This is a genomic window from Massilia arenae (genome assembly GCF_008014745.1).
Taxonomy (GTDB): Bacteria; Pseudomonadota; Gammaproteobacteria; order Burkholderiales; family Burkholderiaceae_D; genus Telluria; species Telluria arenae.
Window position 1 is genome coordinate 1 of sequence record NZ_VPFD01000046.1, and the last position, 45,330, is coordinate 45,330.

At 65.5% G+C, this 45,330-nt stretch carries 46 protein-coding genes and 1 riboswitch; of the genes, 30 read left to right on the forward strand and 16 right to left on the reverse strand.

Annotated features, from left to right (window positions below):
• Positions 1–121: 121 nt before the first annotated feature.
• The 4 genes from FVD38_RS25395 to FVD38_RS25410 all read right to left on the reverse strand — a co-directional run bounded on the left by FVD38_RS25395 (position 122) and on the right by FVD38_RS25410 (position 4,005).
• Complete coding sequence (locus FVD38_RS25395; protein WP_147937342.1) at positions 122–544, reverse strand: OsmC family protein; 423 nt, start codon at positions 542–544, stop codon at positions 122–124.
• Between the two features lie 88 nt (positions 545–632).
• Positions 633–1,817, reverse strand: coding sequence for an ABC transporter permease (locus FVD38_RS25400; protein WP_147937343.1), 1,185 nt, complete (start codon positions 1,815–1,817; stop codon positions 633–635).
• A complete protein-coding gene (locus tag FVD38_RS25405) occupies positions 1,814–2,545 on the reverse strand; it encodes an ABC transporter ATP-binding protein (protein ID WP_147937344.1) in 732 nt (243 codons plus the stop codon). The genes FVD38_RS25400 and FVD38_RS25405 overlap by 4 nt, the downstream gene beginning before the upstream one ends.
• 14 nt (positions 2,546–2,559) lie before the next feature.
• A complete protein-coding gene (locus FVD38_RS25410; RefSeq protein ID WP_147937345.1) occupies positions 2,560–4,005 on the reverse strand; it encodes an alpha/beta fold hydrolase in 1,446 nt (481 codons plus the stop codon).
• A 272-nt stretch (positions 4,006–4,277) separates the two neighbouring features.
• On the opposite strand from FVD38_RS25410, the gene rplM reads away from it, so the two are divergent.
• The 7 genes from rplM to FVD38_RS25445 all read left to right on the forward strand — a co-directional run bounded on the left by rplM (position 4,278) and on the right by FVD38_RS25445 (position 7,902).
• Positions 4,278–4,706, forward strand: coding sequence for a 50S ribosomal protein L13 (rplM, locus tag FVD38_RS25415; protein WP_123069984.1), 429 nt, complete (start codon positions 4,278–4,280; stop codon positions 4,704–4,706).
• 9 nt (positions 4,707–4,715) lie between these two features.
• Complete coding sequence (gene rpsI, locus FVD38_RS25420) at positions 4,716–5,108, forward strand: 30S ribosomal protein S9 (RefSeq protein WP_123069985.1); 393 nt, start codon at positions 4,716–4,718, stop codon at positions 5,106–5,108.
• Positions 5,109–5,271: 163 nt separating this feature from the next.
• Positions 5,272–6,309 carry an N-acetyl-gamma-glutamyl-phosphate reductase gene (argC, locus tag FVD38_RS25425; RefSeq protein WP_147937346.1) on the forward strand — a complete coding sequence of 346 codons (1,038 nt, stop codon included), beginning with the start codon at positions 5,272–5,274 and terminating at the stop codon, positions 6,307–6,309.
• 112 nt (positions 6,310–6,421) lie between these two features.
• A complete protein-coding gene (locus tag FVD38_RS25430; RefSeq protein WP_005667909.1) occupies positions 6,422–6,823 on the forward strand; it encodes a bactofilin family protein in 402 nt (133 codons plus the stop codon).
• A gap of 53 nt (positions 6,824–6,876) precedes the next feature.
• Entirely contained in the window at positions 6,877–7,245 is a 369-nt protein-coding gene (gene erpA, locus FVD38_RS25435; protein ID WP_109345080.1) for an iron-sulfur cluster insertion protein ErpA, read from the forward strand.
• 127 nt (positions 7,246–7,372) lie between these two features.
• Complete coding sequence (locus FVD38_RS25440; RefSeq protein WP_147937347.1) at positions 7,373–7,600, forward strand: hypothetical protein; 228 nt, start codon at positions 7,373–7,375, stop codon at positions 7,598–7,600.
• A gap of 35 nt (positions 7,601–7,635) precedes the next feature.
• Complete coding sequence (locus tag FVD38_RS25445; protein WP_147937348.1) at positions 7,636–7,902, forward strand: hypothetical protein; 267 nt, start codon at positions 7,636–7,638, stop codon at positions 7,900–7,902.
• Between the two features lie 3 nt (positions 7,903–7,905).
• On the opposite strand, the gene FVD38_RS25450 is transcribed toward FVD38_RS25445, so the two are convergent.
• Positions 7,906–9,003: an anhydro-N-acetylmuramic acid kinase gene (locus tag FVD38_RS25450; protein WP_147937349.1), complete on the reverse strand. Its 1,098-nt coding sequence runs from the start codon at positions 9,001–9,003 to the stop codon at positions 7,906–7,908.
• 88 nt (positions 9,004–9,091) lie between these two features.
• Positions 9,092–10,456: a M23 family metallopeptidase gene (locus FVD38_RS25455; protein WP_123069991.1), complete on the reverse strand. Its 1,365-nt coding sequence runs from the start codon at positions 10,454–10,456 to the stop codon at positions 9,092–9,094.
• Positions 10,457–10,604: 148 nt separating this feature from the next.
• Between FVD38_RS25455 and tyrS the strand changes: the two genes are divergently transcribed.
• From tyrS to ruvB, 10 genes are all read left to right on the forward strand, one after another.
• Positions 10,605–11,867: a tyrosine--tRNA ligase gene (tyrS, locus tag FVD38_RS25460; protein ID WP_147937350.1), complete on the forward strand. Its 1,263-nt coding sequence runs from the start codon at positions 10,605–10,607 to the stop codon at positions 11,865–11,867.
• Entirely contained in the window at positions 11,864–12,322 is a 459-nt protein-coding gene (dtd, locus tag FVD38_RS25465; protein WP_147937351.1) for a D-aminoacyl-tRNA deacylase, read from the forward strand. Before tyrS ends, dtd begins: the two co-directional genes overlap by 4 nt.
• 59 nt (positions 12,323–12,381) lie before the next feature.
• Positions 12,382–13,047: a YbhB/YbcL family Raf kinase inhibitor-like protein gene (locus FVD38_RS25470; protein WP_147937352.1), complete on the forward strand. Its 666-nt coding sequence runs from the start codon at positions 12,382–12,384 to the stop codon at positions 13,045–13,047.
• 49 nt (positions 13,048–13,096) lie between these two features.
• Positions 13,097–13,777 (forward strand): histidine phosphatase family protein, encoded by a 681-nt coding sequence (locus FVD38_RS25475; protein WP_147937353.1) that lies wholly within the window; start codon positions 13,097–13,099, stop codon positions 13,775–13,777.
• A gap of 149 nt (positions 13,778–13,926) precedes the next feature.
• A complete protein-coding gene (gene dusB / locus FVD38_RS25480) occupies positions 13,927–14,952 on the forward strand; it encodes a tRNA dihydrouridine synthase DusB (protein WP_147937354.1) in 1,026 nt (341 codons plus the stop codon).
• Between the two features lie 94 nt (positions 14,953–15,046).
• Positions 15,047–15,280: a helix-turn-helix domain-containing protein gene (locus tag FVD38_RS25485; RefSeq protein ID WP_005667930.1), complete on the forward strand. Its 234-nt coding sequence runs from the start codon at positions 15,047–15,049 to the stop codon at positions 15,278–15,280.
• A 95-nt stretch (positions 15,281–15,375) separates the two neighbouring features.
• On the forward strand, positions 15,376–16,962 hold the full coding sequence (purH, locus tag FVD38_RS25490; protein WP_147937355.1) for a bifunctional phosphoribosylaminoimidazolecarboxamide formyltransferase/IMP cyclohydrolase: 1,587 nt from the start codon (positions 15,376–15,378) through the stop codon (positions 16,960–16,962).
• A 118-nt stretch (positions 16,963–17,080) separates the two neighbouring features.
• Positions 17,081–17,620, forward strand: a complete 540-nt coding sequence (gene ruvC, locus FVD38_RS25495; protein ID WP_147937356.1) for a crossover junction endodeoxyribonuclease RuvC — start codon at positions 17,081–17,083, stop codon at positions 17,618–17,620.
• Positions 17,621–17,638: 18 nt separating this feature from the next.
• The gene (ruvA, locus tag FVD38_RS25500; RefSeq protein ID WP_147937357.1) at positions 17,639–18,217 is read left to right on the forward strand and encodes a Holliday junction branch migration protein RuvA; all 579 of its coding nucleotides are present in this window, start codon (positions 17,639–17,641) and stop codon (positions 18,215–18,217) included.
• Positions 18,218–18,231: 14 nt separating this feature from the next.
• Positions 18,232–19,299: a Holliday junction branch migration DNA helicase RuvB gene (ruvB, locus tag FVD38_RS25505; protein WP_123070000.1), complete on the forward strand. Its 1,068-nt coding sequence runs from the start codon at positions 18,232–18,234 to the stop codon at positions 19,297–19,299.
• Positions 19,300–19,308: 9 nt separating this feature from the next.
• On the opposite strand, the gene FVD38_RS25510 is transcribed toward ruvB, so the two are convergent.
• Positions 19,309–19,710: a hypothetical protein gene (locus FVD38_RS25510; RefSeq protein ID WP_147937358.1), complete on the reverse strand. Its 402-nt coding sequence runs from the start codon at positions 19,708–19,710 to the stop codon at positions 19,309–19,311.
• A 266-nt stretch (positions 19,711–19,976) separates the two neighbouring features.
• On the opposite strand from FVD38_RS25510, the gene FVD38_RS25515 reads away from it, so the two are divergent.
• From FVD38_RS25515 to FVD38_RS25525, 3 genes are read left to right on the forward strand one after another with little or no spacing between them, the layout of a single operon-like run.
• Complete coding sequence (locus FVD38_RS25515) at positions 19,977–21,791, forward strand: CIA30 family protein (RefSeq protein ID WP_147937359.1); 1,815 nt, start codon at positions 19,977–19,979, stop codon at positions 21,789–21,791.
• On the forward strand, positions 21,788–22,906 hold the full coding sequence (locus tag FVD38_RS25520) for a sensor histidine kinase (RefSeq protein ID WP_229493999.1): 1,119 nt from the start codon (positions 21,788–21,790) through the stop codon (positions 22,904–22,906). Before FVD38_RS25515 ends, FVD38_RS25520 begins: the two co-directional genes overlap by 4 nt.
• Positions 22,903–23,508 (forward strand): response regulator transcription factor, encoded by a 606-nt coding sequence (locus tag FVD38_RS25525; protein WP_147937360.1) that lies wholly within the window; start codon positions 22,903–22,905, stop codon positions 23,506–23,508. Before FVD38_RS25520 ends, FVD38_RS25525 begins: the two co-directional genes overlap by 4 nt.
• On the opposite strand, the gene FVD38_RS25530 is transcribed toward FVD38_RS25525, so the two are convergent.
• The 4 genes from FVD38_RS25530 to FVD38_RS25545 form a co-directional block, all read right to left on the reverse strand.
• Complete coding sequence (locus tag FVD38_RS25530; protein ID WP_123070005.1) at positions 23,503–23,970, reverse strand: hypothetical protein; 468 nt, start codon at positions 23,968–23,970, stop codon at positions 23,503–23,505. The genes FVD38_RS25525 and FVD38_RS25530 overlap by 6 nt on opposite strands.
• A gap of 329 nt (positions 23,971–24,299) precedes the next feature.
• Positions 24,300–24,641 (reverse strand): SMR family transporter, encoded by a 342-nt coding sequence (locus FVD38_RS25535; RefSeq protein WP_147937361.1) that lies wholly within the window; start codon positions 24,639–24,641, stop codon positions 24,300–24,302.
• A 39-nt stretch (positions 24,642–24,680) separates the two neighbouring features.
• Positions 24,681–25,130: a DUF2147 domain-containing protein gene (locus FVD38_RS25540; protein WP_123070007.1), complete on the reverse strand. Its 450-nt coding sequence runs from the start codon at positions 25,128–25,130 to the stop codon at positions 24,681–24,683.
• Between the two features lie 104 nt (positions 25,131–25,234).
• Complete coding sequence (locus tag FVD38_RS25545; RefSeq protein WP_123070008.1) at positions 25,235–25,432, reverse strand: hypothetical protein; 198 nt, start codon at positions 25,430–25,432, stop codon at positions 25,235–25,237.
• A 144-nt stretch (positions 25,433–25,576) separates the two neighbouring features.
• Between FVD38_RS25545 and FVD38_RS25550 the strand changes: the two genes are divergently transcribed.
• Complete coding sequence (locus FVD38_RS25550) at positions 25,577–27,058, forward strand: alanine/glycine:cation symporter family protein (RefSeq protein WP_147937362.1); 1,482 nt, start codon at positions 25,577–25,579, stop codon at positions 27,056–27,058.
• Between the two features lies 1 nt (position 27,059).
• Here FVD38_RS25550 and FVD38_RS25555 read toward each other — a convergent pair whose 3' ends face one another.
• From FVD38_RS25555 to FVD38_RS25565, 3 genes are read right to left on the reverse strand one after another with little or no spacing between them, the layout of a single operon-like run.
• Positions 27,060–29,468: an ABC transporter permease gene (locus tag FVD38_RS25555; RefSeq protein WP_147937363.1), complete on the reverse strand. Its 2,409-nt coding sequence runs from the start codon at positions 29,466–29,468 to the stop codon at positions 27,060–27,062.
• Positions 29,469–29,478: 10 nt separating this feature from the next.
• Positions 29,479–30,159: an ABC transporter ATP-binding protein gene (locus tag FVD38_RS25560; protein ID WP_147937364.1), complete on the reverse strand. Its 681-nt coding sequence runs from the start codon at positions 30,157–30,159 to the stop codon at positions 29,479–29,481.
• Positions 30,160–30,199: 40 nt separating this feature from the next.
• A complete protein-coding gene (locus tag FVD38_RS25565) occupies positions 30,200–31,483 on the reverse strand; it encodes an efflux RND transporter periplasmic adaptor subunit (RefSeq protein WP_147937365.1) in 1,284 nt (427 codons plus the stop codon).
• Positions 31,484–31,664: 181 nt separating this feature from the next.
• Between FVD38_RS25565 and FVD38_RS25570 the strand changes: the two genes are divergently transcribed.
• On the forward strand, positions 31,665–32,999 hold the full coding sequence (locus tag FVD38_RS25570; RefSeq protein ID WP_147937366.1) for a sigma-54-dependent transcriptional regulator: 1,335 nt from the start codon (positions 31,665–31,667) through the stop codon (positions 32,997–32,999).
• Positions 32,989–34,188: a sensor histidine kinase gene (locus FVD38_RS25575; RefSeq protein WP_147937367.1), complete on the forward strand. Its 1,200-nt coding sequence runs from the start codon at positions 32,989–32,991 to the stop codon at positions 34,186–34,188. Before FVD38_RS25570 ends, FVD38_RS25575 begins: the two co-directional genes overlap by 11 nt.
• Here FVD38_RS25575 and FVD38_RS25580 read toward each other — a convergent pair.
• The gene (locus FVD38_RS25580) at positions 34,185–34,796 is read right to left on the reverse strand and encodes a TetR/AcrR family transcriptional regulator (protein ID WP_147937368.1); all 612 of its coding nucleotides are present in this window, start codon (positions 34,794–34,796) and stop codon (positions 34,185–34,187) included. The two genes, FVD38_RS25575 and FVD38_RS25580, sit on opposite strands and share 4 nt — an antisense overlap.
• A gap of 129 nt (positions 34,797–34,925) precedes the next feature.
• Here FVD38_RS25580 and FVD38_RS25585 point away from each other — a divergent pair, with 129 nt between their 5' ends.
• On the forward strand, positions 34,926–35,951 hold the full coding sequence (locus FVD38_RS25585; protein WP_222706965.1) for an MBL fold metallo-hydrolase: 1,026 nt from the start codon (positions 34,926–34,928) through the stop codon (positions 35,949–35,951).
• Between the two features lie 188 nt (positions 35,952–36,139).
• On the opposite strand, the gene FVD38_RS25590 is transcribed toward FVD38_RS25585, so the two are convergent.
• Positions 36,140–38,938 (reverse strand): valine--tRNA ligase, encoded by a 2,799-nt coding sequence (locus FVD38_RS25590; RefSeq protein WP_147937370.1) that lies wholly within the window; start codon positions 38,936–38,938, stop codon positions 36,140–36,142.
• 673 nt (positions 38,939–39,611) lie between these two features.
• Positions 39,612–39,718: riboswitch (TPP riboswitch) on the forward strand.
• A 75-nt stretch (positions 39,719–39,793) separates the two neighbouring features.
• Here FVD38_RS25590 and thiC point away from each other — a divergent pair.
• The 6 genes from thiC to FVD38_RS25620 are packed head-to-tail and all read left to right on the forward strand — an operon-like array spanning position 39,794 to position 44,881.
• Entirely contained in the window at positions 39,794–41,728 is a 1,935-nt protein-coding gene (gene thiC, locus FVD38_RS25595; RefSeq protein ID WP_147937371.1) for a phosphomethylpyrimidine synthase ThiC, read from the forward strand.
• The gene (gene thiS, locus FVD38_RS25600) at positions 41,729–41,932 is read left to right on the forward strand and encodes a sulfur carrier protein ThiS (RefSeq protein WP_123070019.1); all 204 of its coding nucleotides are present in this window, start codon (positions 41,729–41,731) and stop codon (positions 41,930–41,932) included.
• A 13-nt stretch (positions 41,933–41,945) separates the two neighbouring features.
• Positions 41,946–42,749: a thiazole synthase gene (locus tag FVD38_RS25605; protein ID WP_147937372.1), complete on the forward strand. Its 804-nt coding sequence runs from the start codon at positions 41,946–41,948 to the stop codon at positions 42,747–42,749.
• Positions 42,746–43,495, forward strand: a complete 750-nt coding sequence (locus tag FVD38_RS25610) for a bifunctional hydroxymethylpyrimidine kinase/phosphomethylpyrimidine kinase (RefSeq protein WP_147937373.1) — start codon at positions 42,746–42,748, stop codon at positions 43,493–43,495. Before FVD38_RS25605 ends, FVD38_RS25610 begins: the two co-directional genes overlap by 4 nt.
• Positions 43,496–43,514: 19 nt before the next feature.
• Positions 43,515–44,129 carry a thiamine phosphate synthase gene (thiE, locus tag FVD38_RS25615; protein ID WP_147937374.1) on the forward strand — a complete coding sequence of 205 codons (615 nt, stop codon included), beginning with the start codon at positions 43,515–43,517 and terminating at the stop codon, positions 44,127–44,129.
• Between the two features lie 38 nt (positions 44,130–44,167).
• Positions 44,168–44,881: an ion channel gene (locus tag FVD38_RS25620; protein ID WP_147937375.1), complete on the forward strand. Its 714-nt coding sequence runs from the start codon at positions 44,168–44,170 to the stop codon at positions 44,879–44,881.
• Positions 44,882–45,330: the final 449 nt, after the last annotated feature.

A 45,330-nucleotide genomic window follows, 5' to 3' on the forward strand; every position in this document is an offset into this window, starting at 1 on the left:
CCTCCATTGAGTCCACACTTCAATGATTCAGCATACGCCAAATAAATGTTGAAGATGTAGGCTCAGCGTAGCGCCTTCGCGGGAACGACGGTCTTGGGGCCAACGAGATCGTCGAGTCCTATCAGACCTCGACGATCTCGAACGAGTGCGTGATCTCGGCTGTCTTGGCCAGCATGATCGACGCCGAGCAGTATTTTTCATGCGACAGCCTGACCGCGCGTTCCACCGCCGTCGGTTTCAGCGCGTGGCCGGTCACCGTGAAGTGGAAGTTGATCCTGGTGAAGACCTTGGGATCGGTGTCGGCGCGTTCGGCCTGCAGGGTCACGTCGCAGCCGCGCACGTCCTCGCGGCTGCGCTTGAGGATCAGGACCACGTCGTAGGCGCTGCAGCCGCCGGTGCCCACCAGGACCATCTCCATCGGGCGCGGCGCCAGGTTATGGCCGCCGCCGTCAGGCGCGCCGTCCATGGTCACCATGTGGCCGCTGCCGGTCTCGGCCCGGAAACTCATGCCCGACGGGCCGTTCCAGCTGACTTTCACTTCCATGCGATTCTCCGTGTTGCTGATGGGTCGATAAGGACATCGATTGTACGGCAGCCGCCGCCCGCGCGCAGGCGGCCGCCCATCCCTGGACTCAAACTCCCAGCACGTATTTCTCGCTCTTCATGCGCCAGCTCGCGAACGCCACCACCAGCAGCGCCGGGACCAGCGAACACAGGAAAGTCAGCACGAACGGCGCGAAGCCGATATCGCCGCCCTTGGCCAGCTCCTTGATCAGGGTCTGGTTCGACAGCATCGGCACCAGGTACATCCACTGCGCGGTCTTGAGTTCCATGAACGAGATCACGAAGCCCGGCAGCAGCGGCACGAGCATCACCAGGCTGACCGTGGTCTGGGCTTCCTTGAAGGTCTTGGCGTTCATCGCCATGGCGATGTACAGGGCGGACGACAGCAGCGCCAGCGGCATCGTCGCCAGGCAGACCAGCAGCAGCGAGCCCCAGCCCAGGTTCCACGACATGCCGATTTCTTCCAGCGGCAGCCAGCGGAGCATCGCATGGCCCAGCATCAGCACCACGCTGACGCCCAGCAAAGCCAGCACGCTGGAGGCGAGCCACTTGCCGCCCACCAGCTCCCAGCTATGCGCCGGCTGGGCCATGAGCACTTCGAGCGAGCGCCGTTCGCGTTCGCCGGCGGTGCTGTCGACTGCCGACGACATGTTCAGGAGGAAGGCCGGGAAGAACAGGAAGCCGATCATGCCGCCGATGACCATGGCCGAGCGCGAGGCATTGGTGCCGGTGTCGTAGCGTTGCAGCTGGATCGGCGCCAGGGTGGCCGGCGACACGCCGTGCGCCAGCAGGCGCGCGCTGGCGATATTGCTGCCGTAGGCCTGCAGGATCTCTTCGAGCTCGCGCCGCTGCGGGCCGCTTTCGGCCGACGAGTCGAACCACAGTTCGATGCGTGCGGGACGCATCGACTGGTAGTTGTCGACGAAGTCGTCCGACAGGCGCAGCACGGCTGCGATCTTCTTGCCATGCAGGAGTTCTCCGATCGCTTCCTCGGTCATGGGGCCGGAGTCGTTGATCGTCACGCTGCGTTCGCGCAGCTGGGCGATCAGGGTCGGGGCCTTGGCGCCGCCGATCACGGTCAGGTGAATGCCTTCGCGTTCGGTCCTGGTGCTCTTGTCGATCAGCTGGTGCAGCGTGAAACCGAGGATCGCCGGATAGAACAGCACCGCCAGCACCAGGAAGCCGAAGGTGCGCCTGTCGCGCAGCGTCTCGCGCAGCTCCTTGAGGAATACGACCTTGAGTTTGGACTTCATGCGATACCTTCCTCGGTGCCCACCAGGCTGACGAAGGCGTCTTCCAGGTCGGCGATGCCGGTGCGCCGGCACAGTTCTTGTGGCGAACCCTGGGCCACGGTATGGCCCTTGGCGATGACGATCACGTCTTCGCACAGGTGGATCACTTCCTGCATCACGTGGGTGGCCATGATCACGCAGCAGCCGTCCTCGCGCAGGGCGTTCAGCGCGGTGCGCAGCGCGCGCGTGCTCATCACGTCCAGGCCGCGGCTCGGTTCATCGAGCAGCAGATGGCGCGGACGGTGCAGCAGGGTGCGCGCCAGCGCCACCTTGATGCGCTGGCCCTGCGAGAAGCCCTTGGTCTGGCGCTCGAGGATGTCGTCCATCCCGAGCAGGTCCGACACCTCGCCGACGCGGGTGCGCAGCGCGGCGCCGTCCATGCCGTTCAATTCGCCGAAGTAGTTCAGGTATTCGCGCGTGGTGAGGCGCTCGTACAGCCCGAACTGGTCGGTCAGGAAGCCGATATTGCGGCGCACCGCCATCGGATCCTTCTCGGGATCGATGCCGCCGATCGAGATCGCGCCGTGGTCGCGTTTGAGCAGCCCGACCAGGGTGCGCAGCAGGGTGGTCTTGCCGGCCCCGTTGGGGCCCAGCAGCGCGGTGATCTGGCCGTCGCGCGCGGTAAAGGAAACGCCGCCCAGCGCCTGGACGGCGCCGAACTGCTTGCGTACATCGTGGACTTCGATCATGGAGTTTCCGACATTCAGGGTTGCGGCCCGGCGCTGCCGAGCTGGAAGGTGGGAGCCGGCACCTCGGCCATGCAGGCGGCGTCGAGCTTGTCCTGCGGCCGGTCGAGGAAGGCGCGCAGCAGACGCGGCGCGCAGCCGAGCTGCGACACGCCGTGGCCTGCGTTGGCGACCACCACGTGCTGGGCGTGCGCCATCGACTTCGCGGCGGTCGCGGCGCGGTGCGGCGGCGTGACCGGATCGAGGGCGCCCGACAGCAGCAGGGTCGGCGCCGCGATGCGCGCAGGTGTTACGTACGGCACCGCGGGCACCTTGATGTCCTGGCACAGTTTCGGGATCATCTCGGCCAGCGGGCGCGCCAGCACGGCGGCGTCGGATTTCATCAGCTCGGGCGTGAAGCGCGGCACGTCTTCGGCGCACACCACGGCGAAGTGCAGCAGCATCGACATGCTGGCGTCGTTGCCGAAGTCGCCGGCCAGGTTCTGGCGCGCGACGAAAGGCTCCCAGCGTCCGCGGCTGGCGCTGTGGATCAGGAAGGGCAGGCGGCGCGCATCGGCCGGCGCATACAGGATGTTGTGCACGGTGCCGAGGAAGCGCTGCGAACTCATGGTGAACTCGGTCGGCTCGGCAGTGCGCGGATTGGGCAGCGACAGGTGGACGTCACCCGCCTCCACCTTCTGCACCAGCGCATCGAATTCGGCGCGCAGATTCGGATACGCCTTGTTGCAGGCAGCGTCCTTGGTGCAGGCGGCGAACAGGCCGTCGAGCGCGGCCTGGCCGTCACGGCCGCCGGCCGGGATCACCTGGTCGGGCGCGGCCACGCCATCGAGCACCAGGCTGCGCACGCTGTCCGGATAGGCGCGCGCGTAGGCCTGGCCCAGGCGGGTGCCGTAGGAGCCGCCCCACAGGTTGACCTGGCGGTAGCCCAGCGTGCGCCGCACCTGTTCCAGGTCGCGCGCGGCGTTGGCCGTGGTGTAGGCGGCCAGCGGCTGCTTGTTATTGGCGATGCAGGTACGCAGCTCGGCCATCAGCTCGTCGTCCGTCATGCGCTCGTGTTCGGGCCTGCTTTCGCAATCGAGCTTGCCCGAGCGGCCGGTGCCGCGCTGGTCGATGAAGACGATGTCGCGGGTTGCGCGCACGCGGTCGAAGGCGAGCTTGAGCAGGGGCAGCACGTCGCTGCCGGCCTGGCCGGGACCGCCGGCCAGCACGAACAGCGGGTCGCTGCGCGTGCCCTGGCGGTAGGCCGGGGCGACGGTCACGTGCAGTTTCAGTGGCGCGCCTTGCGGCTTGGCATAATCGAGCGGGACATCGACGGTGACGCAGCGCAGGGCTTCGACCACGCCGGGCAGGTGGCAGCTGCGTTCGGTCTTCGAGGACGCAGGCGAGGCGGCGGTGTTCTGGGCGCTGGCCGCGCCCGTGAGCAGCAGGGCCAGGATGGCGGGCAGAATCTTGGATCTCTTCACAACATCTCCTCAGGTTGTAACGATGATAAGTTCGCGCTGTTTCCCAGGTCAACCGATTGTTTCAACTGCGCATCAAGGTATGTGGTGTGGGTAAGTGCTTTTGTGCAAGATTGCGTCGTCGGCGAGATCGACATCGATCGGGATTGACGTCGATGGCGATGGTGGAGTATGATTGCCGGCTTTCCGTTTGCTCAGGAAAGACAATAAGGACGAGTCCGCTGAAGCATTTGTGCGGAACCACCATTTGAGCAATTTTTTCTTTTGGAATAAACATGAAAACTTTTTCCGCTAAGGGCCATGAAGTCCAGCGCGACTGGTTTGTCATCGACGCGACGGACCTGGTCCTCGGACGTGTTGCCAGCGAAGTGGCACTCCGACTGCGCGGCAAGCACAAGCCAGAGTTCACCCCGCACGTTGACACCGGCGACTTCATCGTCGTGATCAACGCCGGCAAACTGCGCGTGACCGGCACCAAGGCCACCGCAAAAACGTACTACCGTCACTCGGGCTACCCGGGCGGTATCTACGAAACCAACTTCCTGAAAATGCAACAGCGTTTCCCAGGTCGCGCACTCGAGAAAGCTGTCAAGGGCATGCTGCCTAAGGGCCCACTCGGCTACGCCATGATCAAGAAGCTGAAAGTGTACGCGGAAGGTTCGCACCCGCACGCTGCTCAGCAACCACAAGCACTGACCCTCTAAGGAACTGACATGATCGGTAACTACAACTACGGCACCGGCCGTCGCAAGAGTGCAGTCGCTCGCGTGTTCATCAAAGCTGGCACCGGCCAGATCATCGTGAACGGTAAGCCAGCATCGGAATACTTCTCGCGTGAAACCGGCCTGATGGTGATCCGTCAGCCGCTGGAACTGACCGGCAACGTCGAACGTTTCGACATCAAGGTCAACGTGCACGGCGGCGGTGAGTCGGGCCAGGCTGGCGCCGTCCGTCACGGCATCACCCGCGCTCTGATCGACTACGACGCAGCACTGAAGGGCGACCTGGCACGTGCCGGCTTCGTCACCCGTGACGCCCGTGAAGTCGAGCGTAAGAAAGTTGGTCTGCGCAAAGCACGTCGCGCAAAGCAATTCTCGAAGCGTTAATCGTCTTCCTCAGTGCCTTCGGGCACTGGTTCAGAAAAGCCGTCCGCCGCAAGGTTGGGCGGCTTTTTTGCTTTAGGGATAGGTACAGCACCCCGCTAAACAGACTGTTAAAATGCAGCCTCGTCCTAATAGGGGCCTTTTTACCATTATTGAAGGAAAAGACATGATTAAAGTTGGCATCGTCGGCGGAACCGGATACACGGGCGTGGAATTGCTGCGGCTGTTGGCCGTTCATCCGGATGTGCAACTGACCGCGATCACTTCGCGCAAGGAAGACGGCCTGCCGGTGGCCGATATGTTTCCTTCGCTGCGCGGTCGCGTCGACATCGCCTTCTCGAGCCCGGACAAGGCCGACCTGAAGCAGTGCGACGTGGTGTTCTTCGCCACCCCGCACGGCGTGGCGATGGCCCAGGCGCCCGAGCTGCTGGCGGCCGGCGTCAAGGTGGTCGACCTGGCGGCGGACTTCCGCATCAAGGACCGCGCCGTCTTTGAAAAATGGTACAAGATCGAGCACACCGCGCCCGAGCTGCTGGATGAAGCCGTCTACGGTCTGCCGGAGCTGAACCGCGACGCCATCAAGGGCGCGCGCCTGATCGCCAACCCGGGCTGCTACCCGACCACGATGCAGCTGGGCTACTATCCGCTGCTGAAAGCCGGCCTGATCGACGCCGGCAGCCTGATCGCCGACTGCAAGTCGGGCGTCTCCGGCGCCGGCCGCAAGGCCGAGATCGGCACGCTGTTCTCGGAGTCGAGCGACAACTTCAAGGCCTATGGCGTGCAAGGCCACCGCCACACGCCGGAAACCTCGGCCCAGCTGGCGCGCTACACCGACCAGAAGGTCGGCCTGATCTTCACCCCGCACCTGGTGCCGATGATCCGCGGCATGCACGCAACGCTGTATGCGCGCCTGACGCAGGAGATCGACAACGCTGCCCTGCAGGCGCTGTTCGAAGAACAATACAAGGACAGCGAATTCGTCGACGTCATGCCGTTCGGCTCGCATCCAGAGACGCGCTCGACCCGCGGCTCGAATATGCTGCGCCTGGCGCTGCACCGTCCGGAAGGCACGGACACCGTCGTGATCCTGGTAGTGCAGGACAATCTGGTCAAGGGCGCCTCGGGCCAGGCCGTGCAGTGCATGAACCTGATGTTCGGCCTGGAGGAATCGAAGGGCCTGCAGCAGATCGCCTTGTTGCCATAACTGCTACGCGCGTTGCGCGACCCGACGCAGATCAAAGCGACGACCTTTGAGCCGGGTAAATTGACTGTTGGACACGTTCAATCCAACGGTCAATTCTCCTCAGAGGTGCGTCATGTTCGGTCGACAAGTGAAAAGCGAGATAGACAGCCTGGTCGGTATCTCGGCCCGCATCGAGGGTGACCTGTGTTTCACCGGCGGGCTGCGTATCGACGGTGAAGTCCACGGCAATGTGGTGGCGGTGGATGGCGCCGACAGCATGCTGATCGTGTCGGAGCATGCGCGCATCGAGGGCGAGGTGCGCTGCGCCAGCCTGGTGGTCAATGGCTACATTGCCGGGGCTGTTTATTCGTCGGAACTCCTTGAATTACAGCCGAAAGGCCGCATTAATGGGGATGTACATTACCGTTTGCTCGAGATGCATGGCGGGGCGTTGGTAACAGGTAAATTAACGCACCAACCCGCCAGCGAGCCGGTGTTTCATCTAGCCGACGCTGTGGAAGGCTCGGCAGCATGACTTCCGCCAACCGTCTATAATGGACGGTGTTTGATTTATTCAGGAGCTTTCCCATGACCGCAGTCGCCGAAGTAGTAGATTTCGACACGATTCCCGTACCAATCAACTTCACCGACAGCGCGGCTCAGAAAGTTGCTCAGCTGATCGAAGAAGAAGGCAACCCCGACCTGAAACTGCGCGTCTTCGTGCAGGGCGGTGGCTGCTCGGGCTTCCAATATGGTTTCACCTTCGACGAGATCGTCAATGAAGACGATACGACGATGGAAAAGGCAGGCGTCCAGCTGCTGATCGACTCGATGAGCTACCAGTACCTGGTCGGCGCCGAGATCGACTACAAGGACGACCTCGAAGGCGCCCAGTTCGTGATCAAGAACCCGAACGCCACCTCGACCTGCGGCTGCGGTTCGTCGTTCTCGGCGTAATCGTTGCTCGCTCATCCAGGCCACGGTCTGGATCATCGACGGCCCGCTTGTGCGGGCCGTTTGTATTTACCGTGTGTGCTGTCGGCCCACGGTGGTAGCATGACGCTTTTTTAAGACAGAGGTAGCAATGACCGTATTCGCCATGCCCGTATTCGACGCCACCGTCATCTACGAGGGCAAGGAACTGTTCAAGGGACAGGGCGCCGCCAAAGGCTGGGCCGAGAAGTTGGCCCGGGAGATCGAGAGCGAGGTCACGGTGGAAAAAATCGGCACCGGTTGGGTGCTGTGCGGCACGGTCGATGGCGTGCCGTGCCAGTGGGCCATCCTCGGCCAGCGGCTCAAGCGTCTCGACTGACGCTCCAAACTATCAATCCAACAACAAGGTAAGTAATGGACAAGACCAACCTCGCGAAATACGATGCAAAGAAGCTGATGAACAAGATGGGCCCCAAGGGCGCCGTCATCGGCAAGGCGGGGGATGCGCCTGCGGCGGATCGCCGCGAACAACGCGAACGCCACCGCGCGCTGGGCCTGGTGCCGTTCGCAGTCAAGCTCAATGGCGACCTGGTCAAGCAGTTGCAGGCGCAGAGCAAGGAACAAGGCGTCGACCTGAACGAACTGGTGGCGCAGTTGCTGCAAAAAGGCCTGGCTGCCTGAACTTCAGGCCGGGTACAACGCCCCCAGGATGCGCGGGCCGCGCGCGCCCGTGACCGCCGGTAGATTGCCCGCTTCGCGGTTGGCGAAACGCCAGCCCAGCCAGGCGAAGGCCAGCGCCTCGACCCGGTTCGGCGCCACGCCCAGTTCCGCGGTCGAGGCCACTTTCACACCGCCGAGTTCGGCGCCGATGGCGCGCAGCAGGGCGCCGTTGTAGGCGCCGCCGCCGCAAACATAGACCGCGTCCGGCGTCACGCCCTCGTCGCCGATCGCGCGCGCGATCGTGACTGCCGTCAGTTGCACCAGGGTCGCTTGCACATCGGCCGGGGCGAGGTCGCTGAAGGACGCGAGCTTGGCATCGAGCCATGGCGCGTGGAACAGGTCGCGTCCCGTGCTCTTGGGCGCCGGCTGGCGGAAATACGGTTCGTCGAGCAGGGCGTCCAGCAGCGGCTGCTGGACCGTGCCGCTGGCGCCCCAGACGCCATCCTCGTCATAGGTGCAGCCCTGGTGGCGCGCGATCCACAGATCGAGCAAGACATTGCCTGGGCCGGTATCGAAACCGGTCACGCGACCGTCGCCGTGCAGCACGCTGATATTGCCGATGCCGCCGATGTTGACGACCACGCGCGCGGTGCCCGGCTTGCCGAAAGCTGCCTCATGGAAGGCCGGCACCAGCGGCGCGCCCTGGCCGCCGGCGGCGATGTCGCGGCTGCGGAAGTCGGCGATCACGTCGATGCCGGTCAGCTCGGCGAGCAAGGCCGGGTTATTGGTCTGGCGCGTAAAACCCAGTTCCGGGCGGTGGCGGATGGTCTGGCCGTGAACGGCCACCGCGGTCACCGGCGCCGGGCAGGATGGCAGCAGTGAGCGCACGCAGTCGGCGTAGACCAGGGCCAATGCGTTGGCGGCCAGCGCTTCGCGCCCGAGTTCGTTGGGGCTGGCGGCCTGCAGCGCCATCAGTTCTTCGCGCAATTCGGACGGAAAGGGCGTGAAGGCAGCCGACAGGGTCTGGATGGCGCCGTTGGAGAAATCAGCCAGCACGCCATCGACGCCGTCGAGGCTGGTGCCGGACATCAGGCCAATGAAAAGGGAATGTGTCGCGGTCATGGTGTTATAAGTTTTTGTTGGCGTACAAAACAAAACGCCCTCCAGCATCGCGATGCAGCGGAGGGCGTTTTATATGGTGCGGTATGTCTTAGCGGGCTGCCATCGACGAGCCGCTTGGCGCCATCAGCGAGAAGCGGTGGTTCATCTCGGCGGCCGCCATGCGGAAGCGTGCCAGTTCGGCCTGGTTCAGCGGTTGCTGGGCCAGCGACTTGAACTTGTTCGGATCCTTGGCCACGCCTGCAACGCGGAATTCATAGTGCAGGTGCGGGCCGGTCGACCAGCCGGTCGAGCCGACGTAGCCGATCACCTGGCCCTGGCTGATCTTGCTGCCCTTGCGCATGCCCGGTGCGATACGGCTCATGTGGGCGTAGGCGGTGCTGTAGCTCGACCAGTGTTTCAGGACGACCATATTGCCGTAGCCATTGCCGTTGCCCGCGAAGTCGACGGTGGCATCGGCCACGGCGCGGATCGGGGTGCCGGTGGCGGCGGCGAAGTCGACGCCTTTATGCGCCTTGAACTTGCCCGAGATCGGGTGCACGCGCATCGAGAAACCCGACGAGACGCGCGAGTACTGCAGTGGCGACTTGAGGAAGGCTTTCTTGAGCGACTTGCCGTCCAGCGAGTAGTAACCACCCTGCTTGGAGACCGGATCTTCGTACCAGACCGACTGGTAGCTGGTGCCGCGGTTGACGAATTCGCCAGCCAGGATACGGCCGGTCTTGATCAGTTCGCCGTCGAGCCAGAAGGTTTCGTACACGACATTGAAACGGTCACCGCGCTTGACGTCGCTGCGGAAGTCGATATTGGTCGAGAACATCTCGATGATCTGGCCAACGACCGAATCCGGGATGCTGCCGCCGTCGACATTGGCGTCGGTGGCCGCGTACAGCGAGCTGGCGATCTCGCGCGAGCGCATTTCGACGCGGCGCTCGAGCTTGGCGGGCGCCTCGAGGGCGACGAATTCCTCGCCCTTGCGTTCGACGCTGATCGTGCGTGCTTCGCCGCTCTTGCCGTCGGTGACGGTGGCGCGCATCGACAGCAGCAGGCCGTTTTCGTCGGTCTCGGCCTGGATGCGCTTGCCGGTCTGGAGCGACAGCAGGCGCTTGGCGAGTTTGTCCGAACGAACGAACTTTTGCGCTTGCGCGTCTTCGATGCCGAGGCGGGTGAAGAGCGAGCCGAGCGAATCGCCGCGGCGGATGCGTTCTTCGTGGATGAATTGCTGCTCGTCTTGCTGGAGCGCGGCGATCTGGTCGGCCAGGTTCGGCAGTTCCAGGTCTTGCGCAACAGAGGTGACGGGCAGGTCGGAGGGATCGGGAGCGATCGGTGCAACGCCTACGGCGCCAAAGGCGCACACGCTCAGGAAGACGGCGCCGGCGCTCAGGACGCGGGCTTTGCGGGTCTTCGGCAGCAGCGCTAGCAGGCTTTTACCAGTGATTTTCTGTATAGGGTTCATGCAATCAGTTAAAATTTGCGGCTGAACTTTCAAGGACCATGTTCTGACGTTTCCGAAAAAGTTTTCTATGGGAAACTAAAACAGGATCGTGAATTATACCAAAAGATATGGTCCTACAACCGTTTTAGCCAATTTCCTACACGAATTTATGACCTCTAACGCAGCCTTTAATGGTAGTGCGGCAACTTCCATTAAACCTTTGCCACTGACCGACAAGGTTCTTGAGTCTCTTGCCATTGCCAAACGTGGCGTCGACGAACTCCTGATCGAAAGCGACTTCGCCCAAAAACTGGCGCGCTCCGAACAAACCGGCAAGCCGCTGCGCATCAAGCTGGGCCTGGATCCAACGGCGCCGGACTTGCACCTCGGCCATACGGTGGTGCTGAACAAGTTGCGTCAATTGCAAGACCTGGGCCACCAGGTGATCTTTTTGATCGGCGATTTCACTTCCATGATTGGCGACCCGTCGGGCCGCAACGCCACCCGTCCGCCGCTGACCCGCGAGCAGGTCGAGGAAAACGCGATGACGTATTTCCGCCAGGCGTCGCTGGTGCTGGACGCCAGCCGCACGGAAATCCGCTACAACTCCGAATGGTGCGACCCATTGGGCGCGCGCGGCATGATCCAACTCGCCTCGCGCTACACCGTGGCCCGCATGATGGAGCGCGACGACTTTACCAAGCGCTACAAGAGTGGGACTCCGATCGCTGTGCATGAGTTCCTGTATCCGCTCATGCAAGGCTACGATTCGGTCGCTTTGCAGTCAGACCTTGAGCTGGGTGGAACGGACCAGAAATTCAACTTGCTGGTCGGCCGCGAGCTGCAGAAGGACTACGGCCAGGAGCCGCAATGCATCCTGACCATGCCGCTGCTGGAAGGCCTGGACGGCGTCGACAAGATGTCCAAGTCCAAGAACAACTATATTGGTATCACCGAAGCCCCGAACAGCATGTTCGGCAAGCTGATGAGCATCTCGGACGAGATGATGTGGAAGTATTTCAACCTGCTGTCGTTCCGCTCGCTCGACGATATCGCCCAATTGAAAGCGACGATCGACGGCGGCGCCAACCCGCGCGATGCGAAAGTGGCGCTGGGTAAAGAGATCGTCACGCGCTTCCACTCGGCCGCGGCGGCTGACGACGCGCTGGCCGACTTCGTCAACCGCTCCAAGGGCGGCATTCCGGACGACGTGCCTGAAGTGTCGCTGTCCGGCGCGCCGCTGGGCCTGCCGCAACTGCTGAAGGCCGCCGGCCTGTGCGCCTCGACCTCGGAAGCCATGCGCATGGTCGACCAGGGCGGCGTGCGCATCGACGGCGCCGTGGTCAGCGACAAGGGCCTGCAAGTGGCCGCCGGCACCGTCGTGGTGCAAGTCGGCAAGCGCAAGTTCGCCCGCGTGACCCTGGCAGCATGATTGGCCTGCTGCAACGCGTGAGCGAAGCGGCGGTGCGCGTCGACGGCCAGACCGTCGGCGCCATCGGCCCCGGCCTGATGGTGCTGGTGTGCGCCGAAAAAGGCGACACCGAACGCGAGGCCGACCTGCTGCTGACCAAGCTGCTGGGCTACCGCGTGTTTTCCGACGAGGCCGGCAAGATGAACCGCAGCGTGACTGACGTCAAGGGCGGCCTGCTGCTGGTGCCACAGTTCACCCTGGCGGCGGACACGAAATCGGGCACGCGCCCCTCGTTCTCGCCGGCCGCTGCGCCGGAAGACGGACGGCGCCTGTTCGAGCATGTCGTGCGCCAGACGCGGGAACGGCATGGCATTGTCGAGACCGGCGTATTTGGTGCTGACATGAAAGTGTCGCTCATCAACGATGGCCCGGTCACATTCTGGCTGCGTATTGATCCCGTCGGGGCGGCGCGCTGAAACCCGCGCCTGGCGCCAAGGTCCAATTGAGTAGCCAGGTTAGTAGCCACGGAGGTCACATGCGAATCTGGAGCGACTCATTCACCGACGGGGCCGACATTCCCGCCGCCTGCGCGTTCGCGGTCAGCGATCCTGCTACCCACGTCAAGCTGTCGAGCAACCGCAATCCCCATATCGCCTGGGACGACGTGCCGGCCGGCACGCAGTCGCTGGTGCTGATCTGCCACGATCCCGACGTGCCGTCCGAAGGCGGCGACGTCAACAAGGAAGGCCGCACCGTACCGGCCACCTTGCCACGCGTCGATTTCTTCCACTGGACGCTGGCCGACATCCCGGTCTGCCTCAAGTCGCTGGCCGAAGGCATGTTTTCAGACATGGTCACGCCGCATGGCAAGCCCGGTCCCGAAGTCGCCTTCACCATCAAGAACGGCACCGAACACGAGATGCGCCACGGCGTCAACGACTATACCGGCTGGTTCGCGGGCGATCCCGATATGGCGGGCGAGTTCTACGGCTATGACGGCCCGTGCCCGCCGTGGAACGACGAGCGCGTGCATCACTATGTGTTTACGCTGTATGCGCTCGACATTCCGCGCCTGCCGCTGGAGGCGCGCTTCACCGGCTCCGAGGCGCGCCTGGCAATCCAGGGACATATCCTCGACGAGGCGCGCATTTTCGGCACGTATTCGCTCAATCCCCAGGTCGTGGCCGACCTGGCAAAATAATCAAGCATCTGATTTTTTCACTGCCCCGAGGTTCGGGTGCAAGGACCTCATGACATTGAACGACGCGCCTGCGGGAACGACCACGATCCTCCTGATCCGCCACGGCGAAACCGCCTGGAATGCCGAGCGCCGGCTGCAGGGCCATCTCGATATCGCACTCAATGCCGAAGGCGAGCGCCAGGCCGCGGCGCTCGGCGCGGCGCTGGCTGGCGAACAGATCGACCTGGTCATTTCCAGCGACCTGGCGCGCGCCCGACAGACGGCCGAGGCGATCCATCTCGCCCGTGGCGCGCCCGATGCCGGCCGTGTCCAATGCGATCCCCAATTGCGCGAACGCTGCTATGGCGGCTTCGAAGGCTTGCTGTACAGCGAGATCGCGGCCCGCTTCCCGCTCGAGTTCGCCGCCTGGCAGGCGCGTAATGTCGATGCGGTCCTGCCGCCAGGTAAGAACCAGGGCGAGACCTTCCGTAGTTTCTTCGAGCGGGCCACGGGGGCGATCCTGGGCCATGCGGCGCGCCATCCCGGCCAGACCCTGGCGCTGGTGGCGCACGGCGGTGTACTCGAGTGCGCCTACCGGGCTGCGCTCGGCCTGCCGCTGGAAACGCCGCGCGACTTCAAGGTGCACAATGCCAGCATCAACCGTTTCGTGGTCGAGCAGGGCGTGTTGAAGCTGGTCAGCTGGGGTGAAATCGATCACCTGCGCCAGGTGGCGCTGGACGACTTGCCGTGAGCGCCATGTGAGTAAAACAGGCGCGACAACGCCTGTTTCAGCGGCCTGCCAATATCGCACGCGCAACAATCACATTAATTTTGCTGATAATTTGAGCAGCGCTTGGGGTAAAATAGCAGGTTCCCAAGAAACTTCTGAGTTTTTCTGCTGTGCAAATCGGTCCATATCACCTGCGTAATAACGTCTTTGTCGCCCCCATGGCTGGAGTGACGGACCGTCCGTTCCGGCAACTGTGCAAGCAGCTCGGCGCGGGCTATGCGGTGTCCGAAATGGCGGCGTCGAACCCGCGCCTGTGGGCCAGCGAGAAGACGTCGCGCCGGATCGATCACGCGGGCGAGATGGAGCCGAAGGCGGTGCAGATCGCCGGCGCCGATCCTAAAGACCTCGCCGATTGCGCGAAGTTCAACGTCGAACGCGGCGCCCAGATTATCGACATCAATATGGGTTGCCCGGTCAAGAAGGTGTGCAATAGCTGGTGCGGTTCGGCCCTGTTGCAGCACGAAGACCTGGTCGAGCGCATCTTGCACGCCGTGGTCGAGGCGGTCGACGTGCCGGTCACCCTGAAGTTCCGCACCGGCTGGGATCGCGAAAACAGGAACGCGCTGCGCATCGCGCGCCTGGCCGAGCAGGCCGGCATCCAGATGCTGACCCTGCACGGCCGCACCCGTGCCGACGGCTACAAGGGCGAGGCCGAATACGACACCATCCGCGCCGTGAAACAGGCGGTGAGCATCCCGCTGGTGGCCAATGGCGACATCACGACGCCCGAGAAGGCGAAGTTCGTGCTCGACTACACCGGCGCCGATGCAGTGATGATCGGCCGCGCGGCCCAGGGCCGTCCCTGGATCTGCCGCGAGATCGACCACTACCTGCGCACCGGCGAGCATCTGCCGGCGCCGCTGGTGGACGAGGTGCGCGAATTGATGAACGAGCACTTGCCGGCCCATTACGCCTTCTATGGCGAATACGTCGGCGTGCGCACCGCGCGCAAGCACATCGGCTGGTATGTACAAGACCTGCCGGGCGGCGAGGAATTCCGGCAGCGCATGAACCTGCTGGAATCGACGGCCGAGCAACTGGCGGCGGTCGACGACTTTTTCAAATCGCAGCACAGGCATGGCGAGCGGTTACAATACCGCCCCTCGCATCCGGATGTCGACGCGATCGCGGCATAAGCACCAGGAATAAGCACCACACCACAAGAAGAACACGGGGACGCGCTGTGCGTGAGCGCAGCAATCATTAAACCAGGATGAAGCAGCAGAAGACATGAGCAAAGAAAGTATCCAGGAAGTCGTCCAGAAGAGTCTCGAAGACTATTTCAACGATCTGGGCGAACAAAAGCCGACCAACATCTACGACATGATGGTGTTGACCGTCGAAAAGCCCGTCCTCGAAGTGGTCATGTCGCGCGCCGACGGCAACCAGTCGCACGCCGCGCAGATGCTGGGCATCAACCGGAACACTTTGCGCAAGAAACTGCAGGAGCACGGGCTGCTCTAAGCGTGACCCACGTGGCCGCGCACCTAGCGCGCGGCCACGGCCGGATCCCCGATCCGCCTGCCCGCCGCCAGGAATTCTCAACCATAGGCCACACCATGATCAAACAAGCTCTCATTTCCGTATCCGACAAGACCGGCGTGCTCGATTTCGCACGTGCGCTCTCGGCGCTCGGCGTCAATATCCTGTCCACCGGCGGCACCGCCAAGCTGCTGCAGGATAATGGCGTGCCAGTGACCGAAGTCGCCGACTACACCGGTTTCCCGGAAATGCTGGATGGCCGCGTCAAGACCCTGCACCCAAAAGTGCACGGCGGCATCCTGGCGCGCCGTGACTTCCCCGAGCACGTGGCCAAGCTGGAAGAGCACAATATTCCGCAGATCGACATGGTCGTGGTCAACCTGTATCCGTTCCAGCAGACCGTCGCTAAGCAGGAATGCTCGCTGGAAGATGCGATCGAGAACATCGACATCGGCGGCCCGACCATGCTGCGTTCGGCGGCCAAGAACCACCGCGACGTGGTCGTGATCGTCGACCCGGCCGACTACGGCGTGGTGCTGGCCGAAATGAAAGGCCAGGGCGAAGCCACCGGCCCGGTCAGCTATGAAACCAAATTCCGCCTGGCCAAGAAAGTGTTCGCGCACACCGCGCAATACGACGGCGCGATCACCAACTACCTGACCAGCCTGGGCGAAGACCGCGCGCACGCGACCCGCTCGAGCTTCCCGCAGACCCTGAACATGGGCTTCGAAAAAGTCCAGGACATGCGCTACGGCGAGAACCCGCACCAGGGCGCGGCCTTCTACCGCGACCTGATCACCATCGACGGCGCGCTGGCCAACTACACCCAGCTGCAGGGCAAGGAACTGTCGTACAACAATATCGCCGATGCCGATGCGGCCTGGGAATGCGTCAAGTCGCTGGGCGGCATGCAACAGCCGGCCGGCTGCGTGATCGTCAAGCACGCCAACCCGTGCGGCGTGGCGATCGGCGCCGATGCGCTGGACGCCTATTCGCGCGCGCTGCAGACCGACCCGACCTCGGCTTTCGGCGGCATCATCGCCTTCAACGTCGAAGTCGACGGCAAGGCGGCCGAGGCACTGTCGAAGCTGTTCGTCGAAGTGCTGATCGCGCCATCGTTCACCGCGGAAGCGCGCCAGATCATGGCGGCCAAGCAGAACGTGCGCCTGCTGGAAATCGCCCTCGGCGCCGGCCAGAACGCGTATGACGTCAAGCGCGTCGGCGGCGGCCTGCTGGTGCAGTCGCCGGATGCCAAGAACGTGGGCCTGGGCGACCTGCGCGTGGTCACCAAGAAGCAGCCGACCCCGCAGCAACTGCAAGACATGATGTTCGCCTGGCGTGTGGCCAAGTTCGTGAAATCGAACGCGATCGTGTTCTGCGCCAACGGCATGACCCTAGGCGTCGGCGCCGGCCAGATGAGCCGCATCGATTCGGCCCGCATCGCCTCGATCAAGGCCCAGAACGCCGGCCTGTCGCTTGCCGGTTCGGCCGTGGCGTCGGACGCCTTCTTCCCGTTCCGCGATGGCCTGGATGTGGTGGTCGATGCGGGCGCGACCTGCGTCATCCACCCCGGCGGCTCGATGCGCGACCAGGAAGTGATAGATGCCGCCGACGAGCGCGGCGTGGTGATGCTGTACACGGGCACCCGCCACTTCCGTCACTGATCCGGTGACACCATCGGGCCGGTGGAATTTGCCGGCCCGATGCGATCCAACCGTGGTGAACTGTGTTTTTGCACAGTATTTTTCCCACGAACACCCCCAGCCGGGGTAACATTCCATCATGATTATTCTCGGCATCGACCCGGGCCTGCGCACGACGGGGTTCGGCGTCATTGAAAAACACGGCGCCAAGCTGCGCTACATCGCTTCGGGCACCATCAAGACCGGGCTGGAGGGCGCTTTGCCGCCGCGGCTCAAGGTCATCCTGCACGGCGTGAGCGAAATCATCGCCACCTACCAGCCCGCCTGTTCCGCCATCGAAAAAGTCTTCGTCAACGTCAATCCGCAGTCGACGCTGCTGCTGGGCCAGGCCCGCGGCGCGGCGATCACGGCCCTGGTCAGCGCCGACCTCGACGTGGCCGAATACACGGCGGTGCAAGTCAAGCAGGCCGTGGTCGGCACCGGCAAGGCGGCCAAGCCACAGGTGCAGGACATGGTCGCGCGCCTGCTCAAGCTGCCGGGCCTGCCGGGCACCGATGCTGCCGACGCCCTGGGCGTCGCCATCTGCCACGCCCACAGCATCGATACCTTGTTGCTGCTGAATGGCTTGTCCCCCGCCGGTCAGGTGCTGCGCATGAAGAACAGCCGCCTCGTTTCATAAAATAGCTAAGGAAAACCGATGATCGGTCGCCTCTCTGGAACCCTGCTCGAAAAAGCGCCGCCGCACGTGCTGGTCGATTGCAATGGCGTCGGCTACGAAGTCGACGTGCCGATGAGCACCTTTTATAACTTGCCGCATACCGGCGAAAAAGTCGTGCTGTTCACCCACCTGGTGGTGCGGGAGGACGCGCACCTGCTGTTCGGTTTCGGCGCGGCTTCCGAGCGCGCGCTGTTTCGCCAGCTGATCAAGATCACCGGCATCGGCGCGCGCATGGCGCTGGCGATCCTGTCCGGCATGACGGTGGCCGAGCTGTCGCAGGCCGTCACCCTGCAGGAAACCGGCCGCCTGGTGAAGGTGCCGGGCATCGGCAAGAAGACGGCCGAACGCCTGCTGCTCGAACTGAAAGGCAAGCTCGGCGCCGACATCGGCATGGTCGCGGGTGCGGCCCGTGACGACGCGCAGGTGGACGTGCTCAACGCGCTGGCCGCGCTGGGGTATTCTGATAAGGAAGCGCTGCTCGCGATCAAGAACATGCCGGCCGGCTCGAGCGTCTCGGACGGCATCAAGTTCGCGCTGAAGGCGCTGTCCAAAGGCTAATGTAGAGACACGTCATGAGCATCCAGACCGACAGCTTTACCGAACAGCGCGTGATCGACGCCGCGCCGGCCTCGCCCAACGAAGAGGCGATCGAACGCGCCTTGCGTCCCAAGCAGCTCGACGAATACGTCGGCCAGGTGAAGATCCGCGACCAGCTCGAGATCTTCATCAGTGCCGCGCGCAAGCGGCGCGAGGCGCTCGACCACACGCTGCTGTTCGGCCCACCGGGCCTGGGCAAGACCACGCTGGCCCACATCATCGCGCGCGAGATGGGCGTCAACCTGCGCCAGACCTCGGGCCCGGTGCTCGAGCGTCCCGGCGACCTGGCGGCGTTGCTCACCAACCTCGAGCCGAACGACGTGCTGTTCATCGACGAGATCCACCGCCTGTCGCCTGTGGTCGAAGAGATCCTGTATCCGGCGCTCGAGGACTACCAGATCGACATCATGATCGGCGAGGGCCCGGCCGCGCGTTCGGTCAAGCTCGACCTGCAGCCGTTCACCCTGGTCGGCGCCACCACCCGCGCCGGCATGCTGACCAATCCGCTGCGCGACCGCTTCGGCATCGTGGCGCGCCTGGAGTTCTACAACGTCGAGGAGCTGACCAGGATCGTGCTGCGCAGCGCCGCACTGCTCGGCGCGCCGATCGACGAGGATGGCGCGCGCGAAGTAGCCAAGCGCGCGCGCGGCACGCCGCGTATCGCCAACCGCCTGCTGCGCCGCGTGCGCGATTACGCGGAAGTGAAGGGCAATGGCGAGATCGTGGCCGACATCGCCGACCGCGCACTCAAGATGCTCGACGTCGATAGCGTCGGCTTCGACGTCATGGACCGCAAGCTGCTGGAGGCGGTGCTGTTCAAGTTCGCCGGCGGCCCGGTCGGCATCGGCAACCTGGCGGCGGCGATCGGCGAGGCCGCCGATACCATCGAGGACGTGCTCGAACCGTATCTGATCCAGCAGGGCTATCTGCAGCGCACCCCGCGCGGACGCATCGCCACGCCGCTGGCCTACCAGCACTTCGGCGTCAGCGCGCCGCGCATCAGCCCGACGGGCGATTTGTGGGACAGCCTGCCGCCCGGCTGAATCGCGCGCTCAGGCCCCCGGCGCGGGATGACGGCGCCGCCGCTGCAACAGCGCGGAGAGGGACGGCGCCGGCCGGTAGACCAGCGTCAGGTACAGCAGCACGGTCAAGCCGATGACGGCGCCGGCCAGCCACAGCACCGCGGGCGAGCTGCCGCGCCACAGCAGGGCAGCGCTGGCCACCGTCGGCACGCCCAACAGGACCGCCGCCGCCGTGCGCAGCAGGGCCGAGCGGCGCAGGCGCTGGCCGGCCATCCCGACCATGATGAAACCGCTCGACGCCAGCACCACGCAGGCCAGCGCCGCGCTGGCCCGGGCTGTATCCGGCGGCATGCCGCCGACGCGTATCAGTATGGCGGGTGAGATCAGCACCAGCACGCCGGCCACCAGGCTGGCGAGTCGAAGAAAGATCATGGCAAATCCTTGTAGAGTGAAGAGACGGCAAAGGCCGGATTCATGGATAGCCATACGAAAAACGTCCTGCCGGTGTGGCAGTGGAACCAAGATAGCACACAGGAAATGAAATTTGTGGTTAGTGTGTCGTCGTGCGCGAGCGTGGTGCTTTATTTCCAGACCTGACAGGCAGGTGACATTTGTCAGCCAGGATCGATGGCAAGCGATTCTATCGGGCCGGGCAGGGCGTCGACATACTGGCCTCACACCAACCCCGTGAGGAAACCATGTCCGCTCCCGTCCTGAAAACAATCGCCGCCGCCATCGGCTTCACCCTGTCCAGCCTGGCACTTGCCGCCGCCACCCTGGTCCAGGACGTGCGCGTCTTCGACGGCAAGACCGTGCACGAACGCCGTTCGGTTCTGTTCGACGGCGGCGTCATCGTCGACGCCGATTTCCGCGCTACGCCGCCCGCAGGCAGCCGCGTCGTCAGCGGCGCCGGACGTACCCTGCTGCCGGGCCTGATCGATTCTCATACCCATGCGTTCAGGCAGCTCGACCTGCCGCTGCTGTTCGGCGTCACCACGCAGGTCGACATGTTCACCGCCGTGCCGCTGATGCAGGAGGTCAAGGGCAGCATGGCGGCCGGCCGCAACGCGGGCAGGGCTGACATGTTCTCGGCCGGTACCCTGGCCACCGCCCCGAACGGCCACGGCACCCAGTACGGCCTGCCCATCCCGACCCTGAGCCGGCCGGACCAGGCGCGCGACTTCGTCGACGCGCGCATCGCCGAAGGCTCCGACTTCATCAAGATCGTGCTCGAAGCCGGAGGCCAGGGCACCAGCAAGATGAATTCGCTCGACCTGGCGACCGCCAAAGCGCTGATCGAGGCCGCCCACCTGCGCGGCAAGCTGGCCGTGGTCCACGTCAGCAACGAGCAGGATGCGCGCGCCGCGCTGGAGGCCGGCGCCGACGGCCTGGTGCACCTGTTCCTGGGCGCGGCGCCCGATCGCCAGGCCGTCGACGGCCTGGCGCGGCTGGCCAGGACCAGGGGCGCCTTCGTGATTCCGACCTTTGCGGTCCTGGAGAGCATGGCCGGCGTGCGCGGCGACGACCTGCTCGCCGACGCCCGGCTGGCGGCGCTGGTCGACCGCGAAGGCGCCGCCACGCTCAAGGCGCGCTATGGCGCGCAGGCGCGGCCGCAGGCGCTGGCGGCGCCGAAAGCCGTCACTGCCGCATTGCGCAAGGCCGGCGTGCCGATCCTGGCCGGGACCGATGCCGGCAACGCCGGCACCCTGTACGGCATCAGCATGCACCGCGAACTGGCGGCGTTGGTCGAGGCCGGCCTGAGCCCGGCCGAGGCGCTGGCCGCCGCCACCAGCGCGCCGGCCGCGGCCTTCAGGCTGGGCCAGCGCGGCTGCATCGCCAAGGGCTGCAAGGCCGACCTGCTGCTGGTCGAGGGCAATCCCGCGGCCGACATCAAGGCCACGCGCCACATCGTCGAGGTCTGGAAGGATGGCCAGAGCGCCAATGTCCTGCGCGATGCGCGGCACCAGCGGGTGGCGCAGGAAGGCAGCGGCGCCACCCGCCAGGCGCTGCCGCCGGATGGCCGCATCAGCGACTTCAGTGAGGGCCGCCTGGGCAGCCCGTTCGGCAGCGGCTGGCTGCCGTCGACCGACCAGTTCGCGGGCGGCAAGTCGACCGTCAAGCTCGAGGTGCTGCCGCCGCTGCCCGACGGACAAGTGCCGCTGGCGGTACGCGCCACGGTCGCGCCGGGCCTGCCGTTCGCCTGGTCCAGCGTGGCCTTCATGCCCGGCGCCCAGCCGATGCAGGCGGCCGACCTGAGCGCGGCGAAGACCCTGCGCTTCAAGGTGCGTGGCGACGGCAAGACCTACCAGGTGATGTTGATGGGCGCCGGCAACGCTCGGCCGAGCACCATGCCCTTCGTCGCCAAGGGTGAATGGGAAGAGGTGAGCGTGCCCTTGTCGGCCTTCGCCGGCATCGATCCGGCCGCCGTCGCCATGCTAGCATTCAGCGCCGGCCCGCAACCCGGCGACTACCGCTTCGAACTCGCCGACGTGCGCCTGCTGGAACAAGAATGATGACCGAGCCAACCATGATGACCACGCTCCGGCACGCACTGGCGCGGCCCTGGATCCCGCCCGAATACGGCAGGCTGCAATACCTGTGGCTGCTGTCGCTCGGCTACCTGTTCTGGAAATTCGGCTACATGACGCCCGGCGCGCTGGAGATAGCCCTGCTGGCGCTGACGCTGGTGGTCTTCGTCGCGCTGTACTGCTTCAGCTTCTGGGCGCGCGGCTGGCAGGTCCACGCCTGCGTGGCGGCCGGCTGCCTGCTCGGCGCACTGTGGGCGCGCTGGAATCCGGGCGCGGCCTGCTTCTTCATCTTCGCCTGCGCCATGTGCGCCCGCATGCCGCGGCCGGGCCACGCCGTCGGCGGCATGCTGGCGGTGCTCGCCGGCGGGGTGGCGGCCTCGTTCCTGGTCTCGGGCCCGATGCAGATGGTGTTCCTGCTGCCGCTGCTGCTGGTCGGCCTGCCGGTGGGCCTGTCGACCCTGATGGACCAGCGCCTGCGCGACTCGCGCGCCCGCTTGACGCGCAAGCAGGAAGAAGTGGAGCACATGGCGCGCATCGCCGAGCGCGAACGGATCTCGCGCGACCTGCACGACCTGCTCGGCCATTCCCTGTCGACGATCGCGCTCAAGGCCGAACTGGCCGGCAAGCTGGCGCGGCGCGACCTCGCTGCCTGCGAACGCGAGATCGCCGACATCGAAGCCAGCGCGCGAAATGCCCTGGCCGAGGTGCGCGCGGCGGTCACCGGCTACCGCGAAAGCGGCCTGGCCCAGGCCCTGGCCAGCGCCCGCGCCAGCCTGCTGGCCGCCGACGTCGTGCTCGACGAGCGGGTCGAGCGCATCGACCTGGCCCCGGCGGTGGAACACGTGGTGGCGCTGGCGGTGCGCGAGGCGGTGACGAATATCGTGCGCCATGCCCGCGCGTCGCGCTGCACGCTGTCCCTGAGCCGCGAAGATGGCCACGCCGTGCTGCGCGTGCACGACGATGGACGCTTGCGCGATACCGATGAGATAAGGCATGGCAACGGGCTGGCCGGCATGCAGGAGCGGGTGACGGCGCTCGGCGGGCGCATGAAGTTGGCGGCCGGCGATGGCCTGGCGCTCGAATTGCAGGTGCCGGCATGATCCGCGTCCTGATCGCCGAAGACCAGCAGCTGGTGCTGGGCGCCCTGAGCGCGCTGCTGCGGCTCGAGCCGGACATCGAGGTGGTGGCCGGCGCGCGCGATGGCCGCGAGGCGCTGGCCCTGTGTGAGCGCCTCGTTCCCGACATCGTGCTGACCGATATCGAGATGCCGCACATGACCGGCATCGAACTGGCGCAGGCACTGTCTTCGAGAAAGCTGGCCTGCCGCGTGGTGGTGGTGACGACCTTCGCCCGCAGCGGCTACCTGCGGCGCGCGATGGAGGCGGGCGTGCGCGGCTACCTGCTCAAGGACGCGCCGGTCGAGGCGCTGGCCGACGCCATCCGCGTCGTGCACGGTGGCGGGCGTGCGATCGCGCCCGAGCTGGCGCTGGAAAGCTGGAACGGCGCCAGCGATCCGCTGACCGAGCGCGAACGCCAGGTGCTGCGCCTTGCCGGGGAGGGCCGTTCCAGCGTCGAGATCGCGCGCCAGGTCCACCTGTCGGAGGGGACGGTGCGCAACTATCTGTCGGAGGCGATCAGCAAGCTGGGCGCCGGAAATCGTGTGGAGGCGTACAGGATGGCGCGCGATGCGGGTTGGCTATAGCGTTTGCGTGGTGCTGCGTTCGCGCTGCGCGTTGCGGCGCAGCGGAATCCACTGGATCGGTTTCGGCACTCGCCGGGAAGCTGCCCTGGACACGATCGGCTTCTGCGGCACATGGGTCAAGGGATAGATGAAGCTGAAATACAGCAGGATCGTCAGGATCAGCAGGAAGGTGCACAGATAGACCATCAGCATATTGCTGGCATGCCAGATCACGACGCCGCTGGCGCCGAAGGGCACCATCAGGAGCAGGGCGGCGAACGAACGCAGCATCGCGTCGCGGTTCATGCGGTGGCCGGCCATCGCGACCAGGAAGAAGCCGCCCGAGCCGAGCGCCACGCCGACCAGCACGATGTACGGCTCCATCCAGTCAGGAATGCCGTGCGCAGTCGAGGCCAGCAAGGCGGCTGGCAGCAGGATGCCGAACACGCCGCCAGCAAGGCTGAGCAGGCGAATCACGCGCATGGCCCGTCCGCGGAAGACGGGGCGTGCGGCACGTGCTACGGAAGTCGGTTTCATTGCGCCAGTGAGGTTCCAAGGTGGGTTGGAAGTAACGTCCGGCAACACGTCTCGGTTGACGTGATGTTCGCGATAGCATAGCCGACATTGCCCGGCGCGTGAATCAAGCGTGCGCCCTGGAGCCTATTCCGGTAGGTGGGAGTCGCTCCTGCCGCGCCTGGCAAGCGTGCGCTGCGTTGCTCGTCGTTGCATGGCTAGCCATGCGGCCTCCTCGCGCCTTGCTCACGCTCGCCATGCATCGACATGAGCTTCCCCCCACCTACCGGAATAGGCTCCTAGTGCCCGACGCTCTTCGAAAACAGATTAATGACCAGCACGCCGGCAATGATCAGGCCCAGGCCGGCGATGGCCGCCAGATCCAGGCTTTGCTTGAAATACAACCAGCTGACCAGGGAGATGAGCACGATGCCGACGCCGGACCAGATCGCATAGGCGATGCCGGTGGGCAGCACGCGCAGGCTGAAGGTGAGCAGGTAGAACGACAGGGCGTAGCAGCCGACCGTGATCAGGCTGGGAACGGGACGGGTAAAACTGTCGGAGGCCTTGAGGGCGGTGGTGCCGATCACTTCGGCGACGATGGCAAAGCCAAGGAAGATATAGGCTTGATTCAGGGTCATCAGGAAGAAAAACGGCCCGTCGCCGGGCCGCGTTGAGGTTTATTGTTCGCGCTGCCAGGTCTGGGTGCGGCCGAACATCGGGGCGCCGACATAGCCGCGTACTTCGAGCTTGCTGCCGTTGTCGGCCAGGCTGGCCTTGCTCTTGTAGGTCTTGCCGTTGGACGGGTCGAGGATCTGGCCGCCGGTGTAGTCGTTGCCTTCCTTCTTGAGGCCCGAGAGGATCGTCATGCCGATGATCGGCTGGTCCTTACGCGCGTCGCTGCACTTGACGCACTTGGGATTCTGGTCCTGGTCCGCCGGACGGAACAGTTTCTCGATCTTGCCGGTCAGGACGCCGCCTTCCTCGGTGATCCGCACCAGCGCCTTCGGCTTGCCGGTCTCGTCATCGATGGTTTTCCAGGTGCCAACCGGCGAGGCGCCTTGCGCGAACGCGGCGGCGGGCAGGGCGAACATGGCGGCGATCAGGCCGGCGCGCATCAGGTGTCGCATGGGGTGTCTCCAGTGTTGTTGTTGGTATGGGAGAGTGTAGCAAAGTCACCTGGCAACGGGAGGGGCTGGAATCAGAGTATTCCTTCCAAAACCGGCGGCGAGGGTCAGGGCGCGTTGCGCACGTCTTCCGGCGTGACCTGGTGGCGCCGCTCGGCCGGGCGGGTGAGCACGCGCATCGTCACGTCCAGCGGCACCCCGAGCTCGGCGAGCTGGCGCGCGGTGCTGGAACGGTTGTCGGCAGACGCTTCGTGGATCACGGCGTCGATGCGCAGGGAGGTTTTATAGTCGCTTCGTCGGTCCATGGTCCGATCCTACCATGTCTTGACGCGCTGCCATTTCCTGCTGAGTCGGTGGCGAATCGCAGCCATTCTATTTTTTTTCAATGCAAGTTTTTCATGAATTGTTGTATCTTGTGGCATCTTTTTCCCACGCCACAAGGACATTGCATGCTCGACCTGGTCAACGCCGTCAACGGCATCATCTGGAGCCCCATCATGATCGCCCTGTGCCTCGGCGCAGGGCTGTATTTCTCGGTACGTTCGCGCTTCCTGCAACTGCGCCACGTGCGCGAGATGGTGCGCCTGATGCGCGAAGGGAAGAGTTCGGAGCAGGGCGTGTCCTCGTTCCAGGCGCTGGCCATGACCCTGGCCGGCCGGGTCGGCACCGGCAATATCGCGGGCGTCGCCACCGCGATCACCTTCGGCGGCCCGGGCGCGGTGTTCTGGATGTGGATGATGGCCTTCCTCGGCGCCAGCTCGGCCTTCGTCGAGTCGACCCTGGGCCAGGTCTACAAGGAGCCGGTCGGCAACCAGTACCGCGGCGGCCCCGCCTTCTACATCGAGAAGGGCCTGGGCATGAAGCGCTACGCCTGGACCTTCGCGCTGGCCACGCTGCTGGCGACCGGTCTGCTGCTGCCCGGCGTGCAGGCCAACTCGATCGCCGAGGGCTTGAGGACCGCGGCCGGTATCGACCCGCTGTACACCGGCATCGGCCTGGCCGTGCTGCTGGCCATCATCATCTTCGGTGGCGTGCGCCGCATCGCCAGCTTCGCCGAAGTCGTCGTGCCGTTCATGGCCGCCGCCTACATCCTGGTGGCGATCGTGGTCGTGGCGATGAACATCGGCGAGCTGCCGGGCGTGCTGCAGCTGATCTTCAGCTCGGCCTTCGGCCTGGACGCCGGCTTCGGCGCCATGCTCGGCCTGGCGATCCAGTGGGGCGTCAAGCGCGGCATCTACTCGAACGAGGCCGGCCAGGGTACCGGCCCGCATGCCTCCTCGGCGGCCGAAGTGAGCCATCCGGCCAAGCAGGGCCTGGTGCAAGGCTTCTCGGTCTACATCGACACCCTGTTCGTGTGCTCGGCGACCGCATTCATGCTGCTGATCACCGGCCAGTACAACGTCGAGACACCGGAAGGCGCGCCGGTGTTCGTCGGCATCCAGGGCGTGGCCTCGGGGCCGGGCTATGTCCAGACCGCGCTCGAGAACGTGATGCCGGGCTTCGGCGCGCTGTTCGTGGCGATCGCGCTGCTGTTCTTCGCCTTCACCACCATCGTCGCCTACTACTACATCGCCGAGACCAATATCGCCTACATGGACCGCCACGGCCGCCATCCGTGGCTGGGCTTCGTGCTCAAGCTGTGCATCGTCTCGGCCACCATCTACGGCGCGGTCAAGACCGCCGACGTGGCCTGGGGCCTGGGCGACATCGGCGTCGGCCTGATGGCCTGGCTGAACATCGTCGCCATCGTGATGCTACACAAGGTGGCGTTCAAGTGCCTGCGCGACTACGAGGCGCAGAAGAAGGCCGGCAAGGATCCTGAGTTCGATCCGAAGGCGCTCGGCATCGAGAACGCGCACTACTGGGAGCAGCGCGCCGCCGCCAAGCGCGCGCCGCAAGCGCCCGTGCGCGACAACGCGCCGGTTAAATAAGTTACTCGCGCAGCGCCAGCGCCGGGCGCATGCGCATCGCCGCCAATGCGTGGCGCGCGGTGGCGCCCAGCGCCACCACGCAGGCCAGCAGCAGGCCCAGCGCCAGGGTCCAGCCGCCGACCGGGGCCCGGGTGGCGAAGCCGCCCAGGTACTGCTGGATCGCCAGCCAGGCCAGCGGCAGGCCGAGCAGGGCGCCGGCGCCGACCAGCAGGCCGATGTCGCGCGCCATCAGGCGGCCGATCGCGCCGCGGCTGGCGCCATACAGCTTGCGCAGGACGATCTCCTTCGCCCGCCGCTGCACGCTGTAGGCGGCCAGCACATAGATGCCGAAGGCCGCGATGGCGCTGGCGATGACGCTCGATGCCGCCAGCAATTGCGACAGACGCAGGTCGTCGGCGTAGAACATGTCCGAGCTCACCTTCTGCATACGCGTCACGCCCAGGGTCTCGTTCGGGAAGTGGCGCGGCCACAGCGCCTCGATGGCGCGCGCGGTCGCATCGGGGTTGGCGCGGGTGCGCACCGTGAACATGCCGACCCGGTCGTTCAGGACATAGGCGGTCGGCGCCTGCTCATCGCGCGCCGAGCGATGGCGGATGTCGGGGGCGATGCCGACGATCTGCAGCGTGTCCCCGCCTGGCCCGGGCCTGAGAAGGGTCTTGCCGATCGCATCGTGCGGGCTGGCGAAGCCGAGCCGGCGCGCGGCGCTGGCATTGATCACGACCCGGTCAGGTTGCTTCGGCTTGTCGAGCGCCGCATCGAACAGGCGTCCCGCCACCGGCTTGACGCCGAACACGCCGAAGAATTCCGGGCTGACCGCATAGTTCTGCAGGTCGATCACCTCGCCGCCCTCGCGCCGCAGGCTGGTGATGTTGTGCCCGACGCTGAACGGCATGTGCGACAGGGCCACGCCGGCCACGTCGGGCAGGCGCGCGATCTCGTCGCGCAGGGCCCGAATGCGTGGGTCGCGTGCATCGTTAATGGCCGGGAACATCAAGAGCGGCGCCATGTCGAAGCCGGGATCGAGCGCGCTGGCATGACGTGTCTGCCAGCTCACCGCCAGCGTCGTGGCCGTCAACCCCATGGCGGTCGCCAGTTGCACGACGGTCAGCGCGCGTCGCAACCACAGGCCGCGCGCGGTCTCGCTGCCGCCGCGCCCCGCCAGCGCAGTGCCGGGGCGTACTCGCAATGCCGACCAGGTCGGATATGCGCCCGCGGCCAGGCCGAGCGACAGCCCGAGCGCCAGCGTGGCGGCCAGTGCGCCGGGGCTGAAGATGGCATCGAACTCCCGTTGCACCAGGTCGGAAAACACCGGCAGCAGCAACCAGGCCAGTAGCAGTCCAAGCAGGGTGGCGAGCAGGCAGACCAGCACCGATTCAGCCAGGAACTGGCGCGCCACGGCGGGCGCGGAAGCGCCCAGCACCTTGCGCATCGCGATCTCGCGCTGGCGCGCCAGCGTACGCACGGTAGCGAGGTTCACGTAATTGGTCGCCGCCAGCAGGAGGATCAATCCAGCCACCACGGCCAGGCCCAGCATGCCCTGGCGGTTGCCATGCACGATCATCGCGCTGTCCACGTCGGGCGCCAGATAGCCATCCGCGAGCGCGTCGAGCCGGTAATCGATCAAGTCGCGCCCGCCCAGGGCGGCCACCTGTTCAGCGAAAATGCGTCGCACCAGGGGCGACTCGCGCAGCTGGCGCCGGATGTTGTCGAGTACGCGTTCCGGGTCGGCGCCGTCCAGCAGTTTCACATAGACGGCGCCGCCGCTGAAGCCCCATGATGTCTCCAGTTCGCGGAGGACTTCGGCGGGCAGGAAGGGCCCGTCGAAGCCTGCCAGCGCTTCGTACGGCGTCGTCGTGGCCGCGGGCTGGTCTTCCAGCACCGCCGCCACGGTATAGGTAACGCCGTCTCCCTGCAGCGTGGCGCCGACCGCGTCGATGCGGCCGAACAGCTTGAGCGCCGTGGCGCGGCTCAGCGCCAGCGCCCCAGGTTTGGCGAGTGCGGCCTGCAGGTCGCCGGCCAGCACCCTTGGCGAGAAGATCTGCTGGAAGGCCGGATCGACCAGGGTCAGGTTGAAGGCCTTGACCTGGCTGCCGACGCGTGCATCCAGGGGACGCGACACGAAGGCCGTGGCGAGCACCGGCTGGCCGCTGGCCAGCGCGGCGTCGCGCGCGGGCAGGCTCGCCATGGGATCCCATTTGGTCCCGAGCAGCTCCAGGTTCCAGCGTTGCAGCAGCCGGAATACCTGCTCATGCTGCGGCACGTGGCGGTCATACGAGAAGGAGTGGCGCACCAGCCCAAGCAGCAGGAAGCAGGCGGCGATGCCGATCGCCAGCCCGAGGATCACGACCGCCGAATACGAGCGGTCCCGGGCCAGCAGTCGCCAGCCGATACGAAAGTCGCGCAGTAGCATGCCGATCTCCTCAAGCCGCCTGCAGCGCATCGACCACGATGCGCCCGTCCAGCAGGCGCACGGTGCGCGAGGCCTGGGCCGCGTGCGCGGGCGAGTGGGTGACCATCACCACCGTCGTGCCTTCGGCATTGATGGTGCGCAGCAGGCGCATCACTTCGTCGCCGTGGGCGGTGTCGAGGTTGCCGGTCGGTTCGTCGGCCAGCAGGACGGCCGGCCCGGCCACCAGCGCGCGCGCGATCGCCACCCGTTGCTGCTGGCCGCCCGACAGCTGCGACGGCCGGTGCCTGCTGCGGTGGGCCACGCCCAGGCGTTCCAGCATGGCCTGCACGCGGCGACGCCGTTCGCCGCCTGACACGCCGGTGTACTCGAGCGCCAGTTCGACGTTCTCGAACACGCTCAGTTCCTCGATCAGGTTGAAGCTCTGGAAGATGAAGCCGACCATGCCGCGCCGCAGGCCGTTCAGGCGCGCCTCGCTCCAGCCGGTGACGTCGTGGCCGTCGAACAGGAAGGTGCCGGAGGTCGGCACGTCGAGCAGGCCGAGCAGGCCAAGAAGGGTCGATTTACCGCAGCCCGAAGGGCCCGTGATGGCGACGTATTCGCCGGCGCCGATCTCGAGGTCGATGCGGTCGAGGGCCGTGGTCTGGACTTCGCCCGCCACGTGGATCTTGCTGACGCCTGAAAGCTTGAGCATAAGGAGTTTCCTGTTTGATGGTTCGATGATAAACCCTGGTTCAGTCGGTAAGCCGCAGTCGCCTGGCCTCGCCGAAGCCGGCATAGCCGGACACGATGACCTTGTCGCCCGCGGCCAGGCCATGCAGCACTTCGACCTGGGTGTTGTTGCGCCGTCCCAGCTTCACGTCGCGCCGCTCGGCATGGCTGCCGTCGGCGGCCAGCGCGAACACCCAGGCGCCGCCGCCGTCGTTGGCGAAGGCGCCGTTCGGCAGCAACAGGGCCCGGGCCGACTGGCCGAGCGTGAGCTGCACGTCCATGCTTTGCCCGGGGCTGATCACGTCCGGCTGGCGGCCGGTGAACACCAGTTCGGCGCTGAAGCGGCCTTCCCTGACCTGCGGGTAGACGGTGTTCACCCGTAGCGCATAAGCCTTGCCGTCCTGCGCGATGCGGCCCGGGCGGCCCGGATTGACGCGGCTCAGGTAGAACTCGTCGACCTGGGCGCTGAGCTTGAAACGGTTCGGATCGTCGATGCGGCCGATGGCCTGGTCCTGGCGCACCGCCTGGCCGACCAGCAGCCGGAAGTCGGTCAGCACGCCGTCGCTCGGCGCGCGCACCGCCAGCGCGTCGACCGTCGCGGCCACCAGTTCCAGGCCCGAGGCCAGGCCGCGGATGGCCTGGTCCATCTGCTTCAGGGCGCGCTCGCGCACGCCCTGTTCGAGGCGCATGCCGCGGCTTTCCTCGTCGAGCGCACGCCGCGCCTGCGCCAGCTTGTCGCCCGATTCTTCCAGCGCCACGGCGGAGATGAAGCCATCGCGCGCCAGCCGGGCATTGCGGGCATGCTGCTTCTCGACTTGCGCGAATGCGAATTCGAGATCGTTCAGGCGGCGCTGGTGGTCGGTGCGCACCGCTTCTTGCGCCACCTGCAGGTTGGCCAGGTTCGAGATCTGCTGCGCGTGTTCGGCCTGGCGCGCCAGCAGATCCAGGTTGCGCTGCGGGTTCGACAGGCGAAACAGCAGGTCGCCTTTCTTGACCACCTGGCCGTCGCGGGCGAAGACTTCCTCGACGCGGCCCGATTCGACCGCATCGAGCATGATCGAATTGAGCGGCTCGGCCAGCGCGCGCACCACGATCTCGTCGCGGAACACGCCCGCTTCGACGCTGGCGATGCGCACGTCGCGCAGCTCGACCTCGAGGCCGCGCGGCAGCATCTGCCACAGCAGCGCGCCGCAGACGGCGATGGCGACGAAGGCCAGCGCAAGCTGCGCGGCGCGGCGGCCGCGCCGTGGCGGCAGCGTCACGTCCATGGCGGCGCCGGTGACGGCGGGTGGGGGTATCTGGTCCATGCCGGTACTCATTGCAAGCGGCGTGCCAGGCGCTTTTTGGGGCTCGTGGACGGCTTTTCGGCCTTCACCTGTCCGATTCCGGACAGGTCGGGTGTGCGGAGTTGGACAGGTGTCCGGGGTAGGCCGCACGGCGCCATTTTGCGCTGCTAGAATGCCTGCTGGCCTCACCATCCCGACCTCCATGTCCCAATCCTCCGCGCGCATCCTGATCCTCGACGACGATCCCGACGTCGCCTGCGCCGCGCAGATGCTGCTGCGCCGGCGCCACGGCGCGGTGTCGACGCTGGACGATCCCGCGCGGCTCGACGCCTTGCTGGCGTCCGGCGTGCCGGACGTGGTCCTGCTCGACCTGAACTTCACGCCGGGCCGCATCGACGGCGCCGAGGGCCTCGCGCTGCTCGACCGCCTGCGCGCCTTGCCGCAAGGGCCGGCCGTGATCGTGCTGACCGCCTACGCCGACGTGCCGCTGGCGGTGGAGGCGCTCAAACGCGGCGCGGGCGACTTCATCACCAAGCCCTGGGACAATGCGCGCCTGCTGGCGGCGGTCGATGCCGCGCTGGCGCGGCGCGGCGCCAGGACCGACGGCGTCGACGCCAGCCTGATGGGCGACTCGCCGGCCATGCGCGAGGTGAAGTCGATGATCGCCAGCGTGGCCCCGACCATGGCCAATGTGATGGTGCTGGGCGAGAACGGGGTGGGCAAGGAACTGGTGGCGCGCGCCATCCATGCCGCCTCGATGCGCGCCCATGCCGCCTTCCTGGCGGTCGACATGGGCGCCGTGCCGGAAGCGACCTTCGAGAGCGAGATGTTCGGCCACCGGCGCGGCGCCTTTACCGATGCCAGGACCGACCGGGCGGGCCGCTTCCAGGCCGCGCAGGGCGGCACCCTGTTCCTCGACGAGATCGGCAATCTGCCGCTGGCGGCGCAGGCCAAGTTGCTGACGGTGCTGGAACGGCGCCAGGTGACGCCGGTCGGCGCCGACCGCGCCGAGCCGGTCGACGTGCGCATCGTCAGCGCCACCAACCTCGATGAAGCGCGCCTGTTCGACGCCGCGCTGTTTCGTACCGACCTGCTGTTCCGCCTGAACACGATCGTGATCCGCGTGCCGCCGCTGCGCGAACGGCGGGGCGATATTCCGGCGCTGCTGCATCATTACCTGTCGCTGTATGAAAGCCAGTACGCCCGGCCGGTGCGCGAGCTGGCGCCGGGCGCGCTCGATCGCCTGTGCGCCTGGGACTGGCCGGGCAATGTGCGGGCGCTGCGCCATGCCTGCGAGCGCGCCGTCATCCTCGGCAACCGTCCCGACTACCACGTCGATGACTTCGGCTTGACGGCGCCGCCGGCGGCGATGCCGGCGCCGGCGCCGGCAGGAGAGGAATTCAAGCTCGGCGCCCTGGAGCGCGACACCATCGCCGCCGCCATGGAGCAGGCCAGGGGGAACATCAGCCTGGCCGCGCGCCTGCTGGGCCTGAGCCGCGCGGCGCTATACCGCAAGCTGGGCAAGCATGGGATCTAGGGCCGGCATCTGGCTGGCCCTGGCCGGCATGCTGGCGCTGGCCTTCGGCGCCGGTACGCTGCACGAGTCGCCGCGCCTGCAGGTGAGCTGCGCGCTGGCGGCCTTGCCGCTGCTGGCGTTGCTGTGGAGGTGCGTGGAGCGGCTGGCCCGGGCGCGTCAGGCGGCGCCTGTCGTGCCGGAAGCCGGCATCGAGCAGCGCGCGCTGCTCGACAACGCGCTGGCCTTCGAGGCGCGGCTCGAACATGCGCCGATCGCCTTGTTCGGCGTCGATGCCGCCGACGGCGCGGCGCCGCTCAATGCCAGCGCGCGCAAGCTGGTCGCGCCCGGGCGAGCGCTCGACGCCGACGCGCTGTACCGCCAGCTGGCGGCGCTGGACACCAGGCGGCGCTTGATCGAATTCGATACCGAACGCGGCGTCGAACGGGCGCTGGTGGCGGTATCGATGCTGACACTGCACGGCGCGTCGCAGCGCCTCGTCGCACTGATGCCGGTCGAGAGCGAGTTGGAAGCCGAGGCCCTGAAATCATGGCGCCAGCTGGTGCACGTGCTGACCCACGAGATCATGAATTCGCTGACGCCGGTCGCCTCGCTGTCGCGCACCGCGCGTGACCTGTTGAGTGAGTTCGAGTCCGGCCTGCCATCCGACGTCGGCGCCGACCTGAAGACGGCGCTGGAGGCGATCAACCGCCGCGCCGACAGCCTGGTCGATTTCGTCGCCAGCTACCGCAGCCTGTCGAACGTGCCGCCCGCGCGGCCCGAGCGCGTGGCGCTGGCGGATTTGTTCGAGCGGGTGGATGCGCTGGTGGGGCCAGTCTGGCGCGCGCGTGGAGGGGACGTGACGTTCGCCGTCGAACCTGCCTCGCTGGAATTGATGGCCGACCCTGGCCAGCTGGAGCAGGCGCTGATCAACCTGCTCAAGAATGCCTTCGAGGCCACGCAGCCCGGCGGCCAGGCCCGGGTCGATGCGCGCCTGGTGCGCGGCAGCCGCTTGCGCATCGAGATCGCCGACGACGGCGCGGGCATTCCAGAGGCTTCGGTGCCGCACATCTTCACGCCGTTCTACACGACGAAAAAGCAGGGCGGAGGAATCGGGCTGGCGATGGTGCGCCACCTGGTCCATGAAAACGGCGGCACCGTGCGCTACGCCAGGTCGGTGGGCAAGGGCGCCCGCTTCGTGATCAGTTTTTAGCCGGCCGCGAAATACGACAGGAACATCGACACCGCGGCGTCGATGACCAGTTCCTGTTGTTCCGGAGCCAGCGGCGCGGCCCCCATCGCGATCTGCGGCCAGAAGGCAAAGGTCTTGACCTGGCCCTGCAGCAGGGTCGCGGCAAACGCCGGATCGCCGGCCTTGAGTTTGCCGTCGGCCTGCGCCGCACGGATCCAGGCCGTGACACCTTCTTCGCGCTCGCCCAGGCGGGCAATCACCGGCAAGGTGCGCTCGGGCGCGTGAATCGCTTCGCCGATCGCCACCCGTGCCAGGGCGATGAATTCCGGATCGGCCAGCGTGCGCATCTTCAGCGTCATCAGTTCGACCAGCTGATCGCGCAGGCTGCGTTCGCTCTGGTAGCCCAGTTCGAGCTGGCCGGCGCTGCTTTCGAACATCTGCATCACGGTCTCGGCGAACAGCTCTTCCTTGCTGGCGAAGTGGTTGTAGACGGTGCGCTTGGACACTTCCGCAAGGGCCGCGATGGCGTCCATGCTGGCGGTTTCATAACCATGGACGCGAAACTGCTCGGCAGCGGCAGCCAGGATGGCGCTGCGTTTTCGGTCGGTCAGGCGGGTCGGCGTGTGCATACGCGAATTTTACACTCGGTAGTTTACTTTCTCAAACTTCGATACTACACTGTGTAGTGTACTTTACGGCTATTCATTCATATCATGCGCCTACTGTTCGGCACTATCCTACTTGGAGCAATCGCTATCATGGCTGCCTGCACCTCCTTCGCCAGCACCACTACCGCACCCGCTTCGCCGCAATTCCACGACGGGAAATACCGCAACCCGGTCGAGATGCACAAGATGAGCTTTGGCGAAATGGCCAAGCTCTGGTGGATTTTCTTGTTCGACAAGCCCAAGGGCACGATTCCCGAGCAGGCGGTGCCGGTGCGCGCGCTGAGCCAGGCGGCGCTGCTGGCCGCGCCCGATAACACCCTATACCGCCTCGGCCATTCGACCATGCTGATCAAGCTCGGCGGCGAGTTCTATCTCACCGATCCGGTGTTCTCCGAACGCGCCTCGCCCGTGCAATGGGCCGGCCCGGCGCGCTTCCATGCGCCGCCGATCTCGATCGATGAACTGCCGCCGATCAAGGCCGTGATCCTGTCGCACGACCACTACGACCACCTCGACCATGCCTCGGTGAAGGCACTGGCGGCCAAGACCACGCTGTTCCTGACGCCGCTGGGCGTGGGCGACCGCTTGATCGACTGGGGCGTGGACCGCGCCAAGGTGCGCCAGTTCGACTGGTGGCAGGGGACGGAGGTGGGCGGCGTGCGCATCACCGCCACCCCGGCCCAGCATTTCTCTGGCCGCGGCCTGCACGATGCGGGCAAGACCCTGTGGGCCTCGTGGGTGATCCAGCATGACGAGCTGCGCCTGTTCTTCAGCGGCGACACCGGCTACTTCAAGGGCTTCAAGGAGATCGGCGCCAGGTTCGGCCCGTTCGACGTCGCGTTGCTGGAAACCGGCGCCTACGACAAGCGCTGGCCCGACGTCCACATGCAGCCCGAGGAAACCATGCAGGCCTTCCATGACCTGAATGCGGGCTGGCTGTTCCCGGTGCATAACGGCACCTTCGATCTGGGGATGCACCGTTGGCAGGATCCGTTCGACCGCATCGCGCAGCTGGCCGACGACAAGGGCGTCAAGCTGACCACGCCCGAGATGGGCGAGGCGCTGGACCTGAAGCAGCCGCATGCCGGCGGGCGCTGGTGGCAGAACCTGAAATAAAGAGAGGCTGCAAGAGGCTGCGAGAGTCTGCGTATCGAAACGCTCATTCTTCCAGCAGCCCAAAAACGTCGTCCCCGCGGAGGCGGGGACCCAAGTTTCAAGCAGACCACTTATGCGAATTTAAGTGGCTGCCCGAACTAACTTGGGTCCCCGCCTGCGCGGGGACGACGTGCATCTGACAACGATGATCAAGCGGCCGGCAGCTTTTCCAACTGCTCCTGCATCTTGGCCAGGGTGGCCGAGAAGTTCGCCACGCGTTCCTGCTCCTGCGCCACCACGGCGGCCGGCGCGCGAGCCACAAAGCTCTCGTTCGACAGCTTGCCGTTGGCCTTGGCGATCTCGCCGGAGACGCGTGCGATCTCCTTCGACAGGCGCTCGCGTTCGGCGGCGACGTCGATCTCGACCTTCAGCATCAGCTTCGTGGTGCCGACGATCGATACCGCGGCCGGCGATTCCGGCAGCGCGTCGACGATCTGCACTTCGGCGAGTTTACCCAGCAGCTGGATGTACGGAGCGAACACCGCCATCCTGGCGCGATCGGCTTCATTGCCCGGCTCGACGATCAGCGGCACGCGCACCGACGGCGACAGCGACATCTCGCCGCGCAGGTTGCGGGTGGCGTCGGTCAGCGCCTTGAACTGCTCCATCCAGGCTTCGGCTTCTTCGTCGACCAGCGAGGTGTCGGCCAGCGGGTAGGGCTGCAGCATGATCGTTTCACCGGTCTTGCCGGCCAGCGGCGCGATGCTCTGCCACAGCGCTTCGGTCACGAACGGGATGATCGGATGCGCCAGGCGCAGGATCACTTCCAGCACGCACAGCAGCGTGTGGCGGGTGGCGCGCTGCTGGGCTTCCGTGCCTTGCTGGACACGCACCTTGGCGACTTCCAGGTACCAGTCGCAGTACTCGTCCCATACGAACTTGTAGATGCTGCTGGCGATATTGTCGAAGCGGTAGTCGGCGAAGCCTTTTGCGATGTCGAGCTCGACGCGGTTCATCAGCGAGATGATCCAGCGGTCGGCCGGGGACAGGTCTTCGGCAGCCGGAGCGCCGCAATCCTTGCCCTCGGTGTTCATCATCACGAAGCGGGTCGCGTTCCACAGCTTGTTGCAGAAGTTGCGGTAACCCTCGGCGCGGCCCAGGTCGAAGTTGATGTTGCGGCCCAGCGAAGCGTAGCTCGCCATGGTGAAGCGCACGGCGTCGGTGCCGAAGGCCGCGATCCCGTCCGGGAATTCCTTGCGTGTGGCCTTGGCGATCTTCTCGGCCGCGCGCGGGTCCATCAGGCCGGTGGTGCGCTTGGCCACCAGGGTCTCGACGTCGATACCGTCGATCAGGTCGATCGGGTCGAGCGTGTTGCCCTTCGACTTCGACATCTTCTGGCCCTGCGAATCGCGCACCAGGCCGTGCACGTAAACGGTCTCGAACGGCACCTTGCCGGTGAAGTGGGCGGTCATCATGACCATGCGCGCCACCCAGAAGAAGATGATGTCGAAGCCGGTGACCAGCACCGAGGACGGCAGGAACATCTTCATGTCCGGCGTTTCTTCGGGCCAGCCCATGGTCGAGAAAGGCACCAGCGCCGACGAGAACCAGGTATCGAGCACGTCGTCGTCACGGCGCAGTTCACCGGCGATGCCTTGGGCGGCCGCCTTGGCCTTCGCTTCGTCTTCATCGCGCGCGACGACGATGCTGCCGTCTTCGGCGAACCAGGCCGGGATGCGGTGGCCCCACCACAGCTGGCGCGAGATGCACCAGTCCTGGATATTGCCCAGCCACTGGTTGTAGGTCGTGCTCCAGTTCTCGGGCACGAACTTGATCTCGCCGTTGGCGACTTTTTCCAGCGCCACGTCGGTGATCGACTTGCCTGGATTGAAAGTGCCTTCCGGGGCCGGCTTGGTCATGGCGACGAACCACTGGTCGGTCAGCATCGGCTCGATCACGACATTGGTGCGGTCGCCGCGCGGAACCATCAGCTTGTGCGGCTTGATCTGTTCCATCAGGCCCAGCGCTTCCAGGTCGGCGACGATCTGCTTGCGCGCGGCAAAACGGTCCAGGCCCTGGTACTGGGCCGGGCCGTTCTCGTTGATCTTGGCGTCCAGCGTGAAGATGCTGATCGGCGCCAGGTTGGCGCGCTGGCCGACCGCGTAGTCGTTGAAATCGTGGGCCGGGGTGATCTTGACGCAGCCGGTGCCGAATTCCTTGTCGACGTAGCTGTCGGCGATGATCGGGATTTCGCGGCCGGTGAGCGGCAGCTTGATCAGTTTGCCGTGCAGATGGGTGTAGCGTTCATCGGTCGGGTCGACCGCGACTGCGACGTCGCCCAGCATCGTTTCGGGACGGGTGGTGGCGACCGTCAGGTGGCCGCTGCCGTCGACCAGCGGGTACTGGATGTACCACATCGAGCCGTCTTCTTCCTGCGAATCGACTTCGAGGTCCGACACAGCCGTGCCCAGCACCGGATCCCAGTTGACCAGGCGCTTGCCGCGGTAGATCAGGCCCTGCTCGTACAGGCGCACGAAGACTTCGACCACCGACTTCGAGCGGGTCTCGTCCATCGTGAAGTATTCGCGCTTCCAATCAGGCGAGGCGCCCAGGCGGCGCATCTGGCCGGTAATTGTGTCGCCCGACTTTTCCTTCCACTCCCAGACTTTTTCCAGGAACGCGTCGCGGCCGAGGTCGTGGCGCGAGATCTTCTGGGCGTCGAGCTGGCGCTCGACCACGATCTGCGTGGCGATGCCGGCGTGGTCGGTGCCCGGCACCCAGGCGGTGTTGTAGCCGCGCATGCGGTAGTAGCGGGTCAGGCCGTCCATGACGGTCTGGTTGAACGCGTGGCCCATGTGCAAGGTGCCGGTCACGTTCGGCGGCGGCAGCTGGATGCTGAACGATGGCTTGCCCTCGTCCATGGTGGCGGTGAAGTAACCGCGTTTTTCCCACTCGGCGCGCCAGAACTGTTCAATATCGGCTGGCTCGAAAGACTTGGCTAATTCCATGATGTGCTGGTAGGTGAAATTTTTGGCGAAAGAACCATTATAGGTCACCTTACATCGCCAGCCTATCCCGGCGGCATCGCTCGATATTGGCGCGCTCTGCCGCCGCCCTGTTGTCTATTTGTAAAGACCGTCTGATTTTGTATGAATGGATGTCCGATCGTACCCAATGCTGGCGACCCGGGCAAATCGCATGCGGTATTTCCATAGGAGAACTGACGCTAAGAAAGCGGAACTATACCTCCAGCGAGGGTGTCTGATGCTGTGTATGTTGGCTACAAAGCGCGCCATCGCATGATTCATTTTCACCGCGAAAACCAAGCGAGCGAGATGGAAGACTTCCTATGTACTTGGCATGCAACCAGCGAAGATTGGAGTACGAAACATGGCTCGCCACCATCGCTCTTGCAGCGAAAACGGCGCTACCCGTGGCGAGTCTGGCGGTGACGTCAGACACTGCCGCCGATAATCATCGGCGGGAGGCGGGAAAGTAACGCCTGTCAGATACGAGAACGGTTAGCAAGACGACTCGGGGCAGGAAGAGGACGTTGGGCACATTTGTTCACATCTTTGATAGCAGCCTCCGATGCTCTAACAACATCGCCTTCATTTTCTGCCCATCGAAAAACGATTGGGCTATAATCGGCCCGTTGTCATGGAGCTCAGGCTCCGTGACGGCAAACGCTAGGGGTCCTGCACGTCGCATCAACGGCGCGTGGGTGAGAAATACCCTCCGAACCTGATCTGGATAATGCCAGCGAAGGGAAGCAGCCGAATCGATGCAAGCGTGCGCACATCCGCGTCCGCCTTGCAGCACCCCGGCACCTCCTTTGCTGGCTCCGCAAGCAAGGGAGCCACATGAACGCACCTCTGAAGTCATCCCGGGTATTCGATGCCGCCACCGCCACGGTGGACCACGCGGCCATCAACCCACTACCCAATTCGCGCAAGGTCTATATCGAAGGCAGCCGGCCCGACATCCGCGTGCCGATGCGCGAAATCAGCCAGTCGCCCACGCCCGACAGCTTCGGCGGCGAGCCGAATCCGCCGCTGTTCGTCTACGACACCTCCGGCCCATACACCGAGCCGGGCGCGGCGATCGACATCCGCAGCGGCCTGGCGCCGATGCGCCAGGCATGGATCGCCGAACGGGGCGACACCGTGCAGCTGGACGGCCCGACCTCGCACTACGGCCAGGCGCGGCTGAACGATCCGCAGCTGGCCGCACTGCGTTTCAACCTGCAGCGGGCTCCGCGCCGCGCCCATGGCGGCCGCAACGTCACCCAGATGCACTACGCGCGCGCCGGGATCATCACGCCCGAGATGGAATTCATCGCCCTGCGTGAAAACATGCAGCGCAAGGAATACATCGCCTCGCTGGAGTCGTCCGGCCCGATGGGGCAGCGCGTTGCGGCGCTGCTGGGCCGCCAGCATCCGGGCCAGTCCTTCGGCGCCAGCATCCCGGCCGAGATCACCCCCGAATTCGTGCGCTCGGAAGTGGCGCGCGGCCGCGCCGTCATCCCCGCCAATATCAACCACCCGGAACTGGAGCCGATGATCATCGGCCGCAACTTCCTGGTGAAGGTCAACGCCAATATCGGCAACTCGGCCGTCACCTCGTCGATCGGCGAGGAAGTGGAAAAGATGACCTGGGCCATCCGCTGGGGCGCCGACACGGTGATGGACCTCTCGACCGGCAAGCACATCCACGAAACACGCGAATGGATCCTGCGTAACAGCCCGGTACCGATCGGCACGGTGCCAATCTACCAGGCGCTGGAAAAGGTCAATGGCAAGGCCGAGGAACTGAGCTGGGAGATCTTCCGCGACACCCTGATCGAACAGGCGGAGCAGGGCGTCGACTACTTCACCATCCACGCCGGCGTGCTGCTGCGTTATGTGCCGATGACGGCGAACCGCCTGACCGGCATCGTCTCGCGCGGCGGCTCGATCATGGCCAAGTGGTGCCTGGCCCACCACCGCGAATCGTTCCTGTACACGCACTTCGAAGACATCTGCGACATCATGAAGGCCTATGACGTCTCGTTCAGCCTGGGCGACGGCCTGCGTCCCGGCTCGATCTACGACGCCAACGACGAAGCCCAGCTGGCCGAACTGAAGACCCTGGGCGAGCTGACCCAGATCGCCTGGAAGCACGACGTGCAGACCATCATCGAGGGTCCCGGCCACGTGCCGCTGCACCTGATCAAGGAAAACATGGACCTGCAGCTGGAGCAGTGCCACGAGGCGCCGTTCTACACGCTGGGACCGCTCACCACCGACATCGCGCCGGGCTACGACCACATCACCTCGGGCATCGGCGCGGCCAATATCGGCTGGTACGGCACCGCCATGCTGTGCTACGTGACGCCCAAGGAGCACCTGGGCCTGCCCGACAAGAACGACGTCAAGGACGGCATCATCACCTACAAGATCGCCGCGCACGCGGCCGACCTGGCCAAGGGCCATCCCGGCGCCCAGCTGCGCGATAACGCCCTGTCGAAAGCGCGCTTCGAGTTCCGCTGGGAAGACCAGTTCAACCTGGGGCTCGACCCGGACAAGGCGCGCGAATTCCACGACGAGACCCTGCCCAAGGATTCGGCCAAGGTCGCCCACTTCTGCTCGATGTGCGGCCCGCATTTCTGCTCGATGAAGATCACCCAGGAAGTGCGGGAGTATGCTGCCGCCAGGGGATTACAGGGCGCACCTGCCGATGCGGCGCTAACGCACGGCATGCAGGAAAAGGCGATCGAGTTCGTGAAAAACGGCGCCCAGCTGTACCGGGAGGTGTGAATGACGCCGATCGAAGTAAACGGGGCGCCGTGTACGGTGCCGCAGGGGCAAACCCTGTTCGGCCTGCTGGAACAGCTGGGCCTGAGCGGACAGGGGATGGCGCTGGCGGTCAACCGCGAGGTGGTGCCGCGCCAGCAATGGCTGCACCGGCGCCTGCATGAGCAGGACCGGGTCGATATCGTGCGCGCCATCGGTGGCGGCTGACAGGAGACAAGACATGAATGCTTTGAACGACATCAAACAGGACGTGCTGACCATCGCCGGCCGCGCTTACCAATCGCGCCTGCTGGTCGGCAGCGGCAAGTACCGCGACCTGGAGCAGACCCGCGAAGCCACCCTGGCCGCCGGCGCCGAGATCATCACGGTGGCGATCCGCCGCGTGAATATCGGCCAGGACCCGAACGCGCCGAGCCTGCTGGACGTGCTGCCACCAAGCGAGTTCACCATCCTGCCGAATACGGCCGGCTGCTACACCGCCAAGGATGCGATCTACACCTTGCAGATGGCGCGCGAGCTGCTGGGCGGGCACAAGCTGGTCAAGCTCGAGGTGCTGGGCGACCAGAAGACGCTGTTCCCGCACATGCCGGAGACCCTGGTCGCGGCCGAGGCGCTGGTGAAGGACGGCTTCGACGTCATGGTCTACTGCAGCGACGACCCGATCCAGGCCCGCATCCTGCAGGAGATCGGCTGCGTGGCGGTGATGCCGCTGGCGTCGCTGATCGGCTCGGGCATGGGCATCCTCAATCCGTGGAACCTGTCCCTGATCATCGAGCAGGCCACGGTGCCGGTGCTGGTCGATGCCGGTGTCGGCACGGCGTCGGACGCCGCGATCGCGATGGAGCTGGGCTGCGACGGCGTGTTGATGAACACCGCGATCGCCGCCGCGGGCGATCCGGTGCGCATGGCGCGCGCGATGAAGCACGCGGTAATGGCGGGGCGCGATGCCTATCTTGCGGGCCGCATGCCCCGGCGCTTCGCCGCCTCGCCCTCGTCGCCCGTCGAAGGAAAGATCACGGGATGACACCCTGCGTGCTGGTGTTTGCCGGGCTCGATCCCGGCGGCGGCGCCGGCCTGGCCGCCGACATCCTGGCGATCGCGGCGCAGGGTGCGCACCCGCTGCCGGTGGCCACCGCCATCACGGCGCAGGACAATAACCGGGTCCATGCGGCGAGCCCGGTCGATGCCGAATGGGTCGCGCGCCAGGCGGCGCCGCTGCTGGCCGCCTTCGACATCGGGGCGGTCAAGCTGGGCATTCCCGGCAACGCCGCCAATGCGGCGGCGATCGCGGACATCATCCGGACCTTGCGCGCGCGCCGGCCCACCTTGCCGGTGGTGCTCGATCCGGTGCTGGCCAGCGGCCATGGCGATGCGCTGGGGCAGGGTGACGCTATCAAAGCGCTGCGCGAACTGCTGGCGCTGGCGACGATCGTGCTGCCCAACCTGCCCGAGCGCGAGGCGCTTGGGGCGCATGGTGGCCGCCAGATGCTGGTGACCGGCGGCCACGCGGCCGGTGACACCGTCGTCAACCGATGGCTGGTCGACGGTGTCGAGGCGCGCGCCTGGCACTGGCCGCGCCTGCCGCACGGCTACCACGGCAGCGGCTGCACGCTGGCCGCGGCGCTGGCGGCGCGGCTGGCGCTGGGCGAGCGCATGGAGGCGGCGCTCGACGCGGCCCAGGCCTATACCCATCACACGCTGGCGCAGTCGTATGCGCTGGCGCCGGGGCAGCGCATCCCGCGCCGCCTGCTTCAATTGACAACCTGCTGACAACCTGAAAGGAGTCGACATGCGCGGCTTGTACCTCGTTACCCCGAACTGGGACGATACGGAAAAACTGATCGCCGCGACCGACGCCGCCCTTGGCGCCGGCGCCGCGCTGGTCCAGTACCGCCACAAGGAAGCCGGTCCCGACCTGCGCAAGGAGCAGGCAACAAAGCTGCTGGCGCTGTGCCGCCGCCATGGCCGGCCGCTCGTCATCAACGACCACCTCGACCTTTGCCAGGCGATCGATGCCGACGGCGTGCACCTGGGCCATACCGACGCCGGCATCCGCGAAGCGCGCGCGCTGCTGGGCCAGGACAAGATCGTCGGCGCCTCGTGCTACGGTGAGATGGCGCTGGCGCGCACGGCGGTCGAGGCGGGCGCCAGCTATATCGCCTTCGGCGGCTTCTATCCGTCGCCGGTCAAGAAATACACCTTCGTCACGCCGCCCGAGATGCTGGACCAGGCGCGCGCCGAGTTCGACCTGCCGATCGTCGTCATCGGCGGAATGACACCGAACAATGCGGCGCCGCTGGTGGCGCGCGGGATCGACCTGGTGGCGGCGATCACCAGCGTCTATGGCTCGCGCGATCCCGCCGAGGCGGCGCGCGCGTTCGGCGCGCTGTTCCCGCCCGCCTGAACCTACAATGGGCGCATCGCGATCACCGTCGTCCATCCATGCGCCCATTGCTCCTGTTCGCCCACACCCGCCGCCACCCGTCCGCCATTCTGTTCCTGGTCCAGCTGGTCGGCATGCTGGCCTATCCCTTCATCGAGGGCACGCCGGCCGGCCAGGTGGGCTTTAATGTCTTCGGCATTGTGGTGCTGGCCTTCACCATCCGCATGGTGCGGCGCACGCCCGGCGAGGTGGGGGTCAGTCTGGCGCTGGCGGTGCCGATCATCGGGCTGCTGCTGGCGCAGATCCTGTTCGGGATGCGCGAACTGCTGGCCTGGTCCTCGGGCCTCGAGGCGCTGTTCTATTTCTATGCGGCGGGCAGCCTGATCGCCTACATGATGGACGACGAGCTGGCCACCACCGACGAGCTGTTCGCGGCCGGCGCCACCTTTACCCTGATTGCATGGGGTTTCACCCACCTGTACGTGCTGTTGCAGGAAGTCCATCCCGGCACCTTTGCCGCCGCCATCAATGCGGCCGCGCCGCGCACCTGGACCGAACTGAACTACCTGAGCTTCGCGCTGCTGTCGAGCACCGGCATCGGCGACGTGATTCCGCTGACCGTGCACGCGCGGGCGCTGGCCAGCGTCGAGATGCTGATCGGGCTGATGTACCTGGCGGTGGTGGTGGCCCGGTTGATTGCGTTTACCACGCGTAACCGGATTGCGGTGGGGAGGGCGCGCAAGCGTCGGATGGAGGATTGGGAGAGGGACTAGGGCCTGCCCGTGCTGCATCGCTCGGTGCTGGTGTAGGGGGCGGTGCTGCTTTTGGCAGGCTGCGCTGCTGACTTGATTTATCATGACATCCATGGGATGAAATTACTGCAGGTATGTTAGCCGTGACGTGGAGAGGATATGCTCGTTTTATTTGATTGGCGCGCCTTACTCGTAGTTTTTGTTTTTCTGGTCAGCTTGGCGATGTCGTCCGTAAAAACTTTTGCGTTTTTAAGTGGGGCAACGCCTCCTGCGAGCGCTTACGTAGTGGCAGTGCTATTTGCAGTTCTGCTTTATTTTGTTTTTTCTTTGGCGAGAATGGCAATCAAGGCTTTTTTGAAGAGATAGACTTCCGAGCCTACTTGTTCAGTATCGTGCGATCATGTTCCTCGCCGTAGCTGGCCTTTGTTCCGTGCAAAAGCTATGCTGGGCGAATTGATTGTTGGGTTCAG

What these genes read in the sequence shown, in the direction of transcription:
- FVD38_RS25395 (WP_147937342.1), bottom strand. Translation starts at nt 544, where the DNA reads ATGGAAGTGAAAGTCAGCTGGAACGGCCCGTCGGGCATGAGTTTCCGG.
- FVD38_RS25400 (WP_147937343.1), bottom strand. Translation starts at nt 1,817, where the DNA reads ATGAAGTCCAAACTCAAGGTCGTATTCCTCAAGGAGCTGCGCGAGACG.
- FVD38_RS25405 (WP_147937344.1), bottom strand. Translation starts at nt 2,545, where the DNA reads ATGATCGAAGTCCACGATGTACGCAAGCAGTTCGGCGCCGTCCAGGCG.
- rplM (WP_123069984.1), top strand. Translation starts at nt 4,278, where the DNA reads ATGAAAACTTTTTCCGCTAAGGGCCATGAAGTCCAGCGCGACTGGTTT.
- rpsI (WP_123069985.1), top strand. Translation starts at nt 4,716, where the DNA reads ATGATCGGTAACTACAACTACGGCACCGGCCGTCGCAAGAGTGCAGTC.
- argC (WP_147937346.1), top strand. Translation starts at nt 5,272, where the DNA reads ATGATTAAAGTTGGCATCGTCGGCGGAACCGGATACACGGGCGTGGAA.
- FVD38_RS25430 (WP_005667909.1), top strand. Translation starts at nt 6,422, where the DNA reads ATGTTCGGTCGACAAGTGAAAAGCGAGATAGACAGCCTGGTCGGTATC.
- erpA (WP_109345080.1), top strand. Translation starts at nt 6,877, where the DNA reads ATGACCGCAGTCGCCGAAGTAGTAGATTTCGACACGATTCCCGTACCA.
- FVD38_RS25440 (WP_147937347.1), top strand. Translation starts at nt 7,373, where the DNA reads ATGACCGTATTCGCCATGCCCGTATTCGACGCCACCGTCATCTACGAG.
- FVD38_RS25445 (WP_147937348.1), top strand. Translation starts at nt 7,636, where the DNA reads ATGGACAAGACCAACCTCGCGAAATACGATGCAAAGAAGCTGATGAAC.
- FVD38_RS25450 (WP_147937349.1), bottom strand. Translation starts at nt 9,003, where the DNA reads ATGACCGCGACACATTCCCTTTTCATTGGCCTGATGTCCGGCACCAGC.
- FVD38_RS25455 (WP_123069991.1), bottom strand. Translation starts at nt 10,456, where the DNA reads ATGAACCCTATACAGAAAATCACTGGTAAAAGCCTGCTAGCGCTGCTG.
- tyrS (WP_147937350.1), top strand. Translation starts at nt 10,605, where the DNA reads ATGACCTCTAACGCAGCCTTTAATGGTAGTGCGGCAACTTCCATTAAA.
- dtd (WP_147937351.1), top strand. Translation starts at nt 11,864, where the DNA reads ATGATTGGCCTGCTGCAACGCGTGAGCGAAGCGGCGGTGCGCGTCGAC.
- FVD38_RS25470 (WP_147937352.1), top strand. Translation starts at nt 12,382, where the DNA reads ATGCGAATCTGGAGCGACTCATTCACCGACGGGGCCGACATTCCCGCC.
- FVD38_RS25475 (WP_147937353.1), top strand. Translation starts at nt 13,097, where the DNA reads ATGACATTGAACGACGCGCCTGCGGGAACGACCACGATCCTCCTGATC.
- FVD38_RS25485 (WP_005667930.1), top strand. Translation starts at nt 15,047, where the DNA reads ATGAGCAAAGAAAGTATCCAGGAAGTCGTCCAGAAGAGTCTCGAAGAC.
- purH (WP_147937355.1), top strand. Translation starts at nt 15,376, where the DNA reads ATGATCAAACAAGCTCTCATTTCCGTATCCGACAAGACCGGCGTGCTC.
- ruvC (WP_147937356.1), top strand. Translation starts at nt 17,081, where the DNA reads ATGATTATTCTCGGCATCGACCCGGGCCTGCGCACGACGGGGTTCGGC.
- ruvA (WP_147937357.1), top strand. Translation starts at nt 17,639, where the DNA reads ATGATCGGTCGCCTCTCTGGAACCCTGCTCGAAAAAGCGCCGCCGCAC.
- ruvB (WP_123070000.1), top strand. Translation starts at nt 18,232, where the DNA reads ATGAGCATCCAGACCGACAGCTTTACCGAACAGCGCGTGATCGACGCC.
- FVD38_RS25510 (WP_147937358.1), bottom strand. Translation starts at nt 19,710, where the DNA reads ATGATCTTTCTTCGACTCGCCAGCCTGGTGGCCGGCGTGCTGGTGCTG.
- FVD38_RS25515 (WP_147937359.1), top strand. Translation starts at nt 19,977, where the DNA reads ATGTCCGCTCCCGTCCTGAAAACAATCGCCGCCGCCATCGGCTTCACC.
- FVD38_RS25520 (WP_229493999.1), top strand. Translation starts at nt 21,788, where the DNA reads ATGATGACCGAGCCAACCATGATGACCACGCTCCGGCACGCACTGGCG.
- FVD38_RS25525 (WP_147937360.1), top strand. Translation starts at nt 22,903, where the DNA reads ATGATCCGCGTCCTGATCGCCGAAGACCAGCAGCTGGTGCTGGGCGCC.
- FVD38_RS25530 (WP_123070005.1), bottom strand. Translation starts at nt 23,970, where the DNA reads ATGCGCGTGATTCGCCTGCTCAGCCTTGCTGGCGGCGTGTTCGGCATC.
- FVD38_RS25535 (WP_147937361.1), bottom strand. Translation starts at nt 24,641, where the DNA reads ATGACCCTGAATCAAGCCTATATCTTCCTTGGCTTTGCCATCGTCGCC.
- FVD38_RS25540 (WP_123070007.1), bottom strand. Translation starts at nt 25,130, where the DNA reads ATGCGACACCTGATGCGCGCCGGCCTGATCGCCGCCATGTTCGCCCTG.
- FVD38_RS25545 (WP_123070008.1), bottom strand. Translation starts at nt 25,432, where the DNA reads ATGGACCGACGAAGCGACTATAAAACCTCCCTGCGCATCGACGCCGTG.
- FVD38_RS25550 (WP_147937362.1), top strand. Translation starts at nt 25,577, where the DNA reads ATGCTCGACCTGGTCAACGCCGTCAACGGCATCATCTGGAGCCCCATC.
- FVD38_RS25555 (WP_147937363.1), bottom strand. Translation starts at nt 29,468, where the DNA reads ATGCTACTGCGCGACTTTCGTATCGGCTGGCGACTGCTGGCCCGGGAC.
- FVD38_RS25560 (WP_147937364.1), bottom strand. Translation starts at nt 30,159, where the DNA reads ATGCTCAAGCTTTCAGGCGTCAGCAAGATCCACGTGGCGGGCGAAGTC.
- FVD38_RS25565 (WP_147937365.1), bottom strand. Translation starts at nt 31,483, where the DNA reads ATGGACCAGATACCCCCACCCGCCGTCACCGGCGCCGCCATGGACGTG.
- FVD38_RS25570 (WP_147937366.1), top strand. Translation starts at nt 31,665, where the DNA reads ATGTCCCAATCCTCCGCGCGCATCCTGATCCTCGACGACGATCCCGAC.
- FVD38_RS25575 (WP_147937367.1), top strand. Translation starts at nt 32,989, where the DNA reads ATGGGATCTAGGGCCGGCATCTGGCTGGCCCTGGCCGGCATGCTGGCG.
- FVD38_RS25580 (WP_147937368.1), bottom strand. Translation starts at nt 34,796, where the DNA reads ATGCACACGCCGACCCGCCTGACCGACCGAAAACGCAGCGCCATCCTG.
- FVD38_RS25585 (WP_222706965.1), top strand. Translation starts at nt 34,926, where the DNA reads ATGGCTGCCTGCACCTCCTTCGCCAGCACCACTACCGCACCCGCTTCG.
- FVD38_RS25590 (WP_147937370.1), bottom strand. Translation starts at nt 38,938, where the DNA reads ATGGAATTAGCCAAGTCTTTCGAGCCAGCCGATATTGAACAGTTCTGG.
- thiC (WP_147937371.1), top strand. Translation starts at nt 39,794, where the DNA reads ATGAACGCACCTCTGAAGTCATCCCGGGTATTCGATGCCGCCACCGCC.
- thiS (WP_123070019.1), top strand. Translation starts at nt 41,729, where the DNA reads ATGACGCCGATCGAAGTAAACGGGGCGCCGTGTACGGTGCCGCAGGGG.
- FVD38_RS25605 (WP_147937372.1), top strand. Translation starts at nt 41,946, where the DNA reads ATGAATGCTTTGAACGACATCAAACAGGACGTGCTGACCATCGCCGGC.
- FVD38_RS25610 (WP_147937373.1), top strand. Translation starts at nt 42,746, where the DNA reads ATGACACCCTGCGTGCTGGTGTTTGCCGGGCTCGATCCCGGCGGCGGC.
- thiE (WP_147937374.1), top strand. Translation starts at nt 43,515, where the DNA reads ATGCGCGGCTTGTACCTCGTTACCCCGAACTGGGACGATACGGAAAAA.
- FVD38_RS25620 (WP_147937375.1), top strand. Translation starts at nt 44,168, where the DNA reads ATGCGCCCATTGCTCCTGTTCGCCCACACCCGCCGCCACCCGTCCGCC.